General features: G+C 45.6%; 40 protein-coding genes, 4 tRNA genes, 1 pseudogene and 2 riboswitches (1 of these 47 running past the window's edge). Of the genes and pseudogenes, 31 read left to right on the top strand and 14 right to left on the bottom strand.

The features are described 5' to 3' along the window. From PGS38_RS15390 to pepT, 8 genes are all read left to right on the top strand, one after another. On the top strand, nucleotides 1-389 hold the 3' portion of the coding sequence (locus tag PGS38_RS15390) for a response regulator transcription factor (protein WP_022462401.1). 310 nt of this gene lie to the left of the window's left edge; the window shows 389 of its 699 coding nt (coding positions 311-699); its start codon lies off the left edge, out of view; it ends in the stop codon at nucleotides 387-389. Then, complete coding sequence (locus PGS38_RS15385; protein ID WP_055228565.1) at nucleotides 379-1,512, top strand: sensor histidine kinase; 1,134 nt, start codon at nucleotides 379-381, stop codon at nucleotides 1,510-1,512. The genes PGS38_RS15390 and PGS38_RS15385 overlap by 11 nt, the downstream gene beginning before the upstream one ends. Then, a complete protein-coding gene (locus tag PGS38_RS15380) occupies nucleotides 1,509-4,055 on the top strand; it encodes a hypothetical protein (protein ID WP_118594569.1) in 2,547 nt (848 codons plus the stop codon). Before PGS38_RS15385 ends, PGS38_RS15380 begins: the two co-directional genes overlap by 4 nt. Then, entirely contained in the window at nucleotides 4,042-5,007 is a 966-nt protein-coding gene (locus tag PGS38_RS15375; RefSeq protein ID WP_118594582.1) for an ABC transporter ATP-binding protein, read from the top strand. The genes PGS38_RS15380 and PGS38_RS15375 overlap by 14 nt, the downstream gene beginning before the upstream one ends. Nucleotides 5,008-5,021: 14 nt before the next feature. Then, nucleotides 5,022-5,897: an ABC transporter permease gene (locus PGS38_RS15370; RefSeq protein ID WP_055217680.1), complete on the top strand. Its 876-nt coding sequence runs from the start codon at nucleotides 5,022-5,024 to the stop codon at nucleotides 5,895-5,897. 17 nt (nucleotides 5,898-5,914) lie between these two features. Then, nucleotides 5,915-6,673: an arginase family protein gene (locus tag PGS38_RS15365; RefSeq protein ID WP_055228568.1), complete on the top strand. Its 759-nt coding sequence runs from the start codon at nucleotides 5,915-5,917 to the stop codon at nucleotides 6,671-6,673. A 79-nt stretch (nucleotides 6,674-6,752) separates the two neighbouring features. Further along, nucleotides 6,753-7,064, top strand: coding sequence for a metal-sensing transcriptional repressor (locus tag PGS38_RS15360; RefSeq protein ID WP_022463104.1), 312 nt, complete (start codon nucleotides 6,753-6,755; stop codon nucleotides 7,062-7,064). A 16-nt stretch (nucleotides 7,065-7,080) separates the two neighbouring features. Further along, nucleotides 7,081-8,298, top strand: a complete 1,218-nt coding sequence (gene pepT, locus PGS38_RS15355; protein ID WP_055217684.1) for a peptidase T — start codon at nucleotides 7,081-7,083, stop codon at nucleotides 8,296-8,298. Nucleotides 8,299-8,421: 123 nt separating this feature from the next. Here pepT and PGS38_RS15350 read toward each other — a convergent pair. The 3 genes from PGS38_RS15350 to PGS38_RS15340 all read right to left on the bottom strand — a co-directional run bounded on the left by PGS38_RS15350 (nucleotide 8,422) and on the right by PGS38_RS15340 (nucleotide 8,743). Next, a tRNA-Glu gene (locus PGS38_RS15350) sits at nucleotides 8,422-8,493 on the bottom strand. A gap of 53 nt (nucleotides 8,494-8,546) precedes the next feature. After that, nucleotides 8,547-8,618, bottom strand: a tRNA-Glu gene (locus PGS38_RS15345). A gap of 53 nt (nucleotides 8,619-8,671) precedes the next feature. After that, nucleotides 8,672-8,743 (bottom strand) — tRNA-Glu (locus PGS38_RS15340). Nucleotides 8,744-8,945: 202 nt separating this feature from the next. On the opposite strand from PGS38_RS15340, the gene PGS38_RS15335 reads away from it, so the two are divergent. The 3 genes from PGS38_RS15335 to PGS38_RS15325 all read left to right on the top strand — a co-directional run bounded on the left by PGS38_RS15335 (nucleotide 8,946) and on the right by PGS38_RS15325 (nucleotide 13,930). Continuing rightward, nucleotides 8,946-9,608: an HAD family hydrolase gene (locus PGS38_RS15335; protein ID WP_118641145.1), complete on the top strand. Its 663-nt coding sequence runs from the start codon at nucleotides 8,946-8,948 to the stop codon at nucleotides 9,606-9,608. A 122-nt stretch (nucleotides 9,609-9,730) separates the two neighbouring features. Continuing rightward, the gene (locus PGS38_RS15330) at nucleotides 9,731-11,656 is read left to right on the top strand and encodes a DNA gyrase/topoisomerase IV subunit B (protein WP_117805360.1); all 1,926 of its coding nucleotides are present in this window, start codon (nucleotides 9,731-9,733) and stop codon (nucleotides 11,654-11,656) included. An 18-nt stretch (nucleotides 11,657-11,674) separates the two neighbouring features. After that, nucleotides 11,675-13,930 carry a DNA gyrase/topoisomerase IV subunit A gene (locus PGS38_RS15325; RefSeq protein ID WP_270476404.1) on the top strand — a complete coding sequence of 752 codons (2,256 nt, stop codon included), beginning with the start codon at nucleotides 11,675-11,677 and terminating at the stop codon, nucleotides 13,928-13,930. Between the two features lie 125 nt (nucleotides 13,931-14,055). On the opposite strand, the gene PGS38_RS15320 is transcribed toward PGS38_RS15325, so the two are convergent. After that, on the bottom strand, nucleotides 14,056-15,456 hold the full coding sequence (locus PGS38_RS15320) for a citrate/2-methylcitrate synthase (protein ID WP_118594540.1): 1,401 nt from the start codon (nucleotides 15,454-15,456) through the stop codon (nucleotides 14,056-14,058). A 311-nt stretch (nucleotides 15,457-15,767) separates the two neighbouring features. Between PGS38_RS15320 and PGS38_RS15315 the strand changes: the two genes are divergently transcribed. Further along, nucleotides 15,768-15,840: transfer RNA gene (locus tag PGS38_RS15315), tRNA-Thr, on the top strand. A 192-nt stretch (nucleotides 15,841-16,032) separates the two neighbouring features. On the opposite strand, the gene PGS38_RS15310 is transcribed toward PGS38_RS15315, so the two are convergent. Continuing rightward, nucleotides 16,033-16,680: an epoxyqueuosine reductase QueH gene (locus PGS38_RS15310; protein WP_118594539.1), complete on the bottom strand. Its 648-nt coding sequence runs from the start codon at nucleotides 16,678-16,680 to the stop codon at nucleotides 16,033-16,035. A 110-nt stretch (nucleotides 16,681-16,790) separates the two neighbouring features. Between PGS38_RS15310 and PGS38_RS15305 the strand changes: the two genes are divergently transcribed. From PGS38_RS15305 to asd, 7 genes are all read left to right on the top strand, one after another. Beyond that, nucleotides 16,791-17,561, top strand: a complete 771-nt coding sequence (locus PGS38_RS15305) for an ABC transporter ATP-binding protein (RefSeq protein WP_118594538.1) — start codon at nucleotides 16,791-16,793, stop codon at nucleotides 17,559-17,561. Then, entirely contained in the window at nucleotides 17,554-18,399 is an 846-nt protein-coding gene (locus PGS38_RS15300; protein ID WP_117812857.1) for an ABC transporter permease, read from the top strand. Before PGS38_RS15305 ends, PGS38_RS15300 begins: the two co-directional genes overlap by 8 nt. Further along, a complete protein-coding gene (locus PGS38_RS15295) occupies nucleotides 18,296-18,712 on the top strand; it encodes a hypothetical protein (RefSeq protein ID WP_055217698.1) in 417 nt (138 codons plus the stop codon). The genes PGS38_RS15300 and PGS38_RS15295 overlap by 104 nt, the downstream gene beginning before the upstream one ends. Then, complete coding sequence (locus PGS38_RS15290) at nucleotides 18,709-19,647, top strand: DNA/RNA non-specific endonuclease (protein WP_118594537.1); 939 nt, start codon at nucleotides 18,709-18,711, stop codon at nucleotides 19,645-19,647. The genes PGS38_RS15295 and PGS38_RS15290 overlap by 4 nt, the downstream gene beginning before the upstream one ends. 71 nt (nucleotides 19,648-19,718) lie before the next feature. Then, on the top strand, nucleotides 19,719-20,612 hold the full coding sequence (locus PGS38_RS15285; RefSeq protein WP_147398226.1) for a recombinase family protein: 894 nt from the start codon (nucleotides 19,719-19,721) through the stop codon (nucleotides 20,610-20,612). A 193-nt stretch (nucleotides 20,613-20,805) separates the two neighbouring features. After that, the gene (argH, locus tag PGS38_RS15280; RefSeq protein ID WP_118594579.1) at nucleotides 20,806-22,185 is read left to right on the top strand and encodes an argininosuccinate lyase; all 1,380 of its coding nucleotides are present in this window, start codon (nucleotides 20,806-20,808) and stop codon (nucleotides 22,183-22,185) included. 87 nt (nucleotides 22,186-22,272) lie between these two features. Continuing rightward, nucleotides 22,273-23,358: an aspartate-semialdehyde dehydrogenase gene (gene asd, locus PGS38_RS15275; protein WP_022463016.1), complete on the top strand. Its 1,086-nt coding sequence runs from the start codon at nucleotides 22,273-22,275 to the stop codon at nucleotides 23,356-23,358. A gap of 66 nt (nucleotides 23,359-23,424) precedes the next feature. On the opposite strand, the gene PGS38_RS17875 is transcribed toward asd, so the two are convergent. The 7 genes from PGS38_RS17875 to PGS38_RS15245 form a co-directional block, all read right to left on the bottom strand. Continuing rightward, complete coding sequence (locus tag PGS38_RS17875) at nucleotides 23,425-23,517, bottom strand: DUF6783 domain-containing protein (protein ID WP_369123061.1); 93 nt, start codon at nucleotides 23,515-23,517, stop codon at nucleotides 23,425-23,427. Nucleotides 23,518-23,584: 67 nt separating this feature from the next. Next, a complete protein-coding gene (locus PGS38_RS15270; RefSeq protein WP_022463017.1) occupies nucleotides 23,585-24,595 on the bottom strand; it encodes a GGGtGRT protein in 1,011 nt (336 codons plus the stop codon). A 25-nt stretch (nucleotides 24,596-24,620) separates the two neighbouring features. Further along, on the bottom strand, nucleotides 24,621-25,313 hold the full coding sequence (locus tag PGS38_RS15265; protein ID WP_022463018.1) for an iron-sulfur cluster assembly scaffold protein: 693 nt from the start codon (nucleotides 25,311-25,313) through the stop codon (nucleotides 24,621-24,623). Between the two features lie 217 nt (nucleotides 25,314-25,530). Then, complete coding sequence (locus tag PGS38_RS15260; RefSeq protein ID WP_118594535.1) at nucleotides 25,531-26,202, bottom strand: acyltransferase; 672 nt, start codon at nucleotides 26,200-26,202, stop codon at nucleotides 25,531-25,533. Between the two features lie 48 nt (nucleotides 26,203-26,250). Continuing rightward, on the bottom strand, nucleotides 26,251-28,350 hold the full coding sequence (locus PGS38_RS15255) for a DNA topoisomerase (protein ID WP_118594534.1): 2,100 nt from the start codon (nucleotides 28,348-28,350) through the stop codon (nucleotides 26,251-26,253). Next, nucleotides 28,347-29,105 carry a formate/nitrite transporter family protein gene (locus PGS38_RS15250; protein ID WP_118594533.1) on the bottom strand — a complete coding sequence of 253 codons (759 nt, stop codon included), beginning with the start codon at nucleotides 29,103-29,105 and terminating at the stop codon, nucleotides 28,347-28,349. The genes PGS38_RS15255 and PGS38_RS15250 overlap by 4 nt, the downstream gene beginning before the upstream one ends. A gap of 446 nt (nucleotides 29,106-29,551) precedes the next feature. Beyond that, the gene (locus PGS38_RS15245; RefSeq protein ID WP_022463022.1) at nucleotides 29,552-30,751 is read right to left on the bottom strand and encodes a helix-turn-helix domain-containing protein; all 1,200 of its coding nucleotides are present in this window, start codon (nucleotides 30,749-30,751) and stop codon (nucleotides 29,552-29,554) included. 220 nt (nucleotides 30,752-30,971) lie between these two features. Between PGS38_RS15245 and PGS38_RS15240 the strand changes: the two genes are divergently transcribed. The 5 genes from PGS38_RS15240 to PGS38_RS15220 all read left to right on the top strand — a co-directional run bounded on the left by PGS38_RS15240 (nucleotide 30,972) and on the right by PGS38_RS15220 (nucleotide 42,300). Next, nucleotides 30,972-33,422 (top strand): beta-galactosidase, encoded by a 2,451-nt coding sequence (locus PGS38_RS15240; RefSeq protein ID WP_117510213.1) that lies wholly within the window; start codon nucleotides 30,972-30,974, stop codon nucleotides 33,420-33,422. A 92-nt stretch (nucleotides 33,423-33,514) separates the two neighbouring features. Further along, complete coding sequence (locus PGS38_RS15235) at nucleotides 33,515-34,948, top strand: MFS transporter (RefSeq protein ID WP_022463024.1); 1,434 nt, start codon at nucleotides 33,515-33,517, stop codon at nucleotides 34,946-34,948. 115 nt (nucleotides 34,949-35,063) lie between these two features. Continuing rightward, nucleotides 35,064-37,412: a GH36-type glycosyl hydrolase domain-containing protein gene (locus PGS38_RS15230; RefSeq protein ID WP_118594532.1), complete on the top strand. Its 2,349-nt coding sequence runs from the start codon at nucleotides 35,064-35,066 to the stop codon at nucleotides 37,410-37,412. Between the two features lie 49 nt (nucleotides 37,413-37,461). Further along, nucleotides 37,462-39,885 carry a glycoside hydrolase family 3 protein gene (locus PGS38_RS15225; protein ID WP_118641139.1) on the top strand — a complete coding sequence of 808 codons (2,424 nt, stop codon included), beginning with the start codon at nucleotides 37,462-37,464 and terminating at the stop codon, nucleotides 39,883-39,885. Then, nucleotides 39,886-42,300, top strand: coding sequence for a glycoside hydrolase family 3 N-terminal domain-containing protein (locus PGS38_RS15220; RefSeq protein WP_117510211.1), 2,415 nt, complete (start codon nucleotides 39,886-39,888; stop codon nucleotides 42,298-42,300). Nucleotides 42,301-42,323: 23 nt separating this feature from the next. Here PGS38_RS15220 and PGS38_RS17870 read toward each other — a convergent pair whose 3' ends face one another. Next, nucleotides 42,324-42,530 carry a helix-turn-helix domain-containing protein gene (locus PGS38_RS17870; protein ID WP_118594530.1) on the bottom strand — a complete coding sequence of 69 codons (207 nt, stop codon included), beginning with the start codon at nucleotides 42,528-42,530 and terminating at the stop codon, nucleotides 42,324-42,326. Nucleotides 42,531-42,976: 446 nt separating this feature from the next. Further along, nucleotides 42,977-43,052, top strand: a riboswitch (cyclic di-GMP riboswitch). Nucleotides 43,053-43,151: 99 nt separating this feature from the next. Here PGS38_RS17870 and PGS38_RS15215 point away from each other — a divergent pair. From PGS38_RS15215 to PGS38_RS15190, 6 genes are all read left to right on the top strand, one after another. Beyond that, a complete protein-coding gene (locus PGS38_RS15215) occupies nucleotides 43,152-44,996 on the top strand; it encodes an ABC transporter substrate-binding protein (protein WP_118594529.1) in 1,845 nt (614 codons plus the stop codon). A gap of 146 nt (nucleotides 44,997-45,142) precedes the next feature. Beyond that, on the top strand, nucleotides 45,143-47,293 hold the full coding sequence (locus tag PGS38_RS15210; protein ID WP_270476403.1) for an ATP-binding protein: 2,151 nt from the start codon (nucleotides 45,143-45,145) through the stop codon (nucleotides 47,291-47,293). A gap of 59 nt (nucleotides 47,294-47,352) precedes the next feature. Then, a complete protein-coding gene (locus tag PGS38_RS15205) occupies nucleotides 47,353-48,168 on the top strand; it encodes a substrate-binding periplasmic protein (protein ID WP_118641135.1) in 816 nt (271 codons plus the stop codon). Then, nucleotides 48,152-50,314 (top strand): ATP-binding protein, encoded by a 2,163-nt coding sequence (locus PGS38_RS15200; RefSeq protein ID WP_118641133.1) that lies wholly within the window; start codon nucleotides 48,152-48,154, stop codon nucleotides 50,312-50,314. Before PGS38_RS15205 ends, PGS38_RS15200 begins: the two co-directional genes overlap by 17 nt. Before the next feature lie 55 nt (nucleotides 50,315-50,369). After that, nucleotides 50,370-52,220: an ABC transporter substrate-binding protein gene (locus PGS38_RS15195; RefSeq protein ID WP_118594526.1), complete on the top strand. Its 1,851-nt coding sequence runs from the start codon at nucleotides 50,370-50,372 to the stop codon at nucleotides 52,218-52,220. 5 nt (nucleotides 52,221-52,225) lie between these two features. Next, nucleotides 52,226-55,177: a hybrid sensor histidine kinase/response regulator gene (locus PGS38_RS15190; protein ID WP_118594525.1), complete on the top strand. Its 2,952-nt coding sequence runs from the start codon at nucleotides 52,226-52,228 to the stop codon at nucleotides 55,175-55,177. A gap of 52 nt (nucleotides 55,178-55,229) precedes the next feature. Here the strand turns inward: PGS38_RS15190 and PGS38_RS15185 are convergent, their stop codons facing one another. Continuing rightward, nucleotides 55,230-56,990: a diguanylate cyclase domain-containing protein gene (locus PGS38_RS15185; RefSeq protein ID WP_118594524.1), complete on the bottom strand. Its 1,761-nt coding sequence runs from the start codon at nucleotides 56,988-56,990 to the stop codon at nucleotides 55,230-55,232. Nucleotides 56,991-57,192: 202 nt separating this feature from the next. After that, nucleotides 57,193-57,268: riboswitch (cyclic di-GMP riboswitch) on the top strand. A gap of 63 nt (nucleotides 57,269-57,331) precedes the next feature. Between PGS38_RS15185 and PGS38_RS15180 the strand changes: the two are divergent. Continuing rightward, a pseudogene (locus tag PGS38_RS15180) lies at nucleotides 57,332-57,526 on the top strand (sensor histidine kinase); the annotation flags it as partial. Nucleotides 57,527-57,671 lie beyond the last annotated feature (145 nt).

The raw sequence follows: 57,671 nt of genomic DNA, 5'->3' as shown, positions 1-57,671 counted from the left end.
CGTTCAATCCGCTGGAGCTGATGGCGCGTGTAAAATCCCAGCTCCGCCGCTACCGCGAACTGAATCCGTCGAAGCCGCACGAGCGCCAGGAAGTGATTTCCTTAAAGCATCTGGAAATCAACAAGGTAACCCATCAGGTTGTCTGCTACGGAGAAAGCATCAAGCTGACACCGATCGAATTTGATATTCTGTATCTGCTGGCCTCCAACCCGGGCCGCGTGTTCGGTACAGACGAAATTTTCGAGCGCGTCTGGCATGAAAAATTCTATGAGGCGAACAACACGGTTATGGTACATATCCGCCGTCTGCGCGGAAAAATGAAAGACGACACAAGAGAAGATAAGATTATTACAACAGTCTGGGGAGTGGGATACAAAATTGAAGCCTGATTTTATAAAAAACTTCAGCCAGAGGATGGTCTTTGATCTGATTGTAAGTGCACTTGTCACGGTGCTTGTAGTGACGCTTACCGACGGGATTCTGACCTTTTTCGGCAATGGACTGATGAACATCGGTTACCGGAGCGCCTGGATCGGACCGGGAGGCCTCCGCCCATCGGTGCGGACGATGATTCTGACGGCGGCTGCGCTGCTTTCGTTCTGCCTGACCTTTTATTTCCTGATGCGCGAAACCATCCGATACATTGGGAAGATTCTGGAAAAGGTAAAGGAGATATCAGCAGGGGATTTTGATCATCCGATCGAGGTAAAGGGAAATGACGAGTTTTCTGTGATGGCGGAGAACTTAAATACGATGCAGCAGAATATCAAGGAAATTATGGAACGGGAACGGATCGCGGAGCATACGAAAAACGATCTCGTCTCATCCGTGGCACATGACCTCCGTACGCCGCTGACTTCGATTATCGGCTATCTCGGCTGGGTGCGCACGCGGACGGATCTGGATGAGGAGACGAGAAATCATTATATCGATATTGCCTATCAGAAAGCACTCCGTCTGGAGCAGCTCACGAACGAACTGTTTGGATTCGTCAAGCTGGAGCACAAAGAGATGCAGCTGCATCTCGGAAAACTTGATCTGGTGCAGCTGATGGAGCAGATGCTCGACGAGATGACGCCGTCTTTTGTGAAAAATGAGCTTCAGGTGGAATTTCTGCATGCGGAACATGCGATTTTTCTCGAGGCGGACGGTGAGCTGCTGGCACGGCTCTTTGGAAATCTGCTGAACAATGCTGTCAAATACGGAAAAGAGGGAAAACAGATCCGCGTCTCAATGGAAAAAGAGGGCGAATATGTGGTCACGCGTGTCATTAACTACGGACGGATCATTCCAAAACAGGAACTGGATCATATTTTCCAGAAATTTTACCGGACAGAGCAGTCGAGGAGCCGCGATACCGGCGGGACGGGACTTGGACTTGCGATTGTACAGCAGATTGCGGAACTGCATCACGGACAGGTGCGGGTAAAAAGTGATCTGCAGGGAACCGTCTTTGAGGTGGAACTGCCGGTCGGAATGCCAAAGGGGAAGAAAGAGGACGAAAAGCGATGAACAGGAAAAGAAGAAGCAAAATCTGCTGTCTGTCCGGTATTTTGCTGCTGATTCTGCTTCTGGCGGGAGTTCAGAGGGTGTCTGCGATGACAACGCGGACAGAACTTTATCAGAACACGCCGTCGGATGGCGGAAGAAGCGACGGGAAAGAAAAGCAGCTTCTTGCCAACAGCTACGCAGGGGAATACCAGATTGATTTTTCTTATGGATTCGAAGGAAACTATCAGGATGGGAATCACGTACCGATTCGTGTGACAATCACAAATGAGAGCGCTGTTGAATTTGAAGGATACTTTGTTTTTCAGATAAAAAACGCCGCGGAATCGATTTACCGCAGAAACAGTGGAGAAGGCATTCTCTCAAAACTGTTTTTGGGGGTCAAGCGGTCGGGCGATGGAAGAAACAGCCTTTTTACGTACCGTTTTCCAATCTATATTCCGGCGAACGGAACCGTTACAAAGACTTTTTCGGCAGGGCTTCTGGTGGAAAATACGTCTTTTTGTGTCCTGTGCCTGGAGAACAGCCAGAGGGACACGGTGTACAGTCGGGAAGAAACGATTTCGAGTGAAGGCTTCTTCCAGTCCAAGGTGGAAGTCTGCGTTGTGGAAGAAGAAACTAATTACGGGCAGCAGCTGAATGGAGTTACGCTGAACGACGGGATTTATGAGGTGGAAGCTGCATCTGTCCGGGCAGAGGAGCTTGTCGGGCTTGCGGAGTCGTATTCGCCGGATGTGCTGATCCTTCTGGAGCAGTCAAAAGAAGAACTGGATGAGACAATCCAGAAAGAAATTGATCTCTGGCAGGCAGAGGGAGGTCTTCTGATTACCTTTTCGGGAAACGAGACATTTGCGGAAAGCCAGCGCAGTGCGTTTAAAGAAGCGCCGGTAGATTTTCTGAAAAATATTCTGGACGAAGAGACCACCAGCCGCCTTCTGGCAAAACGAAATACGAATTATCAGAAATACTATACGATTTCCGATCTTCTGGAAAACACTAGGATCCGGAACCGTCCGAATACGGTGCTGTACGGCGGCCTGATTCTGGTCTATCTGGTTCTGGCAGGGCCGGGATTGTATTTCTTTTTGAAAAAAACAGGAAAACGTCAGTATCTCTGGGGGGCGATCTGTGCCTGCTCGGCCGTCTTTGTTATGCTGATCAGTCTGTTTGGCCAGAGCACGAGGCTCAAGGCCCCGGTGCTGACGTATGTAAGAGAAATCTGGCAGTACGATACATACCAGAAAGATTACATTAATTTCTGTGCACAGGCGCCGTACAATGCTTCCTATGAGCTGTATCTGGATCCGTCCTACGATCTGGTGACGTACAACCGTATGGACTATATGTCCAACAGCACGGCACAGCCGGAAACGGAGGATGCGGAATATGAAAAGACGGAGATCAGTTTCGGAGAACAGAAAAACAGGGCAGAAATTTCCAATCAGGCTGCATTTGCCCTGAATGAGTTCGGCATGCAGCGGATGGAAACGCTGGACGAAGGCGAAGGACTGAAAGGCACGTTTCATTTCTGGGATCAGAAGATCAGCGGAACCGTGGAAAATAAGACAGGCTATGATCTGGAGAGCTGTGTGATCGCCGTTCCAGGTTACTGTGCCCTCATTGGAGACATCAAAAACGGGGAGACGATCACGCTGGATGGAATAGAAGCGGACAGCGTGCGGGATTTCGGAAATTGGAGTGCGGCAGAAGATCTGCCGGAGATAGAGAAAAATTATCTGGACGGCGTCATCTATAATCACATGCCGAACCGGAGTGACAACTGCCTTTTCTTTGGAAAGCTGGCAGGCAATGACGATACGTTCCAGCTTGACAGCGGATACGAAGCGTATGGAATCTCGTATTACTATCAGGAAGTGTTTGTGGACATGAAAGAGGCCGGCGTTGTGTACTGTCCGTATGCGCAGGAGTACAGCGGATGGGACGGCGGAAACACGGTAAGCTTTGAAATGGGACCGAATTCCGGCGGAATCTCGGAAGAGGAAACAGAAGTAACGTATTATCTGAACGGTGTCTTTGAAAACAACAACATCTGGTGTCTGTATGGAATGTATGCTAAAGGCGTGATGCAGCCGGATTCCGAGGGAATCTATGATCCTGCATTCTGGCCGTATGCGATGACGGCGTTAGAAGATAAGATCCAGGCGGCAGAAACCGGCGGGGGAGGAAAACGGGGAACCATTCTTTCGCTTGCTTTCGAGAAAGCCCGCACGGAGGATGGGACCAAGATCCGGAATTTCAATGGAATCATTGAGCTGTACAATTTTCAGACGGGAACGTATGATGAAATTTCCGACTGGGAGATCGATTTTGCGAGTGATCCGGCGCTGGAGGCGCAGTATGTGAATGCGGACAACCAGATCCGTGTGCGGTACCGTCTTTCCGAAGAGGAAAAGGGAGAAGAGTATCATGAAAATTATGGATACTATGAGGCACCGAATCTGATCGTAAAGGCGAAAGAGATCCCACCGGAGCAATATCTGGAGAACCTGTTAGCGGAGGAGCCAAATGCCGATACTGAAAATTGAGAAACTGACCAAAAAATACGGAAAAACATATGCCCTGAACGGTCTTGATATGGAAGTAAAAAAAGGCGATATTTACGGCTTTGTCGGACCGAACGGTGCGGGAAAAACAACGACGCTGCGCATTATTTCAGGGCTTTTAAAGAGCGACGGCGGCGATCTGTGGCTGGACGGCGTGCGGACGACAAAAAATATTCTGAAGCAGAAAAGCCTGATCGGCTTTGTGCCTGATTTCTTTGGCGTTTATGAAAACTTAAACGTGATAGAGTATCTGGAATTTTTTGCCGCATCGTATGGAATTTACGGGCGGGCAGGAACCGTCCGTGCGCGGGAAGTGCTGGAGATGGTCGAACTATCGGGAAAAGAGGAGCAGATGGTGGATTCGCTCTCAAGGGGCATACAGCAGCGGCTCTGTCTGGCGCGCGCGATGATCCATAAACCGAAGCTTCTGGTGCTGGACGAACCGAATTCCGGTCTGGATCCGCGTTCGAGAAAGGATTTTCAGCTTCTCCTGCAGCGATTGGCGCGGGAGGATTATACGATTCTGATCAGCTCCCATATTCTTTCGGAATTAGCAGATCTGTGCACCAGCATCGGTGTCATCAACGGAGGTGTCATGGTACAGCAGGGAAAGCTGGAAAACATTATGCTTGCGGTCGACAGCTCCAATCCGCTGCGCATCACTGTGCTGAACCAGGTGCCAAAGGCGCTGGAACTATTGCGGCAGGATCCGCAGGTCAGCCGCCTTTCTGTGGATGAAAACAAGATTGCGGCCTGGTTTTCGGGAAGCCGGGAGGAGGAGGCGTATCTGCTGCAGAAACTGGTGGATGCCGGAATCCTTGTGGTTTCATTTGCACGGGAACACAACAGCCTGGAGTCCCTGTTCTTTCATCTGACCGGGGAAACGGAACAGAAGAGCCGAAACACAGAAACGTTCGGAAACACGATCGGATAAGGAGGGAACGAAACGTGCGGTTAAATCCTGTATTTGAAAAAGAAATGAAGCGGAACTCGCGGTCATCGCGGATTTCCTGGATTATTTTTGTCTGCAATCTGCTGCTTGCCGTGGTTGCGTTTGTCTGCTATTTCGGGGAGAGCAGCCAGCTTGGCTATCTGGCACCGGTCAGCTACAGCGTTCCGATGAACTGCTATATTCTGATGACGTATCTTCTGTTTATTCTCGTTGTCCTTTCGGTTCCGGCGGTTGCGGGAGGAAGCATTTCGCTGGAGCGTGAGAAAAAAACGCTGGATGTGCTGCTGACGACGAACCTGAACCCGTGGAGAATCATTACGGGAAAGCTGGAGGCATCGCTTGGCGTTGTTCTGATACTGACGGTTTCGGCACTGCCGGTGCTGTCCCTTGTTGTGGTGTTCGGCGGTATCGGCCTTGGCGGACTGCTTCTGATGGCGGGAGGCCTTCTTCTGACCGGGATTTTTGTCGGCAGTATCGGCATTTTCTGTTCGGTTGTTTTTAAGCGGACCACACTGGCGACCGTTCTTTCCTATGTCATTGTCGTTTTTCTGGTCGTAGGAATATGCGCCTGCACGGGGCTTGCCTACTACGCAGGACTGCTGCAGCAGGAGATGACGGCAGCTTATCAGCAGATTGATGTAGGAGGTGTAATTTACCTTCTTCTTTTCAATCCGTTTACCTCGTTTGCGGGGATCATCAGCCGCCAGCTTGGGAATGGAAGAGAGATGGAACAGCTCTGCTATCTGCTTGGAAATTACGGACAGAATCCGCTGATCCATTATCTGCCGGAGGCGAGTGCCGTTCTGCAGCTTCTGATATCAGCCGTTCTTCTTGTGACGGCGGGAAGAAAGCTGAATCCATTAAATAAATAACAGGAGTAAAAGAGAAGATGAAACCATTTTGTTTTAGCCTTTCCGGAATTTATGAGTCCGAAGGATATGCCTGGGAGCAGGCGGGAAAGATCTGGGATCTAAGAGAGCTCCGGGGAACTGACGGTTATCTCGATCCAGAGACGGAGCAGTTTCTGGAAGCGGAACTTGGCCGAAAAAAAGAAACGAAAGAGCTGCCGCGGATCCGCCTTCTGGATTCCGGCAATTATCACTATATGAGCAAATTGCTGCTGGGACTTGAAAAAGAAGATTTGTTTTTAGCCGTATTCGACCACCATACCGATATGCAGCCGCCGGCGCTTCTTCCGGTGCTCTCCTGCGGTTCCTGGATCCGGGATGCTGCCGGGGCGTATCAAAACATCAAAGGAATCTGTGTGATCGGCCCGCCGGAGGCGTCGGTGCGGGAGACAGAAGCGATGGAGCATGTCTGGTTTGTGACACAGGAAGAGCTCGACGACGGAAGCGGAGCGGCGAAGATCAAAGAGATTTTTGCATCCCATGCGGGAACATTTCCGGTATATCTGTCGGTCGATAAGGACATTCTGTCAAAGGAGGAGCTTGATACGAACTGGGATCAGGGAAATGTGCGTGTGGATGAGCTGCTGTCCCTTGCAAAGGACTGTCTTGCGGGGAGAAAGGTGCTCGCGGTCGATCTCTGCGGAGAGCCGTCGGCGAACGCGCCGGAGGCGGAGTGCAGCGCGGCAAGTCTGGTAAACCAGAAGCTGTACGGCGCGCTTGCGGCAAAAATCGAAGATTGACAAAGTCTGGGCAAAAGAGTATCATAAATTCATACCCAGACGGGGTATATAGAGTGACGGAACACAAGGAGGAAACCTCATGGGTGAATGTTGTACACACTGCAGTGAATGCGACCGGAAAAAAGTGCGGGACGAAAAAGAATACAAAGATCTGATCCACCGTCTTTCGAGAATTGAAGGCCAGGTGCGCGGAATACGGGAAATGGTGGAGAGCGACCGCTACTGCGTCGATATCCTGACCCAGGTATCCGCGATCCAGTCTGCATTAAACAGCTTCAACAAGGTACTGCTTTCCAGCCACATCAAATCCTGCGTTGTGGAGGATATCCGGCAGGGAAAAGAAGGCGCCGTGGATGAGCTCTGTAAAACCATCCAGAAGCTGATGAAATAAGAAGGAGAAGAAGAAAATGAAAGCATATGAAAGATTACTGAATTATGTTAAAGTGCCGACACCGAGCAATGAGAAGAGCGGAACCCATCCGTCTTCCGAGTGTCAGAGAGTCCTGGCAGACCAGCTTGCAGAAGAAATGAAAGCGCTCGGTGTATCGGATGTCCGTGTAGAGGATAAATGCTACGTCTATGGAAAAATTCCGGCAACAAAAGGATACGAAGGAAAGACAAAACTGGGATTTATCGCACACATGGATACGGTATCTGATTTTGCAGATCATGCGGTAAATCCGATCGTACATGAAAATTATGACGGAAAGGATCTGAAGCTGGCTGACAGCGGAAGAACACTGGAGGTTTCGGTATTCCCGCATCTTCCATCCCTGGCCGGCAGAACGCTGATCACAAGCGATGGAACAACGGTGCTCGGTGCAGACGACAAGGCGGGCGTGGCAGAGATTATGACACTGGCAGAAGCCCTTCTTGCCGGAGAAATCCCGCACGGTCCGATTTCCATCGGATTTACACCGGATGAGGAGATCGGTGAAGGCCCTGACTTTTTTGATGTTCCAGGCTTTGACGCGGAGTTTGCCTATACCGTGGACGGCGGCACAGAGGGAGAAATCGAATTCGAAAACTTCAATGCAGCCGGAGCGAAATTCACGGTGACCGGATTTAACATCCACCCAGGCGGAGCAAAAGACACGATGATCAATGCAATCGCTGTTGCAAGCGAGATCCAGTCTCTTCTGCCGGAAGCAGAGTCCCCGAGAAATACCGAAGGATATGAAGGCTTCTATCATCTGACCAGTATGTCCGGCGATGTGGCACATGCCGAGTCCGAGTACATCATCCGTGATCACGATGCAGAGAAATTTGCAGCAAAAGAAGAGAATCTGCGCCGGATTGAAAAAGCAATGAATGAAAAATACGGCGAGGGAACGGTAAAACTGGAGATCAAAGAGCAGTACCGCAACATGGCTGAGAAGATCCGTCCTTGCTACCATCTGATTGAGAATGCCGAAGAGGCAGCCAGAAGAGCCGGCATGGAGCCGATTGTTCTTCCGATCCGCGGCGGCACAGACGGCGCACGCTTAAGCTTCATGGGTCTGCCGTGCCCGAACATCGGAACCGGCGGATATGCATGCCATGGACCGTATGAGCACATTACCGTTGAGGGGATGGAAAAGACGATGGCAATGCTGAAAGAACTGGTTAAGATCTACGCAGAATAAAAGAGTTGTCAGAAAAAAGGAAAAGTCCGGCAGAAAACTGCCGGGCTTTTTTACTGGCGTTTATGATAGGAAGAAAAAAATCAGCACAGCAAAAAACGGAGCCATGCAGGCTCCGTTTAAAAGCAGTTCGTAGGGGAATCGAACCCCTGTTTTCGCCGTGAGAGGGCGACGTCTTAGCCTCTTGACCAACGAACCATATGATATAGAACAGAATTTTTAAAAGAGAAGGAACTCTGTGAAACCTTCAACAGTTCGTAGGGGAATCGAACCCCTGTTTTCGCCGTGAGAGGGCGACGTCTTAGCCTCTTGACCAACGAACCATATGATATAGAACAGAATTTTTAAAAGAGAAGGAACTCTGTGAAACCTTCAACAGTTCGTAGGGGAATCGAACCCCTGTTTTCGCCGTGAGAGGGCGACGTCTTAGCCTCTTGACCAACGAACCGTACTCGCTTATAATACACGATGTCTGGAGAAAATGCAAGTGTTTTTTGAAAAAAATTTAAAAAATTTCAAAAAGTAGCGAAATTCGCATTTTACTTGCATTTTTTACCAGTTATGGTATGATAAAACAAACAAATGTTCTAAAAACAGAAATACGTTCTAAAAAGAAAGAAAAAAGATTAGAATAGAGAAGGAGAAGACAAATGAAACAGTACAAAGGAGCCATTTTTGATCTGGACGGAACACTGCTCGACTCGATGCGGGTCTGGGATGACATCGATATTGCATTTTTAAAGAAGAGAGGACTTGAGGTTCCGCCGGATTATCAGGAGGCGATTACACCGCTCGGCTTTCTGGAGGCTGCCCGCTACACGATCAGACGGTTCGGCTTTCCGGAAACGCCGGAAGAACTGATTCAGGAGTGGCATCAGATGGCGGTCGACGCCTATACGTATGAAGTGGAGTTAAAAGACGGGGCAGCAGAATATCTCCGCTATTTAAAAGAAAAAGGAATCCGCATGGCGGTTGCTACCTCATCGAGCCCGGAGCTGTATGAGCCGGCCTTAAAGAGAAATGGGATTTATGAGTATTTTAAAGCATTTGTCACCGTCTCGGAAGTAAAGCGCGGCAAGGGCTTTCCGGATATCTACGAGAAAGCGGCTGAAAAGCTGTCTCTTCCGCCGGAAACGTGTGTGGTATATGAAGATATCCTAACGGGAATCCGCGGCGCCAAAATGGGCGGATTTGCGGCTGTGGGCGTGTATGACAGAAGCGGGGAAGGAAACCGCGCAAAGATGGAGCAGGAAGCAGACCGCTACGTGACTTCTTTTAAGGAGCTGATGAACGGAGGAGATTCTTTCTTCTAAAGAAAATCTTGCTATTCCGGGAAGAAAAATGATATAATAAAATACTGTGCCCCCAAAATGGGACAGACAGAAGTATTTTTAAGAGAAAAAGACAGTAACACATAAGTGAGGATAGAACAGTTATGCCAAAAAAAGAAACGTATGATGCCAGCAGTATTTCCGTGCTGGAAGGTCTCGAAGCAGTGCGTAAGCGCCCTGGTATGTATATCGGAAGTACCTCGCGGAAAGGCCTGAATCATCTGATTTATGAAATTGTAGACAATGCGGTGGACGAGCATCTTGCGGGCTACTGCGACACCATTCACGTAACACTTGAAGCAGACGGCTCGGCGACCGTGACCGACAACGGCCGCGGAATCCCGGTCGGCATGCATGAAAAAGGCGTTCCGGCGGAGCGTCTCGTTTTTACAACCCTGCACGCCGGCGGTAAATTCGACAACAATGCGTACAAGACAAGCGGCGGTCTGCACGGTGTCGGTTCTTCGGTTGTCAATGCGCTTTCTACCTATCTTGACGTACAGGTCAGCCTCGGCGGCTGGGTTTATCACGACCGCTACGAACGAGGTGTTGCCGTACAGGAACTCGATGAGGATGGGCTGCTGCCGAAGATCGGAAAAACGAAGAACAGCGGAACCCGCATCAACTTCCTGCCGGATCCGGAAATCTTTGAGAAAACACGTTTTTCCGCAACAGAGGTCAAAAGCCGTCTTCATGAGACTGCATATCTGAACCCGGCGCTTACCATTTATTTTTCCGATCTGCGCGATGGAAAAGAGGAGCACCTGACGTATCACGAGCCGGACGGCATTGTTGGTTTTGTGCGCGATCTGAATAAGAATAAAGAGGCAATCCACGATCCGATTTATTTCAAAGGGGAATCTGAGGGCATTACCGTAGAATGTGCGTTCCAGTATATCAACGAATTCCAGGAAAACGTGCTCGGCTTCTGTAATAATATCTACAACGCTGAGGGCGGTACCCATATTTCCGGTTTCAAATCGACCTTTACGACGATTATGAACAGCTATGCCAGAGAGATCGGTGTCTTAAAAGAAAAAGACAATAACTTTACGGGATCGGATATCCGAAACGGTATGACCGCTGTTATTTCGATCAAGCACCCGGATCCGCGGTTCGAGGGTCAGACAAAAACGAAGCTGGACAACCCGGATGCGGCAAAGGCCGCCGGAAAAGTAACGGGCGAGGAGATTCCGCTGTATTTCGACCGCAATCTCGAAGTGCTGAAAAATGTTCTTGCCTGCGCTGAGCGATCTGCCAAAATCCGCAGAAGCGAAGAAAAAGCCAAGACGAATATGCTGACCAAGCAGAAATATTCGTTTGATACGAACGGCAAACTGGCAAACTGCGAGAAAAAGGACCCGTCGCTGTGCGAGATCTTTATCGTCGAGGGAGATTCTGCGGGCGGTTCCGCAAAGACGGCGCGTGACCGTAATTTCCAGGCAATTCTGCCGATCCGCGGTAAGATTCTGAACGTAGAGAAGGCTTCTATTGATAAAGTTCTGGCAAATGCCGAGATCAAATCCATGATCAATGCATTCGGCTGCGGCTTTTCCGAGGGTTACGGCAACGACTTCGATATCACAAAGCTCCGTTACGATAAAATTATCATCATGGCAGATGCCGATGTCGACGGTGCGCATATTTCAACGCTGCTGCTGACACTGTTCTACCGTTTCATGCCGGAGCTGATCTACGAGGGACATGTCTATATCGCGATGCCGCCTCTTTACAAGGCAATGCCGTCCCGCGGAAAAGAAGAGTATCTGTACGACGACAAAGCACTGGAAAAATACAGAAAGACACACAAAGAAAAATTTACGCTGCAGCGCTACAAAGGTCTTGGCGAGATGGACCCGGAGCAGCTCTGGGAGACGACACTGAATCCGGAGACGAGACTTTTGAAGCGTGTGGAGATCGAGGATGCCCGTATGGCCTCCGATGTGACGGAAGTACTGATGGGAACCGAGGTTCCGCCGCGGAAAGCATTTATTTATGAGCATGCAACCGATGCAGAGCTGGATATTTAACAGGAAGGACAAAGGAAGATGAAAGAAAAATCAGAAGATCAGATTATACGGACCGAATATTCTGAGGTCATGCAGAAATCTTATATTGATTATGCGATGAGCGTCATCATTTCCCGAGCGCTTCCGGACGTGCGGGACGGTTTAAAGCCGGTACAGCGCCGTACTCTGTATGACATGTATGAGCTCGGCATCCAGTACGACAAGCCGTTCCGAAAGTGCGCGCGTATCGTCGGCGATACGATGGGTAAATACCATCCGCACGGCGACAGTTCCATTTACGATGCTCTTGTCGTAATGGCACAGGATTTCAAAAAAGGGCAGCCGCTTGTGGACGGTCACGGAAACTTCGGGTCGATTGAGGGTGACGGTGCCGCTGCAATGCGATATACCGAGGCGAGACTGCAGAAAATTACACAGGAGGTCTATTTAAAGGATCTCGACAAAGACGTTGTCGATTTCGTACCGAACTTCGACGAGACGGAAAAAGAGCCGTCTGTTCTGCCGGTGCGCGTGCCGAACCTTCTGTTGAATGGCGCAGACGGTATCGCTGTCGGTATGGCAACAAGCATTCCGCCGCACAACCTGTGTGAGATTGTGGATGCGGTCAAGGCCTACATGAAAAACAACGACATCACCGTCAAAGGTCTGATGAAATACATCAAAGGACCGGATTTCCCGACCGGCGGTATTGTCGTCAATCAGGATGACCTGCTGTCGATCTACGAAAAAGGTGTCGGAAAGATTAAAATCCGCGGAAAAGTGGAAGTGGAGAAAGGCAGAAACGGAAAGCAGTATCTTGTGATCACCGAAATTCCGTACCCGATGATCGGTGCGAACATCGGAAAGTTCCTGAACGATGTGGCGGGGCTTGTGGAGAGCAAGAAAGCGCCGGAAATCGTCGACATTTCCAACCAGTCCTCGAAAGAAGGAACACGCATCGTGCTCGAACTGAAAAAAGGCGCGGATGTGGAGCGGATCACGAATCTGCTGTACAAGAAAACACGTTTGGAAGATACGTTCGGTGTCAACATGCTCGCCGTGGCAGATGGAAGACCGGAGACGTTAAGCCTTAAACAGGTGATCGAGCATCACGTTGATTTCCAGTTTGAAGTGGCAACCCGCAAATACCAGAACCTTCTCCGCAAAGAGATGGAGCGCCGCGAGGTGCAGGAAGGTCTGATCAAGGCATGCGATGTGATCGATCTGATCATTGAGATCCTGCGCGGAAGCAAGACACAGAAGCAGGTCAAAGAGTGTCTGATTATGGGAGTGACCGATGGTATCCGCTTCAAATCAAAGTCAAGTGAGCGTATGGCAGCACAGCTCTGCTTTACGGAACGCCAGGCAACGGCGATTCTGGAGATGCGTCTGCAGAAACTGATCGGACTGGAAGTGGAAGCACTCTTAAAAGATCATGAGGCGACTGTGGCGAAGATTACAAAGTACGAGGATATCTTAAATCATTACGACTCGATGTCGGAAGTTATTATGGAAGATCTGACGCAGATAAAAAAAGAGTACGGCCACAAGCGGAAAACGGCGATTGAGAATGCTGAGGCGATTGTTCTTGAGGAGCTGAAGGTCGAGGAGATGGATGTTGTCTTCCTGATGGACCGCTTCGGTTATGCGAAGACGATCGATACGTCTGCTTACGAGCGGAACAAAGAGGCTGTGCACAACGAGAACAAATATGTGTTCCAGTGCAAAAACACCGATAAGATCTGCGTCTTTACGGATCTTGGCATGATGCACAGCATCAAAGTAATGGACATCCCGTATGGAAGATTCCGTGACAAGGGAACGCCGATCGACAACCTTGGAAATTACAGCAGCCAGAAGGAGCAGATGATTTACGTCGATGCACTGGAAAATATCAAGAACAATAAGCTGCTGTTCGTCAGCGCGGCCGGTATGGTAAAACTTGTCGATGGATCCGAGTTTGATGTCGTAAAACGAACGATCGCGGCGACGAAGCTTTCATCCGAGGAGGACCATCTGATTCTTGCCGAGGTCTGCCAGGAGCAGGAGTATGTGGTTCTGCAGACGAAAAACGGTGTCTTCCTGCGCTTCCTTACGAGTGAAGTGCCGGAGAAGAAAAAAGCAGCCGTTGGTGTGCGTGGTATCCGTATGGCAGAGGACGACGCGGTAGAGCATGCGTATCTGCTGGCAAGCCGGATGGATTACACGATCACGTATCACGACAAAGAGATTTCTCTGACAGCGAAGATTAAGCTGGCAAAACGAGATACCAAGGGAACAAAGATCCGGGTATAACGCAGAGTTTTGTTTATAACCATGAGAAGCACGCTCCGCGGGTTTTTCGAGAGATCACTTGGCAATAAAAGGACACCTGCCCGATACCAGAACGGTACGGGCAGATGTCCTTTTTGCATAATTTTTTAGTTATTTGAAAAACTGTGGGAAGTCTTTCTTGGGGTTCTTCTTTCAATGGCAACGTACGGACGATGATGACCGACATATTTATAAGCCGGACGGATGATCTTTCCTTCGTTGACAAGCTCTTCGATCCGGTGTGCGGACCAGCCGGAGATACGGGAGATAGCAAAGATCGGGGTGTAGAGCTCTTTTGGAAGGCCAAGCATTGCGTAGACGAAACCGCTGTAGAAATCAACATTTGCACAGACTGGTTTGAGCAGACGGCGCTTTTTGGCGATACACTCGCCGGCAATGCGTTCTACAGACTCATAGAGAGCAAATTCTTTCTCGCGGTGCTTCTCAGCGGAAAGCTTCTTTGCATATTCTTTCAGAATCACACAACGTGGATCGGACAGGGTATAAACAGCATGGCCCATACCATAGATAAGACCGGTTCCATCGAATGTTTCACGATCAAGCATTTTGGTCAGGTAGGTGCGCAGTTCGTTTTCGTCTTCCCAGTTTGTAACATTCTCTTCAATATTTTCAAACATCTCCATAACCTTCAAGTTGGCACCGCCGTGGCGCGGTCCTTTTAAGGAACTTAAAGAAGCCGCAACAGCAGAGTAGGTATCGGTTCCGGAGGAGGAGACAACGTGTGTCGTAAATGTTGAGTTATTTCCGCCGCCGTGGTCTGCGTGAAGAATTAACGCAACATCGAGAACCTTTGCCTCCAGAGCAGTGTATTCTCCATCCGGGTGAAGCATCTGCAGAATGTTTTCAGCCATCGACAGCTCCGGTTTCGGATTTCGGATGATCAGGTTCTGGTTTTCGTGGTAGTGGCGGTATGCATGGTAGCCGTAAACGGCGATCAGCGGCATTTTGGCGATCAGACTCAAAGCCTGGCGGAGGACGTTCGGAATGGAAATGTCATCCGGCTTTTCGTCGTAGGAATACAGGGTCAGCACACAGCGCTGCAGAGTATTCATCATGTTTTTGCTGGTTGCCTTCATGACAACGTCGCGGACAAAAGTGTCCGGCAGCTCGCGGTAGATACTTAAAATTTCGTTGAAATCATTTAACTGCGGTTCTGTCGGAAGAGAACCGAACAGAAGAAGATAGGTAATCTCTTCAAAACCGAAGCGTCGTCCTTCCATACCTTTGATCAGATCTGCGACGTTATAGCCCTGAAAATAGAGACGGCCATCGGTCGGAACTTTTTCGCCGGTGCGCTCATCAATATCGAAGCCGATAACATCGGAAATTTCGGTCAGGCCGGTGAGAACACCTTTACCGGTGGAATCACGCAGTCCCCGTTTTACATCGTACTCAGTGTATAAAGATAAATCAATCTTTCCGGAATCTTTCGTATACTCTACAAGCTGACTGAGCTTGTCTTCCAGATTATCGTATTGCATGGTCATGACAACAGCCCCTTTCTTCCTTTAGTTAAAAACTATACTTACTTTTTTGGCGGTTGTCAATGCTTTTCTTTCAAAATACATTAATTTTTATAAGGAAAAGTGATGGTTTTCCTTAATTTTTGAAAGCAAGGACAAAGTTTATGCATAAAATTTGCGTCAGGGATGTGAAAACAACAAGGATGAAAACGGCAGGAAATCAGTGGGGCGGAACAAATTTTAGAAAAAGATTCATAAATTTCAAAAAAATGCTTGCAATTTCAAAAAAATACGGTATAATAATGATTGTGTCATTCAGAAAATGAATTTCACAGGCCGAAATAGCTCAGCCGGTAGAGCACTTCACTCGTAATGAAGGGGTCGTCAGTTCGAATCTGATTTTCGGCTTATTCTTTAGAAACCCGCAGGACGTAAGGTTCTGCGGGTTTTCTGGTATCATGAGAAATATGACAGAAATACGAACGCCCTTTGCAGGAAAAAGATCTGCTGCAAAGGGCGTTTGCTGTTACAAGTTTCAGGAAAATCAGTTCGTACAGCATATCCTGACGGAGCTTTTGGCCGGACACTTCAAAGAGCACATCAGCTGTTGCCATTTTCCTGTGCTGCCACCCGTGCGTCGCGTTCCCGGCGGGAAAAGACGCAGCCGCAGTAGTCCTGGCGGTAGAGGCCGTATTCGTGGGAAAGTTCGATGGAACGCTGGTAGCCGCCCCGTTTCTTGAAATCTGAATTGAGATATGGGATCCTGTATTCGGCGGCAAGCCGTTCTCCGATTTCATTCAGCTTTTCCGCGTTTTTCAGCGGGCTGATGGAGAGGGTTGTTGTAAAATAGTCGAGTTTGAGCTGCTTTGCCATTTCGGCCGCTTCGCGGAGCCGCATTTCATAGCAGACAAAACAGCGCTCGCCGCCCTCCGGCACATTTTCCATCCCGCGTGTCAGCTCATAGAACCGGTCAGAATCGTACGGTCCGGGGCAGAAGGAAATCGGATGCACGGCGGGAAGAGAATGGATCAGACGCTGCTGTTCCTCCACGCGGTGCTCGTACTCCGTCGGTGGATAGATGTTGGGATTATAGTAAAAGAGCGTAATGGAAAAATACTGCGACAGATATTCCAGCACGTAACTGCTGCACGGCGCACAGCAGCTGTGCAGCAGCAAGGTCGGAACTTCACCGTGAAGTCCTGCAATCTTCGCATCCAGCTCCTTCTGGTAATTTCTTTTATTGGTCATAATGTATCTTCAAACCTCCTGGTATCTTTCAATCCTTTCTATTATAGCCTCAGCGCGGCTGGGATGCAAGCTGCATATGATATCTTATAGATAGAGGAGGATGCAAAAAAATGGATGATCAAATCCTGTCATTAGAGCATATATCACTGTCCTATCACACCATGAAAGGAGAAACACCGGCGCTGTGCGATCTGACCTTTTCGGTAAAACCGGGGGAATTTGTTGCTCTTGTCGGACCGAGCGGCTGCGGAAAGAGCACGATCCTGAACTTGATTTCCGGTCTTTTAAAGCCGGAGGCGGGAACTCTGCTGAGCCGCGGACGGCCGATCACGGAGGCGGATCTCCATATCGGCTACATGCTGCAGAGAGACCACCTGTTTGAATGGCGGACCATCTACAGCAACGTTCTGCTGGGCCTTGAGATTTCGCGCACGCTGACACCCGAGCGGAAAGAAAAAGTTGGGGAGATGATGGAGACATACGGCCTGAAATCCTTTTCCAATGCCCGTCCGTCCGAACTTTCCGGCGGTATGCGGCAGAGGGCGGCACTGATCCGTACACTGGCGATGGAGCCGGATCTTCTGCTGCTTGACGAGCCGTTTTCCGCTCTCGACTACCAGACGAGGCTGAACGTCTGTGATGATATCGGAAAGATCATCAAAAAAGAGGGAAAGACAGCAATTCTCGTGACACACGATATTTCGGAGGCCATCAGCATGGCGGACCGTGTGATTGTTCTGGCGGCACGGCCGGCATATGTGAAAAAAAAGATTCCGATCCGGTTTGCGATGGAGGAGCGCACGCCGATGAAAGCGCGCAGTGCGCCGGAATTTAAAACGTATTTCAATGCCATCTGGAAGGAGCTGAATGAAAATGCGTGAGCAGGCAAAAACGCCGGAGAGCAGCTTTCAGAGGGCGTATCTCCGGCAGAAAAAAAGAGAACGGGAGCAGGTGCGGGTGTTTCGGGCTTTGCTTCTCGTCAGTTTTCTGGTATTATGGGAGGTGGCGGCGGATCTGAGATGGATCGATCCGTTTATCTTTTCCAGCCCTGTGCGGGTGGGAAAAACGTTCGTGACCCTGCTGACGGAGCAGAACCTTCTGCGCCATATCGGGATCACGGTGTATGAGACGGGAATCAGCTTTCTGCTCGTCTCGGCACTTGGCATGGCGTTCGCTGTGCTTTTGTGGCTCTTTCCGCGCTTTTCTGCGGTGATGGAGCCGTACCTGGTAGTCCTGAACAGCCTGCCGAAATCGGCGCTCGCCCCGCTTCTCATTGTGTGGATGGGGGCAAACGTGAAAACGATCATCACGGCCGGCATTTCCGTTGCGATATTCGGCTCGGTGATCAGCATTTACAGCAGCTTTCAGGGTGTGGAGCCGGATATGCTCCGCCTGATTGCAACACTCGGCGGAACGAAGAAGGATATGCTGTTCCGCGTCGTGCTGCCGTGGTCGCTTCCGGGGCTGCTCGCCGTGTGGAAGGTCAACATCGGCCTGTGCCTCGTCGGTGTTGTAATCGGAGAGTTTATCGGGGCAAGAGAGGGGCTTGGCTATCTGATTATCTACGGCAGTCAGGTGTTCAGATATGCACACGCAAGAGAAGGGAGGATGACAGATGATTGGAATCGTATGTCTGGAAGAACGAAGAGGAATGCAGTTTGGCGGACGACGCGTTTCGCGGGACCGCGTGGTAACGGAAAAAATCTGCGAACTGTGTGAGGGGAAAACGCTCTGGATGAATCCGGCTTCGGAAAAGCTGTTCGCGGAGCAGAAGGAGAGTGGGAAGGTAACACTTCAGGCGGCGGCAGATTTTCTGGAGCAGGCAGGCGAAGGAGAATACTGCTTTGTGGAGAATACGGGACTGCAGGCTGTGGAAGCGAAGATAGAGAAAATCATCGTTTTCTGGTGGAACCGGCATTATCCGTCTGACCGGAAATTCGACCTGGATCTTTCCAAATGGAATAAAGTGTCCGAGGAGGAGTTTGCAGGCTATTCCCATGAGAAAATAACGAAAGAGGTATATGAGAAATGAAAAAACCAAGAAAACAGCTTCTGCTGCTGGCGGCGCTTCTTGTTCTGACACTGACCGGCTGTGAGGCGCAGGATCTTCTCTCGACGGAGAGAGCAGATTCCGGTTCGGAGGTTACGGCCGCTTATACGATGACGGAATCCCAGATTACCGATCAGGCACCGACGGCCGTTTCAGTTCTTGATGTTTCGGAGTTTTCCGGTGAACCGTATGTCGTTTTAAACGGAAATGAGCCGGATTTTACCGATGAGGAAAAGACGACCGAGTCGTACGAGCATTACAGCAATCTGGACAGCCTGGGACGGTGCGGCGTGGCAGAGGCGAATATCGGCCAGGATCTGATGCCGACGGAGAAGCGCGGCGTGATCGGCCAGGTAAAGCCGACGGGCTGGCATACGGTAAAATACGATCAGGTGGAAGGTAAATATCTGTACAACCGCTGCCATCTGATCGGATACCAGCTGACCGGTGAGAATGCAAACGAGAAGAATCTGATCACTGGAACACGTTATCTGAATGTCGAGGGCATGCTGCCGTTTGAAAACATGGTTGCCGACTACGTCAAAGAGACCGGAAACCATGTGCTGTACCGCGTTACACCAATTTTTATCGGGGACAACCTTGTAGCGGACGGTGTGGAGATGGAGGCACTTTCCATGGAAGATGACGGCGAGGGCATTTCCTTCCATATCTTCGCATACAACAATCAGCCGGGCATCTCAATTAATTATGCAACGGGAGACAGCACGTTAAGCGAAAGCAGCGGAACGATGACGGATCAGCAGGAATATGTCATGAACACATCCAGCATGAAATTCCACCTGCCGTCATGCTCCAGCGTCAGCTCGATTAAGGATGAAAACAAGGCGACATATCAGGGACCGCGCGAGGACCTGATCGCCGAAGGCTATGAGCCGTGCGGACGGTGCAATCCGTAAAAGAAATTACAAAAAGAGGGTCGGAACTTTCCGGTCCTTTTTTCTATATAGTAAAGAGAAGCATCTGGAAAGTGAGACAGGAGATGGAAGAGGAGAAGCTGCGTGCGGTTTATTATGCAAGGTGCAGCACCGAGGAGGAAAATCAGAAGGATGCGCTGGTAAGGCAGGCGGCGGAGGCGGAAGAGGCAATCCGGGCAAGAGGATGGAGGCTTGTGGATGCCTACGTGGAGAGCCGCTCCGGTACGAGCCGGAAGGGCAGATGGGAATATAACCGCCTGTACGAGGATCTCGAGCAGAACAGGTTTGATGTCGTCGTAATCAAGTCGCAGGACCGCCTGATGCGGAACACGCGGGACTGGTATCTGTTCGCAGACCGCTTAAACTGCGCCGGAAAGCGGCTGTATTTTTATCTGGAGAACACATTCTATTCGCCGGAAGACGCGCTTCTGACCGGCATTAAGGCGATTCTGGCGGAGGAGTACAGCCGGGAGCTGAGCAAGAAGATGAATCTGGCGCACCAGAAACGGCAGCAGAATAATGGAAAGCCGGTGCTGACCTCAAAAAGTTATGGTTACCGGCGGACGGCAGACGGAGCGATTGAGATCATCCCGGAGGAGGCCGCAGTGAAGCGCCGTATGTACGAACTCTGTGCAGACGGTCTCGGCGGACGGAAAATTGCGGCGGTTCTGGCAGCGGAGGGCGTCCGCAGCCGCGCCGGAAAACCATTCTCTGGAACAGACATTATCCGCATGGTGCGGAATCCCATGAATAAAGGCACCGTAGTCATGAACAGGAAGCATTACGATTTTAACACCGGAAAAACGCTCCCTACACCGCCGGGCGGGCAGTACGTCTATGCGGGGAAAATTCCTGCTATCGTCTCTGAAGAGCTCTGGATAGCGGCAAATCGGGCGGCTGACGAGCGTCTCTGCCGCAAAAAGGTGGGCAAATCTGTTCAGACTTGACTGGGTAATCCTGTCCATCCTGATTCTCTGCCTCGTTGCGGCAGGATTGTACGGCATCTTGGGCTGGCTGGAAAAAAACTACACAAAACGCCGAAATTCGGGAAAGTAGGTGATTTGACTTGCAAAGGAAGGTTGGATGCTTGTATAATAATGCATGATAATTTAAAAAACTTACAGGAAAAGAGGAATGAAAATGGCACAGTTATGGGGCGGACGGTTCACAAAAGAGACCGACAAGTTAGTGTATAATTTTAATGCATCCATCAGCTTTGATCAGAAATTCTATAAACAGGACATCAAAGGCAGCATGGCACATGTAAAGATGCTGGCAAAACAGGGCATCCTGACAGAAGAGGAGAGAGACCAGATTCTTGCAGGACTGGAGGGGATTCTTGCCGATGTGGAGAGCGGAAAACTGGAAATCACCAGCGAATATGAGGATATCCACAGCTTCGTGGAGGCAAACCTGATCGACCGCATCGGAGACGCCGGAAAGAAGCTGCACACCGGAAGAAGCCGCAATGACCAGGTAGCCCTCGATATGAAACTTTATGTCCGCGATGAGATCACCGAGATTGATGCACTCGTCAAAGAGGTGCTGGTAACACTTGAAAAAATCATGGAAGAGAACATTCACACCTATATGCCGGGATTCACCCATCTGCAGAAAGCACAGCCGATCACACTGGCACATCACATGGGCGCATATTTTGAAATGTTCCGCCGCGACAGAGGCCGCCTTGCAGACATCTACAAGAGAATGAATTACTGTCCGCTCGGTTCCGGTGCGCTGGCTGGAACGACGTATCCGTTGGACCGCGCTTACACAGCAGAGCTGCTCGGCTTTGACGGCCCGACCTTAAACAGCATGGATTCCGTATCCGACCGTGACTATGTCATTGAGCTCCTCAGTGCTCTTTCTACGATTATGATGCATCTTTCCCGCTTCTCCGAGGAGATTATCATCTGGAATACCAATGAGTACCAGTTTGTGGACATCGACGACGCATACAGCACCGGAAGCAGTATCATGCCGCAGAAAAAGAATCCGGATATCGCAGAGCTTGTTCGAGGAAAAACAGGCCGCGTTTACGCAGCTCTGATGTCAATGCTCACCACTATGAAGGGAATCCCGCTGGCGTACAACAAAGATATGCAGGAGGATAAAGAGCTGACCTTCGATGCCATCGACACCGTAAAAGGATGCCTGGCTCTGTTCAATGGCATGCTTTCTACCATGTACTTCAAAAAAGACCGCATGGAGAACAGTGCAAAGAACGGTTTCACGAATGCAACGGACGCAGCTGATTACCTTGTTGGAAAAGGCGTTCCGTTCCGCGATGCACATGGCATTGTCGGCCGTCTCGTTCTGTACTGCATTGACAAAGGAATCTCCCTTGATGATATGAAACTCGAAGAGTACAAAGCGATCAGCCCGGTCTTCGAGGATGATATTTATGATGCCATCAGCATGAAGAACTGCGTAGAACGACGCAACACGATCGGTGCGCCGGGAGCAGATGCGATGCAGGCTGTCATCGAGCAGAATAAAAAATATTTACAGGAAAATTGAAAAAACAGTTGCAATTTTGAAAAAATTGGTATAGTATGACATGAGACGCACAAATGTACGCCACAGAAGAACAAGGAGATGAAACCAATGGAGCAGAAATTGAGAGTAGGAATTTTAGGAGCAACCGGTATGGTAGGACAGAGATTTATTTCTCTGCTGGAGAACCATCCGTGGTTTGAAGTTGTGACCCTGGCAGCAAGTCCGAGAAGTGCCGGAAAAACATATGAGGAAGCAGTCGGCGGACGCTGGAAAATGGATACTCCAATGCCGGAAGCAGTGAAAAAGCTCGTTGTGATGAATGTAAATGATGTAGAGCATGTGGCATCTACCGTAGATTTTGTATTTTCCGCTGTTGATATGTCGAAAGATGAGATCAAAGCGATTGAAGAAGCATATGCAAAGACCGAGACACCGGTTGTTTCCAACAACAGCGCACACCGCTGGACACCGGATGTTCCGATGGTAGTTCCGGAAATCAACCCGGAGCACTTCGATGTTATCGAGTTTCAGAAAAAACGTCTGGGAACCAAGAGAGGCTTTATCGCTGTAAAACCGAACTGTTCAATCCAGAGCTATGCACCGGTATTAACGGCATGGAAAGAGTTCGAGCCATATGAAGTGGTTGCAACCACATACCAGGCAATTTCCGGAGCAGGAAAAACCTTCAAAGACTGGCCGGAGATGGAAGGCAACATCATCCCGTTCATCGGCGGAGAAGAAGAGAAGAGCGAGCAGGAGCCGCTTCGTATCTGGGGTAAAATTGAAAACGGCGTGATCGTAAAAGCAACTGAGCCGAAGATCACCTGTCAGTGTATCCGTGTTCCGGTATTAAACGGACACACCGCAGCTGTTTTCGTAAAATTCCGCAAGAAACCGACGAAAGAGCAGCTGATCGAAAAACTGGAGAACTTCAAAGGCCTTCCGCAGGAGCTGAATCTGCCAAGCGCACCGAAACAGTTCATCCGTTACATGACAGAAGATAACCGTCCGCAGGTAACACTGGATGTCAACTACGAGAACGGTATGGGAATCAACGTAGGCCGTTTAAGAGAGGATTCCATCTACGACTGGAAATTCGTAGGTCTGTCCCACAACACGGTCCGCGGCGCAGCAGGCGGAGCAGTACTTTGTGCAGAGACACTGGTTGCAAAGAAGTTTATCGCTGCAAAATAATGCTTAGAATGATATAAAAAACGCCTCTGAAACGTTTTGGGTTCAGAGGCGTTTTTTGTGCATGGATCAAAAGAATATAGCATGTGTTTGAAACATCGTTCCTGCAATCTGCACGCCCAACTTTGCAGGATATCGAAAGCAGCAAAAAAGAAGCGCCATACGGGAAAATTCCCGCGGCGCTTCTTTTTTGCTCAAATAATTTTATTTACGCAAGGTTTGGCTAATCTTAGAATTTGCCAGCTTTTGCTGCCTCTTCAACAGCAACAGCTACAGCAACAGTCATACCAACCATTGGGTTGTTTCCTGCGCCGATCAGACCCATCATTTCTACGTGAGCCGGTACAGAAGAAGAACCTGCAAACTGAGCGTCAGAATGCATACGTCCCATAGTATCGGTCATACCGTAGGAAGCAGGACCTGCTGCCATGTTGTCCGGGTGAAGAGTACGTCCTGTACCACCGCCGGAAGCAACGGAGAAGTATTTTTTACCAGCTTCGATACGCTCTTTTTTGTAGGTACCTGCAACTGGATGCTGGAAACGAGTCGGGTTGGTGGAGTTTCCGGTGATGGAAACGTCAACGTTCTCTTTCCACATGATAGCAACGCCTTCGCGAACGTCGTTAGCGCCGTAGCAGTTAACTTTCGCACGCGGTCCATCGGAGTATGCTTTTCTGAATACTTCTTTCAGTTCTCCGGTGTAGTAGTCATACTCAGTCTCTACATAAGTAAAGCCGTTGATACGAGCGATGATCTGAGCAGCGTCTTTTCCAAGACCGTTCAGGATAACACGCAGAGGTTTCTGACGTACTTTGTTTGCTTTTTCAGCGATACCGATAGCACCCTCAGCAGCTGCGAAGGACTCATGTCCAGCCAGGAATGCGAAGCACTCGGTGTCCTCTTCCAGAAGCATTTTACCAAGGTTACCATGGCCAAGACCAACTTTACGCTGATCTGCTACAGAACCCGGGATACAGAAGGACTGAAGTCCCTCACCGATTGCTGCAGCAGCTTCAGAAGCTTTGCGGCATCCTTTTTTGATTGCGATTGCTGCGCCTACAGTGTAAGCCCATTTTGCATTCTCGAAGCAGATTGGCTGAATGCCTTCGATCATTTTGTATACATCAAGGCCAGCAGCTTTTGTAACTTCTGCAGCTTCTTCGATGGAGTTGATTCCGTACTCAGCAAGCTTAGCCAGAATCTGTTTCTCTCTTCTTTCATATGATTCAAATAAAGCCATTTTCCTATCCTCCTAAATTATCTGATTACTCTTTTCTCGGGTCAACGATCTTAACAGCATCAGCAACACGTCCGTACTGTCCGCTTGCTTTTTCGAAAGCTGTGTTTGCATCATCGCCGGCTTTGATGAAGTCCATCATCTTTCCGAAGTTGATGAATTTGTAACCGATAATCTCATCATCTGCATCCAGAGCGATACCTGTTACATAACCGTCGGTCATCTCCAGGTAACGAGGTCCTTTTGCAAGAGTTCCGTACATGGTACCAACCTGGGAACGAAGTCCTTTACCAAGGTCTTCCAGGCCTGCGCCTACAACCAGTCCGTCCTCGGAGAATGCACTCTGGCTTCTTCCGTAAACGATCTGCAGGAAGAGCTCTCTCATAGCAGTATTGATAGCATCACACACAAGGTCAGTATTCAGTGCCTCAAGGATGGTAAGTCCTGGCAGAATCTCAGATGCCATAGCTGCAGAATGAGTCATTCCTGAACATCCGATGGTCTCAACGAGAGCTTCCTGGATAACGCCCTCTTTTACGTTCAGAGTCAGCTTGCAGGTACCCTGCTGCGGTGCGCACCAGCCAATACCGTGAGTGAATCCGGAAATGTCTTTGATTTCTTTTGCTTTTACCCATTTTGCTTCCTCCGGAATCGGAGCTGCACCGTGATGCACGCCCTGGGCAACCGGACACATCATTTCTACTTCGTGTGAATAAGTCATTGTTAAACTCCTTTCAAATATGTACTTATTTGAGCTTTTGTCTTTCGAACGGACTGTTTCCAGCCTGTTCACAGACCTATGGTTATTGTCTCACAAAATTGGTCATTCGTCCAGCATATTTTGATAAAAAATTGCAAAGACCACCGGAAAACGATAAAATTTCCGGCGGTCTTTTAAATCAATCGGTTTGGTTTTCTCTCGATAAAAGAGATTTTTTTTAATTATCAGATTTTTTGACAATTTCTTTCGCATTCTTAAAAATATGACCTGACGGGATCACGCCGCGAACACAGGAGAGTGGATAAATGTTGGAATTTCTTCCGACAACCGTTCCCGGGTTCAATACGCTGTTACAGCCGACCTCAACTTCATCGCCGAGCATCGCACCGAATTTTTTCAGTCCGGTTTCGATCTGCTCATCGGCGCTTTTGACAACGACAAGCTTCTTGTCGGACTTTACATTGGAAGTAATGGAACCGGCACCCATGTGCGCTTTGTAGCCAAGAACAGAGTCACCGACGTAATTGTAGTGCGGAACCTGTACTTTATTAAAGAGAATGACATTTTTCAGCTCGGTGGAGTTACCAACGACAGCGCCCTCGCCGACGATGGCATTTCCGCGGATAAAAGCACACTGGCGGATCTCCGCGCCTTTTCCGATGATGCATGGGCCGTTGATGGAAGCGGTCGGTGCGATACTGGCATCTTTTGCGATCCAGATATTTTCACCGCGTTTTTCGTATTCTGCCGGATCAAGCGTCTCGCCGAGTTCAAGAATAAAGTCCTTGATGAGCGGAAGCACTTCCCATGGATACGTTTTGCCTTCAAAGATTTTTGCGGCAATGGTCTGGGTTAAATCATAAAGTTCAGAAATGGTTGCATCTTTCATGAGTGATTCATCCTTTCTTTTTTCTGTTCCTGTTTATCTTACCACATTTCAAGTGTTCTGTGCGGTCTTTTTTCTGTTCAAAGAAGACTTTGCAGAAGAGCTTCTTGAAGACGTGCTTTTTCCGGCACCGGAACGTGTGGAAGAGGCTTTTTTATAGTACGGCGCGGACGCATCAAAACTGCTCTTTAACTGGAACTGGTTCCGCATCTGCTTTACATTCACGGTGTGGCGTGTTACAAAGTTTTCCAGTTTTCCCATATATTCCTCAGAGGTAATGGATCCCTCCGCCACATAGGTGAGTCCCTTTTCCCAGCTTGCTGTCAGCTCCGGGTTCAGAAGCGGGCGGATGGACTGGTGGACGACGTCATAGATCATTTCACCGAGCTGCGTTGGTGTGATGACCTGTGTCTTTTTGTTCAGCGCGAGATACTTGATAAAGACAAGCTTTTTTAAGATCTCCGCACGCGTTGCACTCGTTCCGATGCCGCTTCCCTTGATCTGCTCACGCAGCTCCTCATCTTCGATGAGCTGTCCGGCATTCTCCATCGCAAGGATCATGGAACCGGAAGTATAGCGCTTCGGCGGGGAGGTTTCGCCCTCTTTCATTGAAAGGCCGAGCAGGTTCAGTTCACTGCCTTTCTTTAACTGGGACAGCGCGACAAGAAATGCGGGATCGCACGTTGTTTCCTCGTCCTTTTTTCCGTCCTCGTCCTCATCCTTTTTACGGAAGAAGGAGTAGTGCATTGCTTTTAAGTAGCCCTCCTCCACGAGGACACGGAAGTTGGAAAAGAACTGTTCGCCGCCGATTTCCGTCACAAGCACGACCTTCTGATAGACGGCCGATGGATAGAAGATGCTAAGAAAACGGCGGACAATCGTTTCGTATACTTTGGCGGAAAGCTCCGAAAGATTCCGCAGATTGCCAAGGCCCTGTCCGGTCGGAATGATTGCGTAGTGGTCAGTGATCTGTTTATCATTCGTATAACGGGTGGAACCGATCTTTTTCCAGCTCTCGCCCTGTAAAATTTCATCCGCAAGACCGCGGCAGATGTTGTACTGCTGCAGGCCGCGCAGGTTCTTGCTGATTTCCTTTGCAACGGCAGAAGAAAGCACACGGGCGTCGGTACGCGGATAGGTAACCAGCTTTTTCTCGTAAAGCTCCTGGACGACTTTCAGCGTTTCATCCGGGCTGATTTTGAAGAAGCGGGCACAGTCGTTCTGCAGCTCCGCAAGGTTGTAGAGCAGCGGCGCATTTTTATTCTCTTTTTTCCGCTCCATTTTCAGAACGCGCGGGATCAGAGGGTTCTGTGCTTTTAATTCGTCAATCAGCTTCTGTGCGTCTTCTTTTTTCTGGAATCCATTCTCCTTATAGAGAAGCGGCGAGTTAAAATAGCGGCTTCCTTTAACGGCACGCCATTCGCCTTCGAAATTCCGCCCGTTAAAAGAAAGACCGGCGATGACACGGTAGAACGGTGTTTTTACGAAACTGCGGATTTCGCGTTCGCGGCGCACGACCATGCCGAGCACGCATGTCATGACACGGCCGACAGAGATGGACTGGTATTTGGTGCCGAGATACGATGCGACGGCGTTTCCGTATTTTAACGAGAGAAGACGGGAAAAGTTAATGCCCATCAGGTAATCTTCTTTGGCACGGAGATAAGCGGAAGCTGAGAGATTGTCGTATTCGCTTTCATCCTTCGCTTCGCGGATGCCGCGCAGGATTTCTTCTTCTGTCTGTGAATCAATCCAGACACGTTTCTGCTTCTTGTCTTTGATACCGGCCATCTGTGCGACGAGGCGGTAGATATATTCTCCCTCGCGCCCGGAGTCGGTACAGACATAAATGGTTTCGATATCTTCCCGGTGGAGCAGGCCGCTCACGATGTTGAACTGCTTTTTTACTTCCGGGATTACTTCATATTTAAAGTTTTCAGGCAAAAAAGGCAGGGTCTCAAGACTCCACCTTTTTAACGCAGGATCGTATTTTTCCGGGTAGCTCATCGTAACCAGGTGGCCGACGCACCAGGTTACGATGGAAGTTTCCGACTCCAGATACCCGTCCCTGCGCTGCATATTCTGTTTTAATGCTTTTGCGAATTCCTGAGCGACGCTCGGTTTCTCCGCAATGTATAAGGATTTTGTCATTTATCTGCACTCATCATTCGAAGCGGCCAGGCAAGGAGCAGTCCGCCTCCGATCATATTTCCGATAGTTACAATTACCATACTTTTCAGCGCGGCGGTAAGAGAGATGCCGCCCGGAACGAGAAGTGCGGCGGTAACGAAGGTTGCCATATTGGCAATGCAGTGTTCGAAACCGGCAACAACGAATCCGGAGATACAAAGTATGATCATGAAAAATTTCGCAACTTCATTTTTGCATTTCATGCCGCAGGCAACGGCAAGGCAGACGAAGAAGTTGCAGAGAATGGCACGGAAAAACATTTCTCCGGCAGGAATGGAAAGTTTATTTCCAATAAATCCTGCGTAATAATCGGCAGTACCGGAAGCACCTGCCAGTACGAAAATTACGGAGAGAATCAGGCATCCGACAAAGTTTCCGATGTAGCTTACCAGCCATACTTTTCCAACCTGTGCCCAGGAGACTTTTTTGTCATAGGCCCCAAATGCCATAACAAGATTGTTTCCGGTGAAAAGCTCTGCACCGATAAAAACGATCAGCAGAACCGCAATGGCAAACACAATACCGCCAAGCAGTTTTCCCCAGGCAGGATCTGTACTCTGGAACGTATTGCCTACCACGTTGGAGAAAATCATGGCAACCACGATAAAGAAACCGGCCATGACTGCACGGAGAAAGTATTTCCCCGGGTGTTCTTTCAGCAGCCTTGCTTTGTTTACGGCTGCCTCTGAAAATTTTTGTACGTCATCATAAGGCATAGAATAACTCCTTTCTTATGTCCCGTAGGATGGACATATCCCCTCTCTTTTTGTCCGGGGGATGGTCTTTTTTTCCGAAGCAGCTTGCAAATGCTTCGGATTTCGCGCTTTCAACTTTGGCTATTATAGCATTTCCCGGAAAGATTCGCAATGAAGGAGGAAGAAAAAAGTATATTTCCACAGAAATGTCAGAAAATAAGGGGTGAAACGACAGATTGTATGATGAACTCAGAGGGATTGAAACAAGGATTGAAAGCTTTTTTTATGTTCTGTTTTACAAACATCTCGGACACAGTGAAATTGTAAACCATGATGATCCGGCGTTTGTGAAACTGGTTTATCATCTGCACTGATGTTCATTCTTAGCAAAAACCTCATCGGCTGTTTTCATACAAAAGATAAAACGGCAGGTGAGGTTTTTGTAATGGGCCTCTGGAAAGGATAAACTAAAGCCGTATAGTATCCATTACACCGGATTTTTTCCGGTATTCTAAAGGAGTCATATGATACTGTTTTTTGAATAAACTCTGAAAATGAGGTTGGCTGGAAAAGCAGAGATAACTGCTGATTTCAGCCAGACTTTTTGTACTGTAGGTTAAAAGCATTTTAGCTTCTTCTAATTTACATCTTGTAATGAAAGCACCTATGGTAAAGCCGAGCTCAGTTTTGAATTTTTTCATCGTGTAGGAAGTACTTTTCTGAATGGAATCCGCGACATCATTCACGGAGATGGATTCGTTTGTATGTGTACGGATAAAATTCATACAGGTATAAACTTCTCTTGAGATTCCAGCAGGGATTTTGGTTTCACCTGCCTGCTGACAAAAATCCAGAATCATGGAGTATTGCAGTGCCTGGATTTTTTCCAGTGACTGCAGTGCCTCGCATTCCTGAATATAAAGATCCAGAAGCTGATATGTTTTTTCAATATCTACTCCTCCCGGAATGGCGCCAAGAACAGCGGTTTTGATTGCTGTCACGATAAAAAGATTTTTGGCATGGCGAATCGGGGTTTTTGCAAGTCTGCCTTCTTCTAATTGTAATGTATTATTCTTCAAAAAATTCTGCAAAGCATTTACATTTCCGTTTTGAACAAACTGAAAAAGTTCGCATTCAAACTGGTAAGTGTTATGCATCTTTTTATTTTCCATATTTTCTGTAATGGATTTCAAATGCTGCTGGCTCTGCCGCAATTGCTGGGGTGCACGCTGTCCCAATAATTTCAACACACTGATTTCCTTGTGGTTCACACATTGATGCAGGAAAACAAGATGCTGACAAAATTGGATATGTGATAACCGGGGAATGGAGGCGAGAGCCTCAGCGATTACTTCCTTGTACTTCAGAGGCGTGGCAGAGTCATGCATATAACTGCGGACGAGCTCATCTGTCACAGGAACGGAAAAAACCGGGCCTAAGATGATATATTCACCAGTAGCTTCAATTTGGACAGAGCCATATACAATGTCGGGAGATGCAAAACGAAATTCGGGATTATAATCGGATGGATAAAGCGGATAAGGACTCTCTGTTGAGATGTGGAGCTGTTCTGATAAAGCAGAGTAAATAGCTCCTGCTTCAGTAATTAGATTCGTAGGAATTCCTGTAACGGCATAGTAATTTTTACAAAAAGTAACATAATTCATATGATATTCTCCTGGTATCTGTGGGATGCAGTGGATCAAATTTTCGTTTGAAAGTTTCTGCAAAGCAATTCACGATTCCTTCACTTCCAAATTTAAAGTATAAAATGGAAAAAGAAAAATAACAATACGAAAACATATAATTTTGTATGTTTTTATGTAATATCTTTCCTTTCATTTTTGATAAAGTGCGATTAGAAAAAAGGAAAGGCGGATCATACGCATGAGACAACCGATTAAAATTAATAAAACGAATCCAAATAAAGGTGTTCTCGATTATTCTTATCTTTTGGATGCACCAGCTGGAAAACATGGATTTGTAACGACAAGGAATGGCCATTTTTATTTTGAAGATGGTGTAAGGGCAAAATTTCTTGGGTTTAATGTGGCTGCAAGATCAAATACCCCGGATCATGAAACCGCAGAGAAACTGGCGGAACGTTTTGCGAGCCTGGGCGTGAATGTGATTCGGCTCCATGCAGCAGATGCCCCAATCAGCGAAGAACCACGTAGCTGGTCCAGCTGTAAAGAAGCTCCACTTTTAGATTATGAAAAAGGAAACGGGAGAGAATTTCATCCGGAAGGTCTGGATCGATTTGACTATTTTGTCGCAAAATTGAAAGAGCGGGGTATTTACCTTCACATTGATCTTATCGTTGCAAGAGATTTTGTAGAAGGAGATGGACTGGACTACCCAGGAAATGCGGGAAGCTGCATCAAACGTTTTCCCATGTACAATAAACGGATGATAGAGCTGCAAAAAGAATATGCCAGAAAGATTCTCTGTCATGTGAATCCTTATACAGGTCTTGCACTGATTGACGATCCGGCGGTGATCACGGTTCAGATCAATAATGAAGATTCTGCGATTAAAGGAACGATGGAAACGGATCAGCGGGAAGAGATGCAGCCATATCGGGATGAGGTACAAAATCGTTTTAACAGCTTCCTCTTGATGAAATATGGAACAAGAGAGCGTCTGAAAGAAGCATGGACGTTTGAAGGAAAATGTGCGCTTGGCGAGGAAGAAGATCCGGAGAAAGGAACTGTGCAGGGAGCCGCAGGTAATTTCTATCAGCCGGAATGCGACCCTTTGGGAAAATGGGAAGAAAATGAAAGTCCGGCCCGCTATGCTGATTTTATGGAATTTGGCATTACGATGAATCGTAATTTTTATCAGGATATGAAAGATTATCTTCATTCCCTTGGAGTAAAAGTTCCGATCGTGACAAGCAATCTGGTTGCCGGTGCAGCGGATGTATATGGCCATACCGACGGGGATTTTATGGAAAATAACAGCTATTTTAATCACCCGCTGCTTCCGATCCAGGAGGCAAATACCTATCTGGTTGCAGGGCCGGCCGAATATGTGTCAACGAACCCGCTGACCATGCAGACAGGAGTTGGTTCTATGGCAACAACACTTTTAAATCTTGCTTCCGTTGCCATTGTAAAAGGAAAGCCTTTCATGCTCAGTGAGTGGAACGAATATGGGGAACATCCTTTCCATTCGACAGCATATGTGCACACGGTTGCCTATGCATGCTTGAACGACTGGGACGGACTGATTTTATACAATTATCATACGTCAGAAAAGGCGGACGATCAGCCGGACGATGAAATCTGGAGTGTTTTTGATGTATATAATGATCCGGCGGTTATCTGTCAGTGGGGATTTATGGCATCTGTATTTCTCAAAGGGCTGGTATCGGCGGCTAAAAACCGTGTAGATGTCGTATATACACAGAACGATTTGAAAACACTGCCGAAAATGCACGCAATGCCAACTACTTTTTTACCTTACATCACATGTATGCGAAATGTATTCCTGGACGGAGGGGATACCTATCAGGGAGACGCGGCTGTTGCAGTGAACGCAGGATTTTTGAATGGGGCAGATCTCTCGGAGGCAGAACACGGTGTGTATTATGCATGGTCACCGTATCGTGACGCATGGCGGAAATATAAAGACCACAACAGGCTGAAACAGGCAGCGAAGAATGCAGAAGAGATACGAGAAGGCGTGTATCTGGGAGCACAGGCACTTGTCTTTGATGAAATTCAGAAAATCGCAGGCACAGGAGATTATCGTGAATTTGCTGCAATTCTTGACCGGGCAATGAAAGAATGGAAGATACTTTCGGAGGAATGTGGTCTGGTAGATGGAAAACTGATTTCTGATACAAAAGAGCTGGTGTTTGATCCGGCACATGCCCGGTTCGTAATTCATACACCGTATTGCGGATATTTCAGTGGAAGCCCAGCAGAAAGTCTGCGGCTGTCTGAAAAAATTGAGATCCAGTCAGAAAATGAGCGGATTACGCTGGCACTTCTTCCAGTGGGAAAGGAAAAACTGGAGCAGGCAGAGGAATTTGTGATCACTGCGATGGGAACAACGGGAATGGACAAGACAACGTATCAGGAAGGTGCACAGATGATGGGCTTTCCGTTTACTGCAGTACACTTTCAGGGAAAATTATATGCCGAAACGCTGGAAGGAAGAATCTACGTAAAAGCTAAGGAGGCCGTTCTTACAGCATTAGATCCAATGGGAAATGAAATTGGAAGAATAGAAGGAAAAGAGACAGAAAAAGGAGTATGTTTTCTTCTGTCAGGCAATCTTCCAAGTGTTCAATATAATTTAAAAATAAAAAAAGAATGCCCAAATATATAATATTAAATTGCTATATGTAATAAAAGAAACAAAATACTTGATAGAATACAAGTATAAAACAGCGGCTGTAAAAAACGATGGGAGAAAAAGATATGGGAAAAAAGAAACAAAAAGTCCTCTATGATGCAGACGGGGCAAGAAGAGTTATGAGAAAAAGAGATTATATGGCTGATATGGGAGGTCAGTTAGCGTTAGGCGTGATGGCCAATCTGGTTGGCCAGCTTACTTACTTTTATACAGATAAAGTCGGCATGGCGGTAGGCGGAGTCGGAATTGCGATGATGATCGCTAAGATTATAGATGCACTGACGGATGTTCTGGTGGGAAATATGATTGACCACTCCAAAGGTGGGAATAAGAAATATTACTCCTGGATGCTGAAAATGGCGATTCCTGCAGCAGTCATCATCATTATGATGTTTACGGTCCCGATTCAGGCAGGACAGACAGCGGCATTGATTTATGTACTGGTTACCAATCTTCTTTTAACAGCAGTTATTTATACTATGATTGCCACACCGTTTTCAGCGGTTATGATTGTGCGTACTCACAGCCAGAGTGAGCGAAGCAATATGGGGCTGTTCCGTGCAGTCGGAAACTACGGTGCCGGAACAATCATTGCTATTATCACAATTCCGGTAACCAATATGCTGGGTGGTACACAGAGTGCATGGATCAAATATGGTGTTGCGCTTGCACTTGGCGTTTTATTACTTTTCCTGATCTGCTACAACAATGGAAGAAAAGCAAAATTTGCTTCGGATTTTGAAAGCGAATCGGAAAACGCATCAGAAACAGCACCGACAGAAACAGAAGAAGAGGAAGCAGTTCCATTTAAAGATGCTATAAAAATGTTATTGCAGAATAAATACTGGGTGATCGTTCTTCTGTTCAATTTGATTACCAATATTACCGCTGCAGTGGCAGCAGCCTCGGGTACATACTATGCAAAATGGATTTTTGGCAACGATAATCTTGTTGCAGTCATAGGAGCGGCAGGTATGCTGGCAACGGTAATCGGATTTGTGGTTTCCAAGCCGATCATTTCGAAGCTGGGTGTTACAAAAACAATTCAGCTTGGGTTAATGGGAGCTGCCATTCCATCCCTGATCCGCTGCTTTATTCCGGAAAACTTTATGGTTTATGCAGCAACCAGCCTTGTGGCGAGCTTTATCCAGATTCCACTGATGTGTCTGTACGGCGTATTAACAGCAATGACGGTAGATTATAACGAATGGAAATATGGAAAGAAATTAGTTGCAATGTCGGGCGGAGCTATAGGATTTGGAAGTAAAGTGGGAAGCGGCCTTGGATCTGTTATCTTATCCGCATTTCTTGCCATTGGCGGATATCAGGCATCGCTGGAAAGTGCAACTGCTTCCATGCGATATTCGATTTATGGATTTTCCAACTATCTTCCGCTGGTTGTAAACCTGGCTATGTTCCTGATTTTTACCAGATTTGATCTGGAAGAAAAATTACCAAAGATGCGGGAAGAAGTACTTGCGAGAAAAGAGAAAAAATAAACGGAGAAACTACAAGGTCGGTACAGGAAAGACTGTACCGACTTTGCAGTTGTCATTCAATTTACAGAAACTGCCAGTGGCAGGCTCTGTAGGTTAAAAATAAGGAGAATTGAAAATGAGCGATACATTATGCAATGAAAAAAAGAAACCTTATACATTTTCAGAAGATGGAAATTCCTGCATTATAACAGAAACCAGAACACCAAGATACTGGTATAATTATCTGTGGAATGAAAATCATTACTGTGCGCAGATTTCCCAGACAGGACATGGGCGCAGCTATTACCTCAGTGAAAAAGCAGATATGTGTATGATGAATCAGGACGATGCAAGATATATCTATCTAAGAGACGAGAAAAGCAAAGAATGCTGGAATATCGGCGAAGGTCCATTAAATACGGAAGTAGAAAATTATCAGTGCGTACACAGCATTGGATCTTCCAGAATCCAGTCTTCTTATCAGAATATTGCAAGTTCCTGGCGGCTGTTTGTACCGGAAGAAGGATACCAGGAAGTGTGGACTTTGAAAATAAAAAATACAGGGGAAAGACAGCGCCATCTCAGCATATTTTCAGCAGTCAGCTTTTATCTGGAGGGCTTTTCTTATCCGCGATATTATGAAATGTATCGTTGTATGGAAACAGATTATGATGAAAAGTTAAAGGGTGTATATTGCAGATCCGCACATCCTTTCGCACCGCACAAAAGATACAACGCATTTCTGGCAGCATCAGAGCCGGCATACGCATATGATGGAAATCTGGAAGCATTTTGCGGGACAACCAGTACCATAACAAGGCTGGATGCATCAGCAAGCGCGCTTTTCCAGAGACCGGACATTGTCGTAAAGGGAAAAGACTGTACAAATTCCAAAGCGGCCCTTTTTATTCTTGGCGGTGTGCTGCAGCATAAAATTGTGCTACAGCCAGGAGAAGAAAAAGAATTACAGTTTGTATTTGGAATCAGTGAATCACTTGAAGAGGCAAGGGCGGTATCGGAAAAGTTTTCCAATTCTGCAGCTGTGGAAAAGGAACTTGAAAAAGCAGAAACGCATTATCTGGAAAAATATCGTTCGCTGACCGTGGAAACGCCGGATGAAAAAATCAATCACATGATGAATAACTGGGTGAAAAAACAGGTAGATTTTTGCATTGTCGGGAAAAAAGGAGTCCGCGATAATCTTCAGATTGCAGTTGGCCTGTTAAACTATCGGCAGGAAACAGCAAAAAAAGAGATTCTGGAATGTCTTCGCCATCAGTTTCGGGATGGTCATGGAGTTCTTACGTGGTATCCTTATGATGATACCCGGTATTCCGATCAGCCGTTCTGGATCATATGGGCTGTCTGCCAGCTGATAAAAGAAACGGGAGACTTTTCTATCCTGGATCTGGAGATTGAATGGCAGGATGGAGGGAAGGCGGCTGTTCTGGATCATGTGAAAGCGGCTGTGAATCGATTGCTGCAGGATAAAGGAAAGCATGGACTGGTACGGATTTATTTTGCGGACTGGAATGATGCACTCAATGTTACAACGGATGAATATGCGGAATCCGTAATGCTTTCCCATCAGTTCTGCCTGGCACTGAAGGAATTAGAAGCATTACTGAAGAAAAAAGGCGATCAGGTATATGCCGGAAAAATAGCAGAGGAATATCGTATCTTACGAAACAGCATTAATGCATATGCATGGGATGGAGCGTGGTACATGCGGGCGTTAAGTGATGTGGAGAATATTGGTTCCAAAAACAGCGAAGGAAGCAAAATTTATCTGAACGCGCAGACATGGGCTGTTTTAGGAGATGTTGCAGATGCAGAGAAATTACCAAAGATATTAAAAGCAGTGGATTCCATGGAGCATGATTTTGGATTTCCGTTAAATCTTCCGCCGTATCAGAAGTATTCGCCAAATGTAGGGAGAATGTCCGGCATGCTGCCAGGATTGTTTGAAAATGGTGGTGTATACTGTCATGCTACAGGGTTTAAAATTCTGATGGACTGCAAGGTGGGGAGAGGAAGCAAAGCATTCGAAACACTGAAAAAAATTATGCCGGACAGTGATAAAAATCCATCCATGCAATCCGGAGCAGAACCATATGTTTTTACAAACTGTTATTCTACCAATCCCGGATATTATGGAAAATCCTACCAGTCCTGGACAACGGGAACTTCTGCGTGGTGCATGATGGGGGTGTACGAAGGAATCCTCGGAATCAAACGGGATTACGATGGACTGCGGATCGATCCGTGTCTGCCGAAAGAATGGGAAAAGGCAGAAGTGACCAGACATTTTCGAGGTGCTGATTATCATGTAATCATCGAAAATCCAGATCATCTGGAAAAAGGAGTGCTTGAAATTAAGACAGATGGAGCAGTTTGCGATATGTCCGACAAAGCAGATGGGTTTGTGCTGCCTGATTTCAAGGATGGAAAAATGCATGAAGTCCATGTTATATTGCGTAAATAGACAAAAGAGGCTTGTTTAGGAAGACATCAGCAGAAAGAAAGGAAAAGAGATGAAAAAAAGTATTTTTCAGGAACTTGTGGAAGAATCAATTGTTCTTTTGAAAAATGAAGAGCAGATCTTGCCATTAAAAGAAAAAAAGGTGGCTTTTTTGGGACGGGCACAGATAGAAACCATTTTTTCGGGAAACGGTTCGGGAGCATCCAAATCCCTTGCAAACAAGAATCTCTTATGTGAATGTGAAAAAAGAGGAATCTGTGCAGAAGCAGGGTTAAAACAATTTTACACCAGCCATCAAAAAAACGAATCGGAAAAGTTTGTGATTGACGGTATTGATATCACAAATGTAGAAAATATGAACTGTGGTTTTATGTATGAGATCTTTGGAAAATATCAGCCGATGTGGACAGAGTATCACATTCCGGAGCAGCTGATGCAGAAAGCCAGGGAGTTTACCGATACCGCTGTTTTTGTGCTGGGAAGGAATTCCGGTGGGGAAGAATGTGACAGGCACATCAAAGGTGATTATGAACTTACCGAATCCGAAAAAGAACTGCTGGAACAGGTGTGCTGTGTTTTTCCACATGTGATCGTTGTACTGAATATTAATGGAATGATCGATATGCAGTGGGTGAACGCCTATTCCGCAATTAAGGCCGTGGTGTTTCTGGGAATTCCGGGCGAAGAAGGCTGCGGAGCATTAGCTGATATTCTGACGGGGGCTGTGAATCCATCTGGCAAATTAAGTTTTTCCATGGCAGAGTCTTTCAAAGACTACCCGACAGCAGAAAATTTCACCTGGAATAAAGAACAGGAAGATGAAATTTTAACTTACGAAAATTATGGACTGGATGCAAAGGCAAATGGAAGTACAGGATATACGAAAAGCCCGGTAACGGTGTATCAGGAAGACATTTATCTGGGGTATCGCTATTTTGATACTTTTCGGAAACAGGTATTGTACCCCTTTGGATATGGAATGTCTTACACATCGTTTACGATTCTTCCGAAAGAGATGAAACAGGAAAAAGAAGAGGTGGAATTTATTACGGAGGTAACAAATTCCGGAAATTATGCAGGAAAAGAAACGATACAGCTTTATTTGTCCTGCTCTGGTACAGAGTCGGAAAAACCGGAAAAAGAATTAAAAGGCTTTGCAAAAACGAGACTTCTTGCTCCGGGGGAGAAACAGAATATTTCGATCCGAATATCCATGCAGGATCTGGCAGGATATGTTGAGACATCTGCATCATATATCCTGGAAAAGGGAAAATATCAGTTTTTTATCGGAAATTCATCCCGTGAGACAATTTTTGCAGGAGAAATCCAGATAAGAGAAGATTACGTAATTAAAAAATGTGTGAATCGTCTTTGCGTGCAAAACTGCAATGTAGAGCATTTGCAGGTACTATCTGCAAGAGAAGGACGAAAAAAGGTCCGAATGCATGAAAAGAAAAAAGAAGAGACCGATGGTTTAAAAGAGCAGGAAAGATATGATCTTTTACGGGATGAAATGGAACAAGTAAAAAATTTCAGTATCGAACAGCTGGCTGCATTGTGTGTGGGGTATGGACCTGGAATTCCATTTGCAGCGTTCAGCAAACAGGAACAGCCGGAAACTATATTGGATGGTCAGGGAAATCCACTGACCAAAAACGATCATCCAGTCGGAGCAAAAGGATATGTCTCCCCGGCTATGCCAGAAAAAGGTATTCATTCCATTTTTTATAAAGATGGACCGGCAGGTGTGGGAACGGGGGCCTGGCCAACGGCTATGCTGATTTCCTGCGCATTCAATAAAGAACTGTGGGAAGCGTTTGGAAATGCGGTTGGCGCAGAGTGCGAAAAGAAAGCGGTTGACGTATGGCTGGCACCAGCAGTCAATCTGCACCGGAATCCGCTTTGCGGGCGAAATTTTGAATATTTTTCGGAGGATCCTTATCTGACCGGAATCTGTGCGGTCCAGATTACAAAGGGCGTTCAGGAAAATCATCCTGTCCGCGTCTGCCCCAAACATTTTGCCGTGAATGAACAGGAAACGTATCGAAGAGGAAGTGCGAAGAAGCGGTACGATGCGGTAGATTCCATCCTTACGGAACGTGCATTGCGGGAACTTTATCTGAAACCTTTTGAAATGTTGGTTCGAGATGCCGGAGTATCCTTTATTATGACATCGTTTAATAAAATTAATGGGGTTCTTGCAGCTGGAAATCGAGATTTGTGTACGCATATTTTACGGGAAGAATGGAACTTTGATGGTGTTGTCGTTACTGACTGGGGCGATATGGATATTGTCGCAGATGGCGGCGATGCTGTGGCAGCGGGAAATGATATTGTGATGCCGGGTGGCCCGCCGGTGATCCGGCAGATTTTGCAGGCCTATCAGGAGAGACGGATTACCAGAAAAGATCTGGAAAGGAGTGTTGCAAGATTGTTACATGTTCTGAAGTTATTTGAGAAAGGGGAGCGTATTTAAATGAAATCATATAGGGATCATACACTGGGTGCCAAAGAAAGAGCCTCTCTTCTGCTCAAAGAAATGAGCCTTGATGAAAAGATGGCACAGATTAACTGTGTTTTTCCTTTTGATCAGGATGCCTATAACTTTGAAAAAATTCAGCAGGAGACAAAATACGGAATGGGAGAAGTAAGCACGCTGGAAATGCGCAGGATGGAGACACTTGATGAAGTGGCTGCATGGCAGAGAAAAGTGCAGAAGATTGTGATGGAAAACAGTGCCCATCGAATACCGGCAATCTTTCATATGGAAGGATTGTGCGGGGCCTTCATTCAGGACTCCACCAGTTTTCCGTCTGGGATTGGCAGGGGAGCAAGCTTTGATCCCAAGCTGGAAGAACAGATTGCAGAAATTGTGAGCAGACAGGAAACGGCCTGTGGTATTACCCATATACTGGCACCGGTTCTGGATGTGGCAAGAGATCCGCGTATGGGCCGTTTTGGAGAAAGTTATGGAGAAGATGCTTCCCTTGTAAGTGCGATGGGGGCAGCGTATACGAAAGGAATACAAAAGAATACAGTTGCTTCAAGAAAAGCAGAAAGTGTGGCAAAACATTTTGTGGCTTTTCATAATTCGCAGGGTGGAATTCATGGAACACACAGCGAAACGCCGACGCGACTTTTAGAAGAAGTGTTTGCAAAACCTTTCCAGGCAGCAATCACAGAGTCAGATCTGAAAGGTATTATGCCTTGTTATTGCGCTGTGAATGGAGAAGATGTATCTGCTTCTCATAACATGCTTACGAAACTGCTTCGGGAAAAAATGGGATTTGACGGCATGTGCATCAGCGATTACGGTGCAGTGGGAAATGCGCATAGTGTACATCATATTGGAGAAACATTTGAAGAAGCCGGTGCGATGTGTCTTCATGCGGGAATGGATATCGAGATGCCGTCCTGTACTGGCTATAATGAGAAATTAAAAGAGATGTTTTCAAGTGGAAAACTGGATATCCATATTTTGGATACAGCGGTTTTGCGGGTTCTGGAGGGAAAATTCAGAATGGGCTTATTTGAAAATCCCTATGCGCTGGAAGGAAAAGAGCTTCATGCTCTTGTAATGCAGGAAGCAGACAGGAACACTTCCCTGCGGTCGGCCAGAGAATCCATGGTATTGCTGAAAAATGACGGCGTATTGCCGATTGCGGCAAAAGGGAAAAAAATCGCGGTGATCGGACCGCATGCCGGGTATGCCAGAAAAATGTTTGGTGGATACACACATATGTGTATGATGGAGTCTACCTATGCGATTGCCAATTCTATTGCAGGTGTAAGCGGAGTTGTACAGGCAGATGCAGATGAGATTATTACGGTTCCGGGAACCAATATTCAGTCTGATGAGACAGAGCAGTTTGATCAGATCCTGAAAAGACAGAAACCGCAATGCAGAAATCTGTATGAAGAATTCCAAATCCGCTTTCCGGAAAGTGAGATTTTATATGCATATGGCTATCCGATTGCAGGAAACGACGAAAGTCATTTTGAAGAAGCGCTGCAGGCAGCAAAGCAGGCAGACATTGTGATACTGACGCTTGGCGGTAAGCACGGAACGTGTTCCATGGCATCAATGGGAGAAGGAATTGACAGTACTGATATTAACCTTCCAAAATGTCAGGATGCATTTATTCGCAAGGCTGCGCAGCTTGGAAAACCATTGGTTGGCGTTCACTTTGATGGAAGACCGATTTCCAGTGATGCTGCAGAGGAATATTTAGATGCTATTCTGGAAGCATGGAGTCCATCAGAAACAGGAGCAGAAGCAGTAGTTGATATTTTAACCGGAATATATAATCCGGGAGGAAAACTTCCGGTTACCGTTGCTTATGGAGTGGGACAGCTTCCGGTTTATTACAATCATCCATATGGTTCCTCCTGGGATCAGAGCGGCAGTATCGGTTTTGCCAATTATGTGAATATGCCGCACAGACCGAGATATTATTTTGGATACGGACTGTCGTATACAACATTTACATATTCGGATTTACATATCTCGATGGGAAATGAAAAGGCAGCAGATACGGTTCAGATCTCCTGCGCTGTTGAGAACACGGGAAGCTGTGAAGGAGATGAGGTTGTCCAGCTTTATTTACGAGATGAATATGCCAGCCTGACAAGACCAGTAAAAGAACTGGCAGGTTTTAAGCGCATTCACCTGCGAAAGGGCGAAAAGAAAACGGTATGCTTTGAGGTGAAAACGGATCAAATGGCTTTTCTGGACATTGATATGCACTGGAAAGTGGAAAAAGGACGATATGCAGTAGAGGTCGGAAGTTCTTCAGAAGATATTCGTTTAAGAGGAAGCTACTGTGTGAAAGAAAATAAATGGGTTGCGGGAAGAAATAGAGCGTTTTGGGCAAGTGCCGCAGCGAAATAAAAAGAACAGAACCGGATGCCATTTTATACAAAGCGGCATTCGGTTCTGTTCTTGCGGTATTCCCGTGGGGAGCAGTTCATTTTTTCACGGAAACATTTTCCGAAATAGGACTGCTGGCTGAAGCCGGTCTGCAGGACGATCTGTCTGATGGGAAGTGTGGTTTCTGTTATCTCCGTGATTTGTTTTCTATGTTTTGGCAATATCTTAATAATTTCTGCAGATATTTTCATATTATTTTTTCGATATAATAAGTATACTTGCTGTAAAAAGGATTGTAAAGGTAGTCTAAATGGACAATAATAGTTTATCACATACAACGTGGAATTGTAAGTACCATATGAACCAGAGCAGGAAAACCTGCCGTCGCTGATCACACTTGAAAAAATATGTGTAGCTTTGGGCGTGACATTATCGCAGTTTTTTCGAGAAGATAATTCAGAGAATCTGACAGAAAAACAGAAAGAAGTTCTAGGGATATGGAATGATCTGAGTACAAATGAGCAGGAAACAGTAATGTCAATGCTGCGTGGACTTCGGAAGTAAGAGAACAGTTCGAGTATATGTATCGGCTGTTCTTTTTTTGTTTTTGAACGTTAAAATGTTAATTTTTTTCTTGTGTATAGTAGAACACTAAAGTATAATAAAATCAGTTTTTTACATAAGATTAAAGCTATAATAAGGAAATTGGCAAACCAGATGAAAGTCTGGGACGCAAAGCTACAGGGCCTTTAAAATGGCAGCCAGTTGCATAAAATGAGGTGCACTGTCTGTCTGACGGTGCTTTTTTACGGTGTTATTTCATAGACGTAACAATAATGATTTTATCAGGAAAGAATGAGGAAAATAAAAGTATGAAAAAGGCAAAACGTTGTCTGATAGCAGTGGTGTCAGGTGTACTTGTAGCATCTGCTGTCTTGTCTGGATGTGGACAGTCAAAGAAAGAAGTATCTATAAATGATGATCATCTTACCGTTTATCTGTGGGAAAATCGTTTGATGAAAAATATTGCACCCTATATCCATGAACAGTTTCCAGATCAGGATATTGAATTTATTATAGGTAACAATGATACCGATTTATACAGTTATTTTAAAGAACATGATGAATTACCGGATATTATAACAGTACGTCGATTTTCTGGAACAGATGCACAGGACTTACAGCCTTATCTTATGGATTTTGCTTCTTATGATGTTGTTTCCAAGTATTATTCTTATGCGGTGCAATATTATAAGAATGCGGAGGATGAAATCCAGTGGCTGCCAATCTGTGGTATTCCGCAGACGATCATTGCCAACAAAACACTGTTTGATCAGTATGGCGTAAAGATTCCAGAAAATTATGAGGAATATGTACAGGCATGTCAGCAGTTTTATGATAATGGCATAAAACCGTATTCCATGGATCTTGGTGAAGACTGGTCTAATAATGAAATCATCCAGGCTGCAGCAATCGGTGAGTTTACAAGCCTGGATGGTATTGAATGGCGAAACGGTGCAGAGACTGCAGCGGATGAAGTAAAGTTTGATGATGTATTATGGAAACGTATTTTTTCAGAAACCAGTCAGTTTCTTAAGGACTCGCATTTTGGTAAAGAAGATATCAATATTGATATCAATACAGGAACCCAGATGTTTGTCGAAGGAAAATCAGCAATGTTTCATGGACATCCGACGGTTATGCAGCAGCTGCAGAAACAGATGGATGCGGAGCTGATCCGTATTCCTTACTTTTCACAGACATCGGATGAATCCTATGTGTACATGACTCCGTCCTTAAACATTGCATTTAACAAAAACCTGGAAAAAGACCGGGAGAAACTGGATACTGCGCTGGATGTGCTGGATTGTATGATTTCAGAAGAGGGGCAAAAGCTGATTGCGGATGGAAGCGGTGTTATTTCATTGAATACAGATGTTCCAACCATGATGCAGGATGTGCCTGGACTGGAAGAGGAAATTAATAATAATGCTGTTTATATCCGATATTCCGCCCAAAAATCATTTGATGCAAGTCTTGAGGCTGTTCACGGATTACTGTCAGGGGAAATGGATGAAATACAGGCTTATGATACTTTTCGCAGTGTAATGAATCGTAAAGATCCAGAAGAAAAAGCAACGGTGAATTTTGAAAATGAATATTCCATTTCACTGAACGATAGAAATGGCCGTGATGCAGCATCTTCCATTTTAACTACGATCAGAGAAGAAAATGATGCACAGCTGGCTCTGGCACCATATTATTATTTCACTTCTTCTATGTACAAAGGAGAATGCACCAGCAGCCGGGTTGGCATGATGACAGCGAAGAGTTCAGATACACCATTATATGTTGCAAAAATCAATGGTAAACAGGTTTATGAACTCGTGGAAAATTATCTTGCTGATGCTGATGAGAATTTTTACGTAACCAATAAATACGAATTACCAATTGCATCCGGTATGAAAATGATCGTCAATCAAGAGGAAAGTGGATTTTCGTTAAAGGACTTAACAGTTAATGATAAGAAAATAGACAAAGAAAAGGAATACTCGATTCTTCTTACAGACACCACAATGTCTGTTTTGAAAAAAATAAATCTGAAATGTGAGATTGAGCAGCTTAAAGATACAACATTATCAAGTGCATGGACCGAAGCAATGTCAAATGGACAGCAGCCGTCAGCACCGGAAGACTATATAGAGGTTGAACAGTAAAAGTGGAGATAGAACAAAAGGTAAACAAAAGAAAAAAAATAACAAGGCTGTTGCTTATACTACTTATGATTCTTTTAAGCTTAGTTTGTATCAAGTATCTTATAAGTAAGTCTAATAAGTATATCAGCGAAAATGGAAAAAGCAGTATGGGAGCTGTTGTTGAACAGATACAGCAGACCTATGATCTTCAGGTGAGTGGATACTACAGCCAGCTGCAGTTGGTTGAGGAATTCTTACTTCATGAGAGGGAACTGTCTCTTGAAACGGATACGAACAAAAATTTCTTTGAAGCATGGGAAAAAGAATCGGAAAGTACTCTTATATTCCTTCAGGAAAATGGTCAGGCAATATCAGCAGGTGGAACAAAAATGCGGATTGATATGCCAAGTAAACTTCTGCTGGACTTAAAGAACGGATACAATATTGGAAAACTGGTGCGTCTTGATTATGATCAGAAGAAAAAAGACGGTTATCTGGTTGCGATTCCATGTCAGGAATACACGATCAATGGAGAAACTTATACGGCAATTGGAACTGTGTATGATCATTCGAAACTGGATTCCATGTTAAAATTGAAAGGTTATCATGGAAAAGCATATTTGTTCATGCTGGATCATGACGGAAATATTACGTATACGAACCAGAGTGGAGATAAATACCTGCGTAATTATTCTTTGTTAAAACATTTAAAAGGGGAACAGGCTATTACAGAAGAAGAGGCTGATTTGTTCAAAAAGAAGTTTGATAACAGAGAATCCGGAGTTGCACTTTTGGGAAAACAGAACCACTATTATCTGGGGTATTGCCCGATAGAAAGCAACAACACCATTTTGGTGTGCATTGTGGCCAAGGGAGTTGTGGACAATGTGCTGATGGATTACCAGAAAACGGTGTTGTTTACAACAATACTCATGGCAGGTTTTATACTTTTACTTTTTGCCGGATTATTCTACAGTATTTCCAGACTTAGTCTTGCAGATCAAAAAGCAGAATATGAAAAAAGAAATAATGAACTTCATTTACAAACAATGAAGGAAATGGAAGTAGTCAATCAAAAACTGAAAAAGGCAAAGAACGTTGCAACAGAGGCTTTACAGACAGCTGAAAATGCAAATAAGGCGAAAACGGATTTCCTGTCTAATATGTCACATGATATTCGCACACCTATGAATGCAATCATTGGTATCACATCTTTGATCAGACATGAAGCAGGTAATAAAGCAAAAGTTATAGAGTATGCAGATAAAATAGATATTTCATCACAGCATCTGTTGGGAATTATCAATGACGTTCTGGATATGAGCAAGATTGAGGCGGGAAAAACAGTATTCAAGTATTCTGACTTTTCTATTCTGGATCTTGTACAGGAACTTGACACTATATTTCATACTCAAATATATGAAAAGCAGCAGACCCTTACAATCATAAAAGAAAATATTCAACATGAGTGGGTGAATGGGGATCAGGTTCACCTGATACAGATTTTCAGCAACCTGCTTTCCAATGCAGTGAAGTATACCCAGGAAGGTGGGGAAATTCAGTTCTTTGTAGAAGAATGTGAGACAAAGTCATCTGTCTATGCAAAGTACCGTTTCTTAGTTAGCGATAATGGTATGGGAATGTCGGCAGATTTCAAGGATACAATTTTTGATGCGTTTACCCGTGCGGAAAGTTCCCTTACAAATAAAATACAGGGAACCGGACTTGGAATGGCGATTACTAAGAATCTGGTTGAGGCAATGGGAGGTACCATTGATGTGGAGAGTGAATTGGGACAGGGAAGCTGTTTTGAGGTTCTCATGGATCTGAAAATTGCAGAGGATAGAACAGTTGCTCTGGTGACACAAGAAGAAACAGATGAGCAGGATGGTAATATCCTGCAGGGAATGAAATTCCTGTGTGCAGAGGATAATGAGTTGAACGCAGAGATCCTGACGGAACTGTTAAAGATAGCAGGTGCGGAATGTACCATCTGTGAAAATGGTGAAGAGATTTTGAAGGCATTTGAGCAGTCTGCTCCAGGTGATTATGACATGATCCTGATGGATGTGCAGATGCCTGTTATGAATGGCTATGAGGCGACGAGGGCAATCCGCAGAAGTTCCCATGAACTGGCAAAGACGATACCGATCATTGCCATGACTGCCAATGCATTCTCAGAGGACATTCAGCATTCTCTGGCAGCCGGTATGAATGCACATGTTTCAAAACCGGTTGAGATGAAGGTACTGGAAAAGACGATTAGAAGCATAAAATCCGGCGGGGGGGGTACCGAACCGCAGGTCACGGAACAGTGACAAATGGAAAGTAACCGGACATAAAAGAATCGAAAAGGATAGTTAGGGATAGATAGAAAATGAAAGGAAAAAGAGTGATTGCAGGCATTCTGCTTGCAGGGATTTTAGCAGTCACCCTGGCGGGGTGTAAAAACACAGATAACACGAAAGAAAAAACCGAAAAGCCTGTTATTACCCTCGGCAGCGACAGCTATCCACCATACAATTATCTGAATGAGGATGGTGTACCGACGGGAATCGATGTAGAACTGGCTGCGGAAGCTTTCAAAAGAATGGGATATCAGGTGGAGGTTGTCCAGATCAACTGGGAGAAGAAAAAAGAACTGGTGGAGAGCGGAGAGATTGACTGTATCATGGGCTGCTTTTCCATGGAAGGACGCCTTGACGATTACCGCTGGGCGGGACCATATATAGCAAGCCGGCAGGTGGTCGCTGTAAATGAGAATAGTGATATCTATAAACTGAGTGACCTGGAGGGAAAGAACCTGGCTGTTCAGTCCACGACCAAACCGGAAGGTATCTTTCTGAACCGGACGGATGAGAGAATCCCAAAGCTGGGCAATCTGATCAGCCTGGGACACAGGGAGCTGATCTATACATTTCTGGGAAAAGGATATGTAGATGCAGTCGCTGCGCATGAGGAATCTGTTGTCCAGTATATGAAGGATTATGACGTAAGCTTTCGAATCCTGGAAGAACCTTTGATGATCACCGGGATAGGTGTTGCTTTTGCAAAAGATGATGACAGAGGAATCTGTGAGCAGATGAGCCAGACTCTGGAAGAAATGCGGCAGGATGGCACATCCCTGAAAATTATTGAAAAATATCTGGATGATCCCCAGAAGTATCTGGAGGTGGATGATCTTGGATATTAAGAGAATGAAAAGAGAAAAACGAATCCAGCTGATCGGTGGTCTGATTGGAATCTGTGTGGCAGCAGTCTCTCTGTTTTATTTCTTTCATGCGGAGAAAGCGGAAGCAGAGAAAAGAATGGTAGAGATTGTAAATTATGTCAAAGTGCAGTGTTCCACCTACACCCATTATAATGAATCTTCGGAATCCAAAAGTCTTCTCCGTGCCATTGAAAGTGCCAGACAGATGAGTACGAATATCGATATGGAAATAGAAAACGGCGGTCAGCTAAGCCGGGATTTCCTGAAGGAAAACCTGCAGACTCTATGGGTGGATGGTATCATTGTACTGGATGCAGAAGGAAAGACGGACTGTGAATACAGCATGGATGAGTCTCTGGCTAATGAGATTACGGAGTATCTGCAAAAAGAAATTATCATGGATTTTGCCGGATATGAAGAAAGAAGCTATTCGGAACGGTTTACCAGGGAAGATGGATCCTTTATTGACATTGCAGCCTGCGCCAGAAAAGATGCACCGGGTATCGTTGCAATCTATTATTACACATCTCCTGAATTTGCCAGAAACTATACGCTGACGATACAGGGGCTTTTAAATGGTTATAGTATCCAGAAAGATGGAACGATTATCGTTGCAGACGACGGAATCGTTGTTGCCAGCAATAATGAGAGCCTGTTGGGACAGAATACAGCCGACAACGAAGTTGTTCAGGCAATGAAAAAGCATACAGACAGTCAGCATATCTATCATTTTAGGAAGGAAGGAATTGGATGTTATGGAATCATGCTGAAACAGCGTGATTATTATATCTACGCATATCTTCCGGATACGGAAGTGTTTTGTAATCTTCCATTAAGTGTTATAGGTGTTATTTTTCTTTATTTTCTGATGTCCGGCATATTCTGGTTCTGGACATACAGAACCAATCTGGCGTACCGGAAACAAGAATTTGAAAAAGATGAAAAATATAAAGCAGAACTTCTGACAGCAGCAAAAAAGGCAGAAGCCGCCAATGAGGCAAAAACAGAATTCCTTCATCGTATGAGCCACGATATCAGGACTCCGATTAATGGAATCTACGGTTTGATCAATATGGCAGACCATTATGCAGATGATATGGAGAAGCAGAAGGAATACAGAACAAAGGTTAAAGCGGCATCCAATCTGTTGCTGGAACTGGTAAATGATGTTCTGGACATGAGTAAGCTGGAGTCGGGTGAAGTTGTTCTGGAAGAGAGTCCATTTAATCTGAGCAAAATCTCTGAGGAAGTGCTTGTTGTAATTGAACAGATTGCTGCAGAACAGAATATCCGGATTGTATGGGAGAAAAAAGAAATCATACACCGTGATCTTATTGGAAGTCCGGGGTATGTAAAACGTGTGATGATGAATATCCTGTCCAATGCAGTGAAATATAACAGAGAAAATGGATATATTTATCTTAGCTGCATGGAAATCCCATCCGAACAGCCAGGAATGACGACAATGGAATTTATCTGCCGGGATACAGGAATCGGAATGACTGAGGAGTTCCAGAAACATATTTTTGAACCATTTGCACAGGAATATACGGGAAGCCGCACAAAGTTTGTCGGAACCGGACTGGGAATGGCCATTGCAAGGAAGCTGGTCGAGAAAATGGGTGGAACCATTACTTTTGAAAGTGAAAAAGGCGTAGGGACGACATTTGTGATCCGGGTTCCATTTAAAATAGATCCGGATGCGGATAAACGTGAAGAACAGAAGGATGTATCCGAAAAATCTATAAAGGGATTGCATATTCTTCTGGCGGAAGATAATGAGCTGAATATGGAAATCGCTGAATTTATGCTTCAGAATGAGGGCGCGGACGTGACCAAAGCATGGAATGGGCAGGAAGCGGTTGAGCTGTTCAGAAAAAGTGAACCCGGTGAATTTGATGTCATTCTTATGGACATTATGATGCCGGTAATGAATGGTTATGAAGCCACAAAGATGATCAGGTCTCTGGACAGAGAGGAAGCAAAGGAGGTACCGATCATTGCAATGACAGCAAATGCCTTCACGGAGGACAGAATAAGAGCAAAAGAAGCAGGAATGGATGAACATGTTGCTAAGCCTGTTGATGTGGAATTACTGATAAAAGTAATTCATAAATTGGTGGGGTGATGAAAAATTAGGAATTGCTGGATATATTGACAGGGCAAATGAAGGAGAACTTGTAATGAAAAAAATAAAATGGAACAGAGTTTTGGCTGTACTTTTGGCAATGGTGACAGCCGTATCACTACTGTCAGCATGTGGCAGTAAAAGTGCAGAGAAAGAAGATGCAGACACAATCACGGTGTACTTATGGAGCACAAGCCTGTATGAAAAATATGCACCATACATCCAGAAACAGCTCCCGGATATCAATGTTGAATTTGTTGTAGGCAACAACGATCTTGATTTCTACAGATTTCTGAATGAAAATGGTGGATTGCCGGATATTATAACCTGCTGTCGCTTTTCACTTCATGATGCAAGTTCCTTGAAAGACAGCCTGATGGATCTTTCCACAACCAATGCGTCAGGCGCTGTCTATGATACATACCTTAGCAATTTTATGAACGAGGATGGAAGCGTAAACTGGCTTCCGGTGTGTGCAGATGCCCATGGCTTTGTAGTGAACAAGGATCTTTTTGAAAAATATGATATCCCGTTGCCAACAGACTATGAAAGCTTTGTCTCTGCCTGCCAGGCATTTGACAAAGTGGGAATCCGTGGGTTTACTGCAGACTATTATTATGATTACACCTGTATGGAAACACTGCAGGGATTGTCTGCTTCAGAGCTGTCTTCTGTAGACGGACGCAAGTGGCGCACCACCTACAGTGACCCGGATAATACAAATCGAGAAGGTCTGGATAGTACCGTCTGGCCGCAGGCTTTTGAACGTATGGAACAGTTTATCCAGGATACCGGTCTGAGTCAGGATGATCTGGATATGAATTATGATGACATAGTTGAAATGTATCAAAGTGGCAAGCTTGCCATGTACTTTGGCAGCTCTGCCGGTGTAAAAATGTTTCAGGATCAGGGCATCAACACAACGTTTCTTCCATTCTTTCAGGAGAACGGTGAAAAGTGGATTATGACTACGCCATATTTCCAGGTGGCTTTAAAACGAGATCTGACACAGGATGAGACACGTCGAAAGAAAGCAATGAAGGTGTTGGACACAATGCTTTCGGAGGATGCGCAGAACCGGATCATTAGTGATGGACAGGATCTGTTAAGCTACAGTCAGGATGTGGAACTCCATCTTACACAATATATGAAAGATGTGAAACCTGTGATAGAGGAAAACCATATGTATATCCGTATTGCGTCAAATGACTTTTTCTCTGTGTCCAAGGATGTGGTGTCTAAGATGATTTCAGGAGAATATGATGCAGGGCAGGCTTATCAGTCATTTAATGCCCAGCTCCTTGAGGAGAAATCCACTTCTGAGAAAATAGTATTGGATTCACAGAAGGCTTATTCCAGTCGTTTCCACAGCAGTGGAGGTAATGAAGCATATTCTGTTATGGCAAACACTCTGCGTGGCATTTATGGAACAGATGTGCTGATTGCAACCGGAAACAGCTTTACGGGAAACGTGCTGAAAGCCGGCTATACAGAAAAAATGGCGGGAGACATGATCATGCCAAATAGTCTTTCGGCTTACAGCAGCAAGATGAGCGGAGCAGAACTGAAAGAGACAGTCAAAAATTTTGTAGAAGGCTATGAGGGCGGATTTATTCCGTTTAACCGAGGCTCTCTGCCTGTGGTCAGCGGCATTTCCGTGGAAGTCAAAGAAACAGATGATGGTTACATATTGAGCAAAGTTACAAAAGATGGAAAAAAAGTTCAGGACGAGGATACTTTCACGGTAACCTGCCTTGCGATATCTAAACACATGGAAGCTTATCCGGCAGATGAGAATATTGTGTTTGATGGAGAAGATACCTTTGTGAAAGACACCTGGACAGGATATGTTTCAGATGGTGATGCCATTCTTGCAGAGCCTGAAGACTACATGACTCTGAGGTGAGAAGAATGGATATTAAGAATCATAATAAAGGCAGAAAGAAACCTGTCATGGGAAAACCATTCCAGATAGCTGTCTTTACAGCTGTTTTACTGGGAATTGTTCTGATGGTTTTCCGATATTTTGGATTTGTATCGAAAACTGTTTATGAGGAAAGTGTTTCTCATCTGACGGAAGTTTTTCATCAGTCTGATAACATGCTGAGAGAACTGACAGATAAGAATCTGACCTATCTTCATATGTGGGGTGAGAATCTGCAGAATACCTCCAGCGAAGACGAAATTCGTAATTATATAAAGAAAGCGCAGGAAGATGCCGGATTCTTAGATTTCTTTTTTCTGTCAGCTGACGGGGATTACAAGATGGCGACAGGGGAAACCGGGTACCTTGGATTACAGGAAAACATTGAAGAGGAGATCCGGCAGGGAAATGATGTGATAGCGAATGCAGCAGTTCCCGGAAAGTCTCAGCTGCTTGTTTTTGCTACTCCCAGGGCCCATGGAATTTATCAGGGATTTGAATATGATGCAATTGCCATTGCCTATGAAAACTCTGATATCGTAGATGTGCTGGACATTTCTGCTTTCAATGGAAATGCCCAGAGCTTTGTTGTTCATCCGGATGGCCGTGTTGTGGTCGATCATTCTTCTGAGTCATGGGGGAATGTGTACAATTTCTTTGGTGTTCTGAGAGAGCATTCCAATATGTCTGAAAAAGAGATCAATGAGCTTTCGGAGAAGTTTAAAGCGGGACGCACCGATGCGATGCTGGTAAATCTGGATGAAAGAAACTATTATCTGGTCTATGAAAAATCAGATATTCAGGACTGGGTATTTCTGGGACTTGTACAGGCGGATATTGTCAATGCCAGTATGAACAGTCTGCAGCGTAGTACAATGCTTCTTGTGGCTGCGGTTTTGTTCTGTATTGCCGCCTTTTTTATCGGCCTTATTATTCAAAAAAACAGGATAAGCCTTAGAAGAAAGGACACACAGATCCGGTACAGAGACGAGCTTTTTCAAAAGCTGTCAATGAATGTGGATGACGTTTTTCTGATGCTGGATGCAAAAACATATCAGGCAGACTATATAAGCCCAAATGCGGAAAAACTGCTTGGTATTACGGTAGAACAGATTCGCAAAGATATTCGTGTTCTGGGAAAACTGCATCCAGAGGAACATGAAAATCCGGAGGAAAATTATTTTGAGGAAATCCAGGTGAATGAACAAAGAGAATGGGATTTTGAATATGTTCATCAGAAAACAGGGGAAAAACGCGGGTTCCATAATATTGCAATGGGCAGTGAGGTAAATGGGAAAAAGAAATACATCCTGGTTATGTCAGACCGTACTGCTGACTGGAAAATGAATCAGGCACTTTCTGAGGCAGTCCGTGCGGCGGAGACAGCAAACAGGGCTAAGAGTACTTTCCTTTCCAATATGTCTCACGATATCCGGACACCAATGAATGCGATCATCGGCTTTACCACACTGGCTGTAAGTAATATTGATAATCAGAAAAAAGTCAGAGATTATCTGAGCAAAATCCTTTCCTCCAGTAAACATCTGCTTTCACTGATCAATGATATCCTGGATATGAGCCGGATTGAGAGTGGAAAGATCCATCTGGAAGAAACGGAGGTCAGTCTGTCGGATGTGCTTCATGATCTGAAGACCATCATTAGCGGGCAGATCCATGCGAAACAGCTGGAGCTTTATATGGATGCAATGGATGTTACCAATGAGGATGTCTATTGCGACAAGACACGTTTGAATCAGGTGCTGCTGAATCTGCTGTCCAATGCAATCAAGTTTACTCCTGCAGGCGGAACTGTATCTGTCCGGCTGAAACAGTATCCAGGGACAGTAAAAGGCAGTGAACTATACGAGATCCGGGTAAAGGATAATGGAATCGGCATGAGTCAGGAATTTGTACAGAAGATCTTTTCTCCTTTTGAGCGGGAGCGGACTTCCACTGTGAGCAGAACCCAGGGCACAGGACTTGGCATGGCCATCACCAAGAATATTGTGGATATGATGGGTGGTACCATTGAGGTCCGGACAGAGCAGGGGAAAGGCACAGAATTTATTGTCCGTCTGCCATTTCGGACTCAGCCTGAGAATCACCGTATAGAGAAGATTGCAGAGCTGGAGGGCCTTAAGGCTCTGGTTGTAGATGACGATTTTAATACCTGTGACAGTGTGACAAAGATGCTTGTGAAGGTTGGAATGCGTTCGGAATGGACACTTTCCGGTAAGGAGGCTGTTCTGCGTGCAAGGCAGTCTATGGAGCTTGGGGATGCATTCCATGCTTATATTATTGACTGGCGTCTGCCGGATATGAATGGCATTGAGGTCACCAGACAGATCCGCAGTCTTGGTGATGATACGCCGATCATTATCCTGACTGCTTATGACTGGTCAGACATCGAAGTGGAAGCCAGGGCTGCAGGGGTGACTGCATTCTGTGCGAAGCCTCTTTTTATGTCAGATATCAGAGATACCCTGATGGCTGCTATCGGCCAGAATCAGGCTGAGCAGGAGAATCCCGTTCTTCCTGAGACAAGCTCAGATTTCAGAGGCAGGTGCATACTGCTTGTGGAAGACAATGAACTGAACCGTGAAATTGCGGTGGAGATCCTTAACGAATATGGCTTCATGGTTGATACTGCAGAAAATGGGGCAGAGGCAGTGGAGAAAGTTAAGAATTCGAAGCCATGTAATTATGATCTGGTGCTGATGGATGTGCAGATGCCGGTAATGAACGGATATGAGGCCACGAAGCAGATCCGTGCCCTTAGGGATCCGGCGCTGGCGGGAATTACCATCCTTGCCATGACTGCCAATGCTTTTGACGAAGACAAAAAGAAAGCACTGGAATGTGGTATGAATGGCTTCTTATCCAAGCCAATTGTTATAGAGGAATTGATCAGTACGTTACAAAACAATCTGGTAGATTAGTAAAAAAACTGCTAAGAAGTTCGGTTCACAACTTTTTAGCAGTTTTTTTTATTTATTCGGAAAATTTATCACTGTAACGAAGATGCATATCTTCCCAATCCATGAACAATACATAAAATACTTTTCCGTATTGTTGGCTTTCTACGATTCTTCCATGATCAAGCACGGAAAGATAAGTTCCGTCAGCTTTTCGAAGATGAAAGTGAATATAGTCATTTTCATTGCCTGTGCCAATCTGTTCCCAGATGCTTGTTTCAATCTGTTGTTGTTCATCTTGTCGGATCAGATTGCGGAACCTTTTTTGAGTAAGCCTGAATAGTTCATCCATGCTCTTATAACCAGTCATATGAAGAAATTCGTGGTTTGCATAAAAGAGCTCATCATCTTCTTTGTCTGCTCTATATATGATAAATGCACCTGGAAGGTGTTCAGAGATATCCTTCAGTGCAAATCCAAGCTGTTTGCGGACTCCTGACTGGAGACCTTTTCTGTAAGCCATACATCCGTTTTTTCCATGCAGTTTTATTTCATAAAGAGCTGCATCTGCACAGCGCATAAGCTGTGAAGGGCTGGCTGCAAATGTTGGATATTCTGCATATCCGAGAGATATATAAAATGCGAGTTCTTTACCGTGATATGAAAACGTTTTTGGAAGCTTAGTGAATTGCTGCAGCTGTTTATCTGCTTCCTTAAAGGTACAATTTGGTAAAAGAATGCAGAATTCGTCACCACCATTTCTTCCAAGCAATGCATCGGATGGGAAAAAAGCTTTCATACTGTCTGCCAGACTCTTTAATGCTTTGTCTCCATAACTATGGCCATAGATATCATTGATAAACTTAAAGTCATCAATATCAAGGAGCGCAGCCACAAAATGTGTTTGTGGATTTTTAGAAATTATTTTTTCTGCTAATTCATCAAATCCATAGCGATTATAAATATTTGTAAGAGAATCTGTGCGCGCCAGTATTTTATATTTGTTCTTGTGTTCTTTTGCTACCAGCCATACCCTGGTAAGTACTGACAGAAGAAGGCTTATAGTAAGAAACATACCACTGATAATTATCAGTAGTGTGTTATTTCTCCATCCGGTTTTAGGAGTTACCTCAAGCTTCCAGGTTCCATCCCCTACTGTAAAAGCGTAAGAAATCGGATGATCTATTTGACCATCTGACTGATAAACCACTTTATAAGTATCGCTCCAGGGAGTGTCTGTTTTTAAAATTTTGTATTCATATCCAAAATTTGAAAGTGCACTGACTGTATCTGAAAAAATATCCGGAACACGCAGGATAACAATGGTAAATCCCCAGAAATACTCTTGTCCGCTTTTATCTTTCAGGTAGACTGGATTGCGGACTGCAATTCCATAACCGCCCTGTTTTAATTCGAAGGGCCCCTGCGTAATGGTTGCATGGTTATCTCTTGCATAACAGGAAATCTCTTTACGGTCTTTATCATGGAGCAGATCGATCTTACCTGCCTCATTTCCTTCAGCCGGATAAATATCTGTTACAACACCATTAGGAGCGAGCTGCACGCTTTCAATAGAATCAGACATAAGATTCCCGGCAATCGTCTCAAACTGATGGATTTCGCCATTTTCACTGATTAAGATCTGTTCCAAAGTATCTGTAATTCCAATTCCATCTGCAATTTCATTCTTTATGCGTTCACCATAGGTGGTTGCGTTTAATTGTGCCAATATGTGTCTCTGATTTTTTTCATGGGTGTCTGTTTTGTATACAATTAAACCAACAAGGCATATGCCCAGTAAAAAAATAATAAGAGGCACAAGTGTTTTTTTCTTCACTTGGTTCACCTCAGTTTATTCATTGGAGTTTTTATAATAAAGCATTATATCATAGAAGTTGAAAAACGGAATAAGTTTTTAAAAAAATGACAGTATAATGACAATATGTTTTTGGGCGTTAAAACGGTAATGTTTTTCTTGTGTACAGTAGAGTACTATAGTATAATAAAATCAGTTTTTTGCGTAAGTCTAAAAGCTATAATAAGGAAATCGGCAAACCAGATGAAAGTCTGGGACGCAAAGCTACAGGGCCTGTAAAATGGCAGCCAGTTGCATGAAATGACGTGCACTGTCTGTCTGGCAGTGCTTTTTTACGGTATTATTTCATAGACGTAACAATAATGTCGCATGATACTCGTACACCTATGAATGCAATCATTGGTATCACATCTTTGATCAGACATGAAGCAGGTAATAAAGCAAAAGTTATAGAGTATGCAGATAAAATAGATATTTCATCACAGCATCTGTTGGGAATTATCAATGACGTTCTGGATATGAGCAAGATTGAGGCAGGAAAAACTGTCTTCAAGTTCAGAAGCATAAAGACCGGTGGGGGGGACCGAACCGCAGGTCACTGAACAGTGACAAATGGATTTGATGCGGTAGTGCAATTTTATTAAACCAGGAGGTTGACAAGGAGATGTATAGAGAAATATATTTGACAGACAGACAGACAGA

The sequence above is a fragment of the Fusicatenibacter saccharivorans genome, from assembly GCF_027667425.1.
In the GTDB taxonomy this organism is placed as follows: domain Bacteria; phylum Bacillota; class Clostridia; order Lachnospirales; family Lachnospiraceae; genus Fusicatenibacter; species Fusicatenibacter saccharivorans.
Note: the sequence above shows the minus strand (reverse complement) of the source record. Positions and strands in the feature narration are given on the sequence as shown.

What these genes read in the sequence shown, in the direction of transcription:
- PGS38_RS15380 (WP_118594569.1), top strand. Translation starts at nt 1,509, where the DNA reads ATGAACAGGAAAAGAAGAAGCAAAATCTGCTGTCTGTCCGGTATTTTG.
- PGS38_RS15365 (WP_055228568.1), top strand. Translation starts at nt 5,915, where the DNA reads ATGAAACCATTTTGTTTTAGCCTTTCCGGAATTTATGAGTCCGAAGGA.
- PGS38_RS15360 (WP_022463104.1), top strand. Translation starts at nt 6,753, where the DNA reads ATGGGTGAATGTTGTACACACTGCAGTGAATGCGACCGGAAAAAAGTG.
- pepT (WP_055217684.1), top strand. Translation starts at nt 7,081, where the DNA reads ATGAAAGCATATGAAAGATTACTGAATTATGTTAAAGTGCCGACACCG.
- PGS38_RS15335 (WP_118641145.1), top strand. Translation starts at nt 8,946, where the DNA reads ATGAAACAGTACAAAGGAGCCATTTTTGATCTGGACGGAACACTGCTC.
- PGS38_RS15330 (WP_117805360.1), top strand. Translation starts at nt 9,731, where the DNA reads ATGCCAAAAAAAGAAACGTATGATGCCAGCAGTATTTCCGTGCTGGAA.
- PGS38_RS15325 (WP_270476404.1), top strand. Translation starts at nt 11,675, where the DNA reads ATGAAAGAAAAATCAGAAGATCAGATTATACGGACCGAATATTCTGAG.
- PGS38_RS15320 (WP_118594540.1), bottom strand. Translation starts at nt 15,456, where the DNA reads ATGACCATGCAATACGATAATCTGGAAGACAAGCTCAGTCAGCTTGTA.
- PGS38_RS15310 (WP_118594539.1), bottom strand. Translation starts at nt 16,680, where the DNA reads ATGACCAATAAAAGAAATTACCAGAAGGAGCTGGATGCGAAGATTGCA.
- PGS38_RS15305 (WP_118594538.1), top strand. Translation starts at nt 16,791, where the DNA reads ATGGATGATCAAATCCTGTCATTAGAGCATATATCACTGTCCTATCAC.
- PGS38_RS15300 (WP_117812857.1), top strand. Translation starts at nt 17,554, where the DNA reads ATGCGTGAGCAGGCAAAAACGCCGGAGAGCAGCTTTCAGAGGGCGTAT.
- PGS38_RS15295 (WP_055217698.1), top strand. Translation starts at nt 18,296, where the DNA reads ATGATTGGAATCGTATGTCTGGAAGAACGAAGAGGAATGCAGTTTGGC.
- PGS38_RS15290 (WP_118594537.1), top strand. Translation starts at nt 18,709, where the DNA reads ATGAAAAAACCAAGAAAACAGCTTCTGCTGCTGGCGGCGCTTCTTGTT.
- argH (WP_118594579.1), top strand. Translation starts at nt 20,806, where the DNA reads ATGGCACAGTTATGGGGCGGACGGTTCACAAAAGAGACCGACAAGTTA.
- asd (WP_022463016.1), top strand. Translation starts at nt 22,273, where the DNA reads ATGGAGCAGAAATTGAGAGTAGGAATTTTAGGAGCAACCGGTATGGTA.
- PGS38_RS17875 (WP_369123061.1), bottom strand. Translation starts at nt 23,517, where the DNA reads ATGGCGCTTCTTTTTTGCTGCTTTCGATATCCTGCAAAGTTGGGCGTG.
- PGS38_RS15270 (WP_022463017.1), bottom strand. Translation starts at nt 24,595, where the DNA reads ATGGCTTTATTTGAATCATATGAAAGAAGAGAGAAACAGATTCTGGCT.
- PGS38_RS15265 (WP_022463018.1), bottom strand. Translation starts at nt 25,313, where the DNA reads ATGACTTATTCACACGAAGTAGAAATGATGTGTCCGGTTGCCCAGGGC.
- PGS38_RS15260 (WP_118594535.1), bottom strand. Translation starts at nt 26,202, where the DNA reads ATGAAAGATGCAACCATTTCTGAACTTTATGATTTAACCCAGACCATT.
- PGS38_RS15255 (WP_118594534.1), bottom strand. Translation starts at nt 28,350, where the DNA reads ATGACAAAATCCTTATACATTGCGGAGAAACCGAGCGTCGCTCAGGAA.
- PGS38_RS15250 (WP_118594533.1), bottom strand. Translation starts at nt 29,105, where the DNA reads ATGCCTTATGATGACGTACAAAAATTTTCAGAGGCAGCCGTAAACAAA.
- PGS38_RS15245 (WP_022463022.1), bottom strand. Translation starts at nt 30,751, where the DNA reads ATGAATTATGTTACTTTTTGTAAAAATTACTATGCCGTTACAGGAATT.
- PGS38_RS15240 (WP_117510213.1), top strand. Translation starts at nt 30,972, where the DNA reads ATGAGACAACCGATTAAAATTAATAAAACGAATCCAAATAAAGGTGTT.
- PGS38_RS15235 (WP_022463024.1), top strand. Translation starts at nt 33,515, where the DNA reads ATGGGAAAAAAGAAACAAAAAGTCCTCTATGATGCAGACGGGGCAAGA.
- PGS38_RS15230 (WP_118594532.1), top strand. Translation starts at nt 35,064, where the DNA reads ATGAGCGATACATTATGCAATGAAAAAAAGAAACCTTATACATTTTCA.
- PGS38_RS15225 (WP_118641139.1), top strand. Translation starts at nt 37,462, where the DNA reads ATGAAAAAAAGTATTTTTCAGGAACTTGTGGAAGAATCAATTGTTCTT.
- PGS38_RS15220 (WP_117510211.1), top strand. Translation starts at nt 39,886, where the DNA reads ATGAAATCATATAGGGATCATACACTGGGTGCCAAAGAAAGAGCCTCT.
- PGS38_RS17870 (WP_118594530.1), bottom strand. Translation starts at nt 42,530, where the DNA reads ATGAAAATATCTGCAGAAATTATTAAGATATTGCCAAAACATAGAAAA.
- PGS38_RS15215 (WP_118594529.1), top strand. Translation starts at nt 43,152, where the DNA reads ATGAAAAAGGCAAAACGTTGTCTGATAGCAGTGGTGTCAGGTGTACTT.
- PGS38_RS15210 (WP_270476403.1), top strand. Translation starts at nt 45,143, where the DNA reads ATGGGAGCTGTTGTTGAACAGATACAGCAGACCTATGATCTTCAGGTG.
- PGS38_RS15205 (WP_118641135.1), top strand. Translation starts at nt 47,353, where the DNA reads ATGAAAGGAAAAAGAGTGATTGCAGGCATTCTGCTTGCAGGGATTTTA.
- PGS38_RS15200 (WP_118641133.1), top strand. Translation starts at nt 48,152, where the DNA reads ATGATCTTGGATATTAAGAGAATGAAAAGAGAAAAACGAATCCAGCTG.
- PGS38_RS15195 (WP_118594526.1), top strand. Translation starts at nt 50,370, where the DNA reads ATGAAAAAAATAAAATGGAACAGAGTTTTGGCTGTACTTTTGGCAATG.
- PGS38_RS15190 (WP_118594525.1), top strand. Translation starts at nt 52,226, where the DNA reads ATGGATATTAAGAATCATAATAAAGGCAGAAAGAAACCTGTCATGGGA.